This is a genomic window from Stieleria mannarensis, assembly GCF_014154935.1.
In the GTDB taxonomy this organism is placed as follows: Bacteria; Planctomycetota; Planctomycetia; order Pirellulales; family Pirellulaceae; genus Stieleria; species Stieleria mannarensis.
Genome location: NZ_JACEHH010000002.1, coordinates 230686 through 288356, shown reverse-complemented (window position 1 = coordinate 288356; position 57671 = coordinate 230686). Strand labels below are relative to the sequence as shown.

47 protein-coding genes (1 of these 47 running past the window's edge) are annotated in these 57671 nt (G+C 58.9%); 37 read left to right on the top strand and 10 right to left on the bottom strand.

All coding sequences use genetic code 11. The annotated features are described in order from the left end of the window. Window positions 1-86 precede the first annotated feature (86 nt). The 3 genes from H1B37_RS02415 (at window position 87) to H1B37_RS02405 (ending at window position 4255) form a co-directional block, all read left to right on the top strand. Window positions 87-1202 carry an MSCRAMM family protein gene (locus H1B37_RS02415; protein WP_182865010.1) on the top strand — a complete coding sequence of 372 codons (1116 nt, stop codon included), beginning with the start codon at window positions 87-89 and terminating at the stop codon, window positions 1200-1202. Window positions 1203-1482: 280 nt separating this feature from the next. Next, on the top strand, window positions 1483-2616 hold the full coding sequence (locus tag H1B37_RS02410) for an acyl-CoA synthetase family protein (RefSeq protein ID WP_182865009.1): 1134 nt from the start codon (window positions 1483-1485) through the stop codon (window positions 2614-2616). Window positions 2617-2815: 199 nt separating this feature from the next. Continuing rightward, window positions 2816-4255: an aldehyde dehydrogenase family protein gene (locus tag H1B37_RS02405; protein ID WP_182865008.1), complete on the top strand. Its 1440-nt coding sequence runs from the start codon at window positions 2816-2818 to the stop codon at window positions 4253-4255. A 141-nt stretch (window positions 4256-4396) separates the two neighbouring features. Here the strand turns inward: H1B37_RS02405 and H1B37_RS02400 are convergent, their stop codons facing one another. Continuing rightward, the gene (locus H1B37_RS02400; protein WP_182865007.1) at window positions 4397-5347 is read right to left on the bottom strand and encodes an ABC transporter ATP-binding protein; all 951 of its coding nucleotides are present in this window, start codon (window positions 5345-5347) and stop codon (window positions 4397-4399) included. A gap of 62 nt (window positions 5348-5409) precedes the next feature. On the opposite strand from H1B37_RS02400, the gene msrB reads away from it, so the two are divergent. The 4 genes from msrB to H1B37_RS02380 all read left to right on the top strand — a co-directional run bounded on the left by msrB (window position 5410) and on the right by H1B37_RS02380 (window position 13973). Beyond that, window positions 5410-6048, top strand: a complete 639-nt coding sequence (gene msrB / locus H1B37_RS02395) for a peptide-methionine (R)-S-oxide reductase MsrB (protein WP_182865006.1) — start codon at window positions 5410-5412, stop codon at window positions 6046-6048. Between the two features lie 402 nt (window positions 6049-6450). After that, window positions 6451-7332 (top strand): hypothetical protein, encoded by an 882-nt coding sequence (locus tag H1B37_RS02390; protein ID WP_182865005.1) that lies wholly within the window; start codon window positions 6451-6453, stop codon window positions 7330-7332. Between the two features lie 105 nt (window positions 7333-7437). Continuing rightward, window positions 7438-7980, top strand: coding sequence for a DUF6580 family putative transport protein (locus H1B37_RS02385; RefSeq protein WP_182865004.1), 543 nt, complete (start codon window positions 7438-7440; stop codon window positions 7978-7980). Between the two features lie 887 nt (window positions 7981-8867). Beyond that, complete coding sequence (locus tag H1B37_RS02380; protein WP_182865003.1) at window positions 8868-13973, top strand: Ig-like domain-containing protein; 5106 nt, start codon at window positions 8868-8870, stop codon at window positions 13971-13973. A 133-nt stretch (window positions 13974-14106) separates the two neighbouring features. On the opposite strand, the gene H1B37_RS02375 is transcribed toward H1B37_RS02380, so the two are convergent. The 5 genes from H1B37_RS02375 to H1B37_RS02355 form a co-directional block, all read right to left on the bottom strand. Then, the gene (locus H1B37_RS02375) at window positions 14107-15537 is read right to left on the bottom strand and encodes a hypothetical protein (protein WP_182865002.1); all 1431 of its coding nucleotides are present in this window, start codon (window positions 15535-15537) and stop codon (window positions 14107-14109) included. Between the two features lie 99 nt (window positions 15538-15636). After that, window positions 15637-15807: a CSLREA domain-containing protein gene (locus tag H1B37_RS02370; protein WP_436298035.1), complete on the bottom strand. Its 171-nt coding sequence runs from the start codon at window positions 15805-15807 to the stop codon at window positions 15637-15639. A 231-nt stretch (window positions 15808-16038) separates the two neighbouring features. Continuing rightward, on the bottom strand, window positions 16039-16377 hold the full coding sequence (locus H1B37_RS02365) for a TraR/DksA family transcriptional regulator (protein WP_182865000.1): 339 nt from the start codon (window positions 16375-16377) through the stop codon (window positions 16039-16041). 104 nt (window positions 16378-16481) lie between these two features. Continuing rightward, window positions 16482-17210, bottom strand: a complete 729-nt coding sequence (locus H1B37_RS02360) for an LON peptidase substrate-binding domain-containing protein (protein ID WP_182864999.1) — start codon at window positions 17208-17210, stop codon at window positions 16482-16484. 4 nt (window positions 17211-17214) lie between these two features. Beyond that, window positions 17215-17940 (bottom strand): Bax inhibitor-1/YccA family protein, encoded by a 726-nt coding sequence (locus H1B37_RS02355; RefSeq protein ID WP_182864998.1) that lies wholly within the window; start codon window positions 17938-17940, stop codon window positions 17215-17217. 247 nt (window positions 17941-18187) lie between these two features. Here H1B37_RS02355 and H1B37_RS02350 point away from each other — a divergent pair, with 247 nt between their 5' ends. The 29 genes from H1B37_RS02350 to H1B37_RS02210 all read left to right on the top strand — a co-directional run bounded on the left by H1B37_RS02350 (window position 18188) and on the right by H1B37_RS02210 (window position 50723). Further along, window positions 18188-18331: a hypothetical protein gene (locus H1B37_RS02350; RefSeq protein WP_182864997.1), complete on the top strand. Its 144-nt coding sequence runs from the start codon at window positions 18188-18190 to the stop codon at window positions 18329-18331. Between the two features lie 117 nt (window positions 18332-18448). Further along, window positions 18449-19441 (top strand): NAD-dependent epimerase/dehydratase family protein, encoded by a 993-nt coding sequence (locus H1B37_RS02345; RefSeq protein ID WP_182864996.1) that lies wholly within the window; start codon window positions 18449-18451, stop codon window positions 19439-19441. Window positions 19442-19489: 48 nt separating this feature from the next. Further along, window positions 19490-20839, top strand: coding sequence for a glycosyltransferase family 4 protein (locus H1B37_RS02340; RefSeq protein WP_182864995.1), 1350 nt, complete (start codon window positions 19490-19492; stop codon window positions 20837-20839). A 47-nt stretch (window positions 20840-20886) separates the two neighbouring features. After that, window positions 20887-21888 carry a GDP-mannose 4,6-dehydratase gene (locus tag H1B37_RS02335; RefSeq protein ID WP_182864994.1) on the top strand — a complete coding sequence of 334 codons (1002 nt, stop codon included), beginning with the start codon at window positions 20887-20889 and terminating at the stop codon, window positions 21886-21888. A 5-nt stretch (window positions 21889-21893) separates the two neighbouring features. Then, a complete protein-coding gene (locus H1B37_RS02330; protein ID WP_182864993.1) occupies window positions 21894-24278 on the top strand; it encodes an O-antigen ligase family protein in 2385 nt (794 codons plus the stop codon). 33 nt (window positions 24279-24311) lie between these two features. Then, entirely contained in the window at window positions 24312-25391 is a 1080-nt protein-coding gene (gene wecB, locus H1B37_RS02325; protein ID WP_182864992.1) for a non-hydrolyzing UDP-N-acetylglucosamine 2-epimerase, read from the top strand. Between the two features lie 84 nt (window positions 25392-25475). Next, a complete protein-coding gene (locus H1B37_RS02320) occupies window positions 25476-26555 on the top strand; it encodes a glycosyltransferase family 4 protein (RefSeq protein WP_182864991.1) in 1080 nt (359 codons plus the stop codon). A 29-nt stretch (window positions 26556-26584) separates the two neighbouring features. Continuing rightward, window positions 26585-27424, top strand: coding sequence for an ABC transporter permease (locus tag H1B37_RS02315; RefSeq protein ID WP_182864990.1), 840 nt, complete (start codon window positions 26585-26587; stop codon window positions 27422-27424). 164 nt (window positions 27425-27588) lie between these two features. Then, on the top strand, window positions 27589-28758 hold the full coding sequence (locus tag H1B37_RS02310) for an ABC transporter ATP-binding protein (protein WP_220497990.1): 1170 nt from the start codon (window positions 27589-27591) through the stop codon (window positions 28756-28758). Next, the gene (locus tag H1B37_RS02305) at window positions 28755-29474 is read left to right on the top strand and encodes an FkbM family methyltransferase (protein WP_182864988.1); all 720 of its coding nucleotides are present in this window, start codon (window positions 28755-28757) and stop codon (window positions 29472-29474) included. The genes H1B37_RS02310 and H1B37_RS02305 overlap by 4 nt, the downstream gene beginning before the upstream one ends. Before the next feature lie 63 nt (window positions 29475-29537). Next, window positions 29538-30812, top strand: a complete 1275-nt coding sequence (locus H1B37_RS02300) for a glycosyltransferase family protein (protein WP_182864987.1) — start codon at window positions 29538-29540, stop codon at window positions 30810-30812. Next, the gene (locus tag H1B37_RS02295) at window positions 30809-32176 is read left to right on the top strand and encodes a glycosyltransferase family 4 protein (protein WP_182864986.1); all 1368 of its coding nucleotides are present in this window, start codon (window positions 30809-30811) and stop codon (window positions 32174-32176) included. Before H1B37_RS02300 ends, H1B37_RS02295 begins: the two co-directional genes overlap by 4 nt. Further along, the gene (locus tag H1B37_RS02290) at window positions 32173-33504 is read left to right on the top strand and encodes a glycosyltransferase family 4 protein (RefSeq protein ID WP_182864985.1); all 1332 of its coding nucleotides are present in this window, start codon (window positions 32173-32175) and stop codon (window positions 33502-33504) included. Before H1B37_RS02295 ends, H1B37_RS02290 begins: the two co-directional genes overlap by 4 nt. Next, complete coding sequence (locus H1B37_RS02285) at window positions 33501-34685, top strand: acyltransferase family protein (RefSeq protein ID WP_182864984.1); 1185 nt, start codon at window positions 33501-33503, stop codon at window positions 34683-34685. The genes H1B37_RS02290 and H1B37_RS02285 overlap by 4 nt, the downstream gene beginning before the upstream one ends. A 28-nt stretch (window positions 34686-34713) precedes the next feature. Continuing rightward, the gene (locus tag H1B37_RS34275; RefSeq protein ID WP_182864983.1) at window positions 34714-35313 is read left to right on the top strand and encodes an acyltransferase; all 600 of its coding nucleotides are present in this window, start codon (window positions 34714-34716) and stop codon (window positions 35311-35313) included. A 75-nt stretch (window positions 35314-35388) separates the two neighbouring features. Next, window positions 35389-36429: a glycosyltransferase family 2 protein gene (locus tag H1B37_RS02275; protein ID WP_182864982.1), complete on the top strand. Its 1041-nt coding sequence runs from the start codon at window positions 35389-35391 to the stop codon at window positions 36427-36429. Then, window positions 36411-37493, top strand: a complete 1083-nt coding sequence (locus H1B37_RS02270) for a hypothetical protein (protein WP_182864981.1) — start codon at window positions 36411-36413, stop codon at window positions 37491-37493. Before H1B37_RS02275 ends, H1B37_RS02270 begins: the two co-directional genes overlap by 19 nt. A 4-nt stretch (window positions 37494-37497) precedes the next feature. After that, entirely contained in the window at window positions 37498-38487 is a 990-nt protein-coding gene (locus H1B37_RS02265) for a glycosyltransferase family 2 protein (RefSeq protein ID WP_182864980.1), read from the top strand. Further along, entirely contained in the window at window positions 38480-39019 is a 540-nt protein-coding gene (locus tag H1B37_RS02260) for an acyltransferase (protein WP_353620760.1), read from the top strand. The genes H1B37_RS02265 and H1B37_RS02260 overlap by 8 nt, the downstream gene beginning before the upstream one ends. An 8-nt stretch (window positions 39020-39027) precedes the next feature. Further along, complete coding sequence (locus H1B37_RS02255) at window positions 39028-39906, top strand: FkbM family methyltransferase (RefSeq protein ID WP_182864979.1); 879 nt, start codon at window positions 39028-39030, stop codon at window positions 39904-39906. Between the two features lie 48 nt (window positions 39907-39954). Then, window positions 39955-40896 carry a glycosyltransferase family 2 protein gene (locus H1B37_RS02250; protein WP_182864978.1) on the top strand — a complete coding sequence of 314 codons (942 nt, stop codon included), beginning with the start codon at window positions 39955-39957 and terminating at the stop codon, window positions 40894-40896. A 5-nt stretch (window positions 40897-40901) separates the two neighbouring features. Next, a complete protein-coding gene (locus H1B37_RS02245; protein ID WP_182864977.1) occupies window positions 40902-42071 on the top strand; it encodes a glycosyltransferase family 4 protein in 1170 nt (389 codons plus the stop codon). 1 nt (window position 42072) lies between these two features. Then, window positions 42073-43185: a glycosyltransferase family 4 protein gene (locus tag H1B37_RS02240; protein WP_182864976.1), complete on the top strand. Its 1113-nt coding sequence runs from the start codon at window positions 42073-42075 to the stop codon at window positions 43183-43185. 369 nt (window positions 43186-43554) lie between these two features. Then, entirely contained in the window at window positions 43555-43752 is a 198-nt protein-coding gene (locus tag H1B37_RS33595; RefSeq protein ID WP_286177323.1) for an LbetaH domain-containing protein, read from the top strand. Continuing rightward, entirely contained in the window at window positions 43749-44636 is an 888-nt protein-coding gene (locus H1B37_RS02230; protein ID WP_182864975.1) for a glycosyltransferase family 2 protein, read from the top strand. Before H1B37_RS33595 ends, H1B37_RS02230 begins: the two co-directional genes overlap by 4 nt. A 7-nt stretch (window positions 44637-44643) precedes the next feature. Continuing rightward, entirely contained in the window at window positions 44644-46020 is a 1377-nt protein-coding gene (locus H1B37_RS02225; RefSeq protein ID WP_182864974.1) for a hypothetical protein, read from the top strand. A 276-nt stretch (window positions 46021-46296) separates the two neighbouring features. Further along, the gene (locus H1B37_RS02220; protein ID WP_182864973.1) at window positions 46297-46929 is read left to right on the top strand and encodes a hypothetical protein; all 633 of its coding nucleotides are present in this window, start codon (window positions 46297-46299) and stop codon (window positions 46927-46929) included. A 315-nt stretch (window positions 46930-47244) separates the two neighbouring features. Further along, window positions 47245-49014 (top strand): exosortase U, encoded by a 1770-nt coding sequence (xrtU, locus tag H1B37_RS02215; protein ID WP_182864972.1) that lies wholly within the window; start codon window positions 47245-47247, stop codon window positions 49012-49014. A 5-nt stretch (window positions 49015-49019) separates the two neighbouring features. Then, complete coding sequence (locus tag H1B37_RS02210; protein WP_182864971.1) at window positions 49020-50723, top strand: tetratricopeptide repeat protein; 1704 nt, start codon at window positions 49020-49022, stop codon at window positions 50721-50723. 156 nt (window positions 50724-50879) lie between these two features. Here H1B37_RS02210 and H1B37_RS02205 read toward each other — a convergent pair whose 3' ends face one another. The 4 genes from H1B37_RS02205 to H1B37_RS02190 all read right to left on the bottom strand — a co-directional run bounded on the left by H1B37_RS02205 (window position 50880) and on the right by H1B37_RS02190 (window position 56943). Continuing rightward, window positions 50880-52421 (bottom strand): anti-sigma factor family protein, encoded by a 1542-nt coding sequence (locus H1B37_RS02205; protein WP_182864970.1) that lies wholly within the window; start codon window positions 52419-52421, stop codon window positions 50880-50882. Beyond that, the gene (locus H1B37_RS02200) at window positions 52418-53074 is read right to left on the bottom strand and encodes a sigma-70 family RNA polymerase sigma factor (protein WP_286177322.1); all 657 of its coding nucleotides are present in this window, start codon (window positions 53072-53074) and stop codon (window positions 52418-52420) included. The genes H1B37_RS02205 and H1B37_RS02200 overlap by 4 nt, the downstream gene beginning before the upstream one ends. A 102-nt stretch (window positions 53075-53176) precedes the next feature. Further along, window positions 53177-54268, bottom strand: coding sequence for a lysylphosphatidylglycerol synthase domain-containing protein (locus H1B37_RS02195; protein WP_182864969.1), 1092 nt, complete (start codon window positions 54266-54268; stop codon window positions 53177-53179). Continuing rightward, the gene (locus H1B37_RS02190; protein WP_182864968.1) at window positions 54265-56943 is read right to left on the bottom strand and encodes a hypothetical protein; all 2679 of its coding nucleotides are present in this window, start codon (window positions 56941-56943) and stop codon (window positions 54265-54267) included. The genes H1B37_RS02195 and H1B37_RS02190 overlap by 4 nt, the downstream gene beginning before the upstream one ends. A 353-nt stretch (window positions 56944-57296) precedes the next feature. Between H1B37_RS02190 and H1B37_RS02185 the strand changes: the two genes are divergently transcribed. Next, on the top strand, window positions 57297-57671 hold the 5' portion of the coding sequence (locus tag H1B37_RS02185; protein ID WP_182864967.1) for a hypothetical protein. Its footprint extends 372 nt past the window's final position; only the first 375 of its 747 coding nucleotides appear in the window; it begins with the start codon at window positions 57297-57299; its stop codon lies beyond the right edge, outside the window.

Below are 57671 nucleotides of genomic sequence, written 5' to 3'. Positions count from 1 at the left end.
TATAGTCTGTTGCAAAGGTCGGTTTTCCCTCTGCAACAACGCTCCATCTTGATTGGAATCTGGAAATGCATCGTTTGATCTGCTTCATGGCCACCCTAGCTTTGCTGGGAAGTTCGGGCTTTGTCTCCGCGGCGGATGTCGCCGAACAACAGTGGGTCCGCGTTTCGGAGAGCGGATCGATTCAGGGACGTGTGATCGTTCCCCGCAGCGAAGGCATCTCGGCGGCGCGTGGCGCGAAGGTGCTGCTGATCGACCAACTCGGCAAATCCGCCGGTGCCTCGACTGAATCGGACAAGACCGGACGGTTCACGCTGGCCGATGTTAAACCCGGCGTTTACACGCTGATGATCCGTGGTGAGGGCCTGTTCGCCTGCTGTGCCATGCACGTCGTCAGCTCGAATGTCCCGATCGGTGACCAATTCGAAATCGCCGCCGGTGCGGTGGAATTCAGCGTGGTTCGCAACGCGATCCTCCGCTACATGCCGAGCGGCCAAGCGACCAAGGTCGAATTCGATCCCAGCAGCAACCCGATGGCCAGCGGCCGTGCATTCACCGGCGAATCGGTCCGGCTAAGCCAGTACGAAGGTGGCTTGCGTGGGCGATTGACTCGAGCCGGTTTCACCGAGAACCTGGGCGCCCAGGGAGCCAACGTGGTGATCTACCGCGACGGGGTCGAAGTCGCTCGAACGCTGACCGACGAATCCGGAAACTTTCGCATCGCGGACCTGAAACCGGGCAGCTACTCGATCCTGGGCTCGGGCAAAGATGGTTTCGGCCTGATGGGGATCGAATTGGTCAACCCGTTGATGGTTCAATCGGCACAGGCGGAAAACGGCAATGAAACCACGCTGGTCGCCCAAACCGAATCAGGCTCGGACACCTTCATCATGCAGGTCGCTCCTGGACCGATCACGGTGATCGAAGATCGATTGGTGTCCGAAGAGGTTGAAGACCGCGGCGTGATGCTCCCGCTGGAGGGTGGCTATGACCCGACGGCGATGGGCGGATCCTTCGGCGGTGGTGGCGGCGGCGGCGGCGGCGGTGGTGGTATCGGCGGCGGCGGACGCTTGGGGCGTCTGGCAGTGCTTGGCGGGATCGGAGCGGCGATCGCGATCGGAGCGAGCGATGATAGTGACGCCGTGGTGACGCCCCCGGTTGCCAGCCCCGCGGCTCCGGCGCAAGTCCAGCAGGCCACCCCCTAGTCAAAACGAACGGATAATCCGGTCTGTCGCGACTTCGGCGTCGGCCTGGAATCCGAGTTGGCAATCTCTAACAAATGATCCAAAAGCCGCGCGTGTGCAACGCGCGGCTTTTTTCGTTCTCGATAAATGCCGTTTCCAGCGGCCCGGGGATCTTTCGTCGCACTTTCCTGAAGGCAACAATAGGGTCCTTCACGTTTGACGGAAATGAGTTGCCTGGAGTTTTCACCCCAGGTCACACTCCCCGCCTGTTCCATCACCGCCCCGCGAGATTAGAAAAAGAATGAGTGCAGCCCAGAGCTCGATTCCCGAAGATGTTGCCAAGAGTGCTTCGGATGCCAGAGATCGATTGAATGAACACACTCTCAAGATCGTGCATTGGCACTTCAGTGAAGACACGGGAAGCCCGTTCTGGCTGGAAAAGAAATCAGAGCTGGGGTTCGCCCCACTGAAAGACGTCAAGTCATTTGACGACTTGAAGAAGTTCCCGCACTTCGAAGATGAGTGGCTGCGCGGTGGTCCGATCCAGCGTTGGATCCCCAAAGGCCACGCCGGCAAACCGGTTTACGTGTTCGAAACCGGCGGCACCACCGGGATTCCCAAAAGCCGGATGGTGATCGAAGACCACTGGAAGGATTACGAGCTGTTCAGCGACACGTTGCCCGATGAGCATTTTCCGCGCGGTTCGAATTGGTTGATGCTCGGTCCCAGCGGGCCGCGGCGGCTGCGTTTGGCCGTGGAACACTTGGCCCAACATCGCGGCGGGATCTGCTTCTGCATCGACTTGGATCCGCGATGGGTCGTCAAGCTGATCAAGAAAGGCTGGATGGAGCATCTGGAGGAATACAAGAAACACTGTATCGATCAAGCGGTCACGGTGCTGACGGCCGGTCACGACATCAAGTGCATGTTCGCCACCCCAAAACTGCTCGAATCGCTCGGCGAAGCCCTCGAAGATCGCGGGACCAGCTTGCAAGAGGTCGGCATCAAGGGGATCTTCTCCGGCGGGACCGAGTTCACTCCCCAGTGGACCCGGTTCTGTGTCGAAGAATTGCTCGGCGGGCCGGTTGAAGAAGGCGGCGTGTACATGACCCCGACCTATGGCAACACCCTGATGGGCCTGGCCTGCAGCAAGCCGGTCACGGCGGCCGACGGATACAAGATCAGCTACTACGCCCCCCAACCGCGGGCGGTCACCGAGGTGGTCAGCTTTGACGACTACAACCAAGTCGTCGGATTCGGAGAAACCGGCCGGGTCAAACTGTACACCCTGACCGACGAATTCTTTGTTCCCGGATTCATGGAACGCGATGAAGGCGAACGCGAAGCGCCGTTCGACATGTACCCTTGGGATGGCGTCAGCGGCGTCCGTCCCTTCCACGAATTGGCAAGCGCGACCACCGTCGGCGTTTATTAGCCCGACGCCCGTGTGTGATAGGCTTCCAGCCTGTCAGATTCCCTGTGGGATAGGCTTCCAGCCTGTCAGATTCCCTGTGGGATAGGCTTCCAGCCTATCGGCAGGCCTGAACCTGACCGGCAAGTCGTTCCACGATTTCTGTCCCACTGGATACTCGTCCGCCGTCCACCCACTCCTACCTACCTTCACCTAAACAGACATGATCACATTACAACCGCTTCGCTGGGGCAAGCCCTACGAGTCGATGGAAATCAAAGACGTCGTGCACTTCGACACCGGCGAGCCGATCGCGAAGTTCGGCAGCGTCGGCGGCGGCATCGTCGCGCGTGACATGAAGCAGGCCCACAAGGCTCGGGCGGCACTGCTGAAACATTCGACCGACGAATTGATCGCGATGTCCAAGAAGGCGGCCGAGTTGTTCGAGACCGCGGAGTTGCCCGTCGGCGACTCGATGCAATCGGTCGATCAGTTCGTGCACCAGCAATCGGCCAGCACGGGATTGCCCGAGCACATGTGTCGGTCGAACTTGAAAAAGAACAGCTTCGTCCTCAGCCACATTGACGAGATCCTGGATTGTCTGACCCGCGGTTTGGACTTGGATATCCTCAGCAAGGGATATGGTGAAGAAGGCCGCGGCGTGATCGTCAGCTACCAGGCCCAAACGCCTGTTTTGGGAGCGATTTTGCCGAACAATTCGCCGGGCGTTCACACGCTTTGGTTGCCCGCGATCCCGCTGCAAATCGGTCTCGCCTTGAAACCGGGGTCCCAAGAGCCCTGGACGCCCTACCGGATGGTGTCGGCGTTCATCCAGGCCGGTGTTCCGGCCGAGGCGTTCGGTTTGTACCCGGGCGGTCACGATGCCGGTGGCGCGATCATGACCAAGACGCCGCGGAGCATGATTTTCGGCAGCGCCGAAACGGTCGCCCAACACGCCGGCAATCCTCGTGTTCAAGCCCACGGGCCGGGGTGGTCCAAGATCTTGATCGGCGATGATGTGGTCGACGATTGGGAATTGTACTTGGACATGATGGTCGAAAGCGTGCTCAGCAACTCGGGCCGCTCGTGCATCAATTGCAGCGGCATCTGGGCCAGCCGGCACACCCGCGAGATCGCCGCGGCGATCGCCAAACGGATCGGCCCCGTCGACGTGCTGCCGCCGACCGATGACAACGCCCAACTGGCGGCCTTCACCGTTCCCGCGATGGCGACCGGAACCCATGCGATGGTCCAGCAAGACTTGGCCGAAAGCGGCGTGACGGACATGACCGCCGAGTACGGGGACAAATTGATCGAACGCGAGCACTGTGCCTACTTGCGGCCGATGGTCGTCCACGCCGACTCACCGGACCGCGGTGTGGCGATGAAAGAATACATGTTCCCGTTTGTCAGTGTGGTGGAGTGTCCGCAGGCCGAGATGCTGCGACGCATCGGACCGACCTTGGTCGGCACCGTGCTGACCCGCGATCCCGAGTTGGTTGCCGCGGCCGGGGCGTGCGTGGACATCGATCGCGTCAACATCGGCCCGATTCCGACGAATCGATTGAACTGGTTGCAACCGCACGAAGGAAACATCATCGATTTCCTGTTCCGTTCGCGCGCCTACCAAGTCGCCGATCTGCCCGTCGCGGCCAACGCGTAGCAGACCCGTAGTGGACGAGGCGACGAGTCCACCGGGGATTGCGAACTGCCAGGGCTCCTCGCGTCGTCCACTACCGTTTATCCGACGATTTGGACGAGACGTACAGACTCGCGCGCCAAGTGAAACTCTCGGCGAGTTCCGCTACGGGAGGAACCAGAGCAAGCGATCGTGATCGACGGCTGCGTTGCGTTTGCGATCGAGCCATCCTGAGCAACCCTCACGTGGCCTCTGGCCGGATTGGTCGACCAAGTCTTCTTCATAGTACCCCAACGTCGCCGATGCACCGACCGGCGCGTCTGGTCCCGGGATCCGTTGGCCATCGCCACCGATCCACGCGTCGTCGACACGTCGGACCGGCACGGTGATCAATTCGGATCGGCCGAGCGCGGCGGCCACGCCGGGCGTCGCCGGGGCGGCGCGCAGTTGATCCGGTGTGTCGAATTGGGCGATCTTGCCGTTTTCGATCACGGCCACACGGCTGGCCAGACGCAACGCTTCGGCGCCGTCGTGGGTCACGTGCAGGGTGACGCCGGGCGATTGACGGTGCAACCTCGCCAAGTCCTTTTCGATCTGGTATCGCAGGTTCGCATCGATCGCCGACAAGGGTTCGTCCAACAGCCTGACCGCAGCCCGCCGCGCGATCGCCTTGGCGACCGCGGCGCGACGCAATTGGCCGCCGCTGAGCTGTTGGGGCAGCCGGTCCAGGAGCGATTCCAAGCCCACCATCCGTGCCGCTTCGAGAATCCGTTGCTGTCGTTGGTTGCCGGCGACGCGGCCGCGGACCGCCATTCCGATCGATCGAGCGATGGTGAGGTGGGGGTACAGCCCGTCGTGCTGCGGCACCAACGCGACGTCTCGGTGGCGGGGAGCGAGTCGGGTCGCGTCACGGCCGGCCAAAAAAATTGTCCCCGACGTCGGGGAAACCAGCCCGGCGATCATTCTCAGCAAAGAAGTTTTTCCGCACCCGCTGGCCCCCAAAACCACGATGTATTCGCCCTCGGCGACGGAAAAACTGACATCGTCCAGTACCTTGCCGCGGTCGTAACACAGGGAAACGGCGTTTAACTGGACGACCGGCATAGAATCAACCATAGTGGAACGGCGAAGGCCGGCTTGATGATAGCGAAGAATTTGTCTGAATCGTTGGAGTCACCATGAACCAAACTATCCCCGAAGTCTACGGCAAGTGGAGCTTCGTCGCGGTCATCGCAACAGTCTTCGCAGTGGCGGGGCTGCGACCGGCCGGCAGCCAGGATCCGGTCGTCGATGACGCGGCCGCCCAGCAGGTGACCGGCGAGGCATTGCCCGATCAGCAGGGCGAAAACGCCGAGGATGAAATCGAGGATCCGCCCTACACGCCCAAAACCGTCTCCCAATTGCAAAAGTCACTCTCGGCGATCCAGTTCAAAGTGACGCAGAACGAAGAGACCGAGCCGGCGTTTCGGAACAAATACTGGGACAACAAAAAGGACGGCCTTTATCGGTGCATCATCTGTGGCCAAGCCTTGTTCAAGAGCGAGACGAAGTTCAAATCGGGAACCGGATGGCCGAGTTTTTATGACCCGATCAGCGCCGATCGAATCGGCGTGAAGCTCGATTTCAAGCTGATCTACCCGCGTCAGGAGGTTCACTGCAGCCGCTGCAAAGCCCATCTGGGACATGTGTTCGGCGATGGACCGAAAGACAAGACGGGCAAACGTTACTGCCTGAACAGCGCCGCACTCAGGTTCGAAGAGACGTCGGACGAGCCGAAATCGAAATCCAAAGCAAAAACGTCCGCCGCGAAAGAATAAACCTTTCGATCACAAACTGAGCCGTCGGCGCTAGCCTCGGGCCTTGCAAGTCTTGACGGGCAATCCAAGGCCCGCGGCTAGCACCGTCGGCTCATGAAGTAGATGGTATTAAATCAAGATTTTGCATAGCGCGAGGCGGAGGCCAGCTACGAGGCGGTGTCGCCACCGGTGCTTCAGGCCACGTTTCCTCGCACTTCGTTCCGACGGCATCGGATCGTGGCAAACCCTGACGATTACAGCGATTGCCCCTGTCTTTCCCATCGTCGCGGTCAAACCTGTGTTGCCGTTTGCTCCTGTCGTCCGTGTTCTGGCGTGTTTAGTCTCGTTTCGAGTCCGATCGGTCGAACCAGATAATGGGATTGAATCTGGTTGTCCGTCAAAACGGAGCATGCGAGAAACACGATGTTTTGGAAACGAACGAAGAAGTCACTGCAAACGCCGCGATCGGCAACGCGTGCGCTCGGCGCAAAACGACGCCGCGTGGTTGCGGCCAAGGTCGCGACCTGCCTTGCGATCGCAACGGTCACGTCCGCACCGTCGGTCGTTGCCGCAGGCCCCCAATCGAGTGAATTGCCGTCTTACGTTAACGACCTGCCGCTGACGATCGCGGCCTTGGTCCAAGGCGACGGACAGACATCGCCGCCGGCAGAGGCCGCCGACACCACGCCCGCGGGCCCCGGACAAGTCGACGTGTTGGATGACCCTATCGACACGCTCCCGGAGAACGCGGCCACCGACCGCACCGTGATCCCTGATGTGACGGCCGATCAAGTCGGCCGACGATCCCTGTTCGCCGATCGCCAAACGGAATTGACCGACGGCAAACTGGTGCTGCCACCGATTAAGGCGCTGACGACCGGCACCTCGGAAATCGGTAACGGGGAACTTCCGCTCGGGTTTCGCCAAGGAGAAGCATCGCCGGTGGTGCAGCTGCCCGAATCCGGCCTCGATCGCGGACTGCCGTGGCATTGGACCGCTCGGCACTGGGCCGCCGCCAACACCTTTTCCCATCCGCTCTACTTTGAGGACCGGATGTTGGAGCGCCACGGCCACCAACGCTTTCCCTGTTTGCAGCCCCTGGCCAGCGGCGGGCGGTTTCTGGCTCAAGCGGTCTCATGGCCCTACCTGACCGCGATCAGCCCGCCGTCGGAGTGCCAATACAGCCTCGGATACTACCGAGCCGGATCGTGCGTCCCGGCGCTCAAACAGCGGCCGCCGTACCAACGCAAGGCCGTCGCGTCGCAGGTGACCGCGGTCGGCGTTGCCACCGCCATTTTGCAGTAGGTGCAACGAAAACGTTCCGTCATTCAGGCTCCCATGGGACTTTCGAAAGGATCGGCAAGTCGTTAAAACGGTGGGAGATTAGCCTCTCCCATCGACCGGTGCAAAATGATCTACTTGCTGACCCTGGCCATCGCCGCGACCCGTTTTTTGCCGCATCCTCCCAATTTCGCCTGCTTGGGCGCGTTGGGGCTGTTCGCCGGTTGCTATTTTGCCGGCCGAAAGGCGTACCTGGTTCCGGCGGCGGCGCTGTTGATCAGCGATGCCGTGTCGCACCTGATGGGAACCCCCGGAATGGGCTTCTACAACCCGATGGTGATGGCAGCGACGTACCTTGGCGTCACGCTGGCCGTTCCGTTGGGTCGACTGGTCCGCAGCCGAGCGTCAGCGAACGTCAATTGGCGACGACTTCCCGCCGGCGCACTGGCGGCTTCGACGTTGTTCTTTGTCGTCAGCAACTTCGGCGTCTGGCTGGGCCCCTGGTATCCGGCCACGGCCCAAGGCCTAATCGCCTGCTTCACCAACGCGATCCCGTTTTATGGCTACACGCTTGCCGGCGACCTGTGTTTTGTCGCCGTGATGTTCGGTGCCTATGAACTCTCCGGTGCCAAGCGATCGACCCTCGCCCCCGCAGTCGCACACACCGCCTGATCGAGAGTCGGACGAACAAAACGATGCCCCCTTCCGATTCGGATAGACGGTAGTGGACGACGTGAGGAGTCCTCGAAGCCGAAAGGACTCGTCGCCTCGTCCACGCCCCGAAAACCAAGCTGAGATGGACCACGAGCGGCATTTTCTCCATCATTCTGCCCCGCATCATTCTGCCATCCCTCTGCTGGCTTCCAGCGACGCGACAGGAAACCGTAGCCGGGTGGAGAGGTAGGAAGATTTTGGAGGTAGGAAAAATGGCTTCATTAAAGGGACGATTCGGTAGAAATCGATCGACGGCAGGACCCAGCGATTTCGCCGACTCCAGGCACCGGCTGCCGTTGCACGCGGTGCGTGGCGTGGGGCACAGCAGTAGTGCACCCCAAGGGGAAGTCTTGGAACGGAACGCGCCATTTTGGCTGTTTGATGGCCGCAAATAGGCCTTTTTGGCGGCGGGTGTCCCGTCGCCGAATCGGGGGGCGGGTCGGATTTGGGGGAGATTAATCGATTTGACCGGAACTCTTGCCCAACAAGCCGCGTCAGAAAGGCCACGATTCGTTGACACTGTTATTGGCCCAACTAGAATCGCAGCCATTCCTTATCCAATCGACTCATACTTCGCATTTTTCCCATCCTTCTGATTGGGCGAGCCCTCCTGAATTCACCGTGACCGGGTTTGAGTTCGTCCGATGCAAACGAACGAGCATTCCTCGGTAGTGCGGCAATCTGTGCGAAAAGGACGGGCCGTGACCGATGAGAAAATGGAAATCAATGGATAGGCGGGCGACTCAGAATTACACTCTGCGGAGCCTGCAACACATACGACCGCCCCGCGACACCGCCGCTTTTCGTCAAGGCCCCATGGCCGGCACGTTTGGTAGAGACCCTCGATGATCCAACGAACTGAATCGGAATTCCGTAATCCCCACGCTTCTAACAACGAGACGAGCGACATGAGCGTCGATTCCTCGCGGAAACAGAGAAAGTCGAGACGAAGCCGACGGGGCCAGCGTCAACAGCGGCGTCGGTTGTTGATGGAGGGTCTGGAAAGCCGACAGTTGCTTGCCGCAGTCCCCAGTGCGGGCAGCGACAACGCGTTGGTGGATACCGATCTGTTCCTGCCGACAAACCCGCGGAACATCGGAACCGTGCCGGCGTTTGTCGTCAACGAAGCGGAAGCGGCCAATGAAACCGGTGTGAACGATTCTCGCTTCAGCGCCCAGTTCCTTCCGTTGGGGACCGGGGCGAGCGAAGAGAACACGATTGACATCAACGGCAGTTTGCCGGTGACTGTCAGTGGTCAGGGGAACGTGACGGCCGACGTCGATACGTATGCGTTCAACCTGAACGAAGGCGACATTTTAGACATCTCGGTGATCGGAGCGGGGGCGAACTTAACGGTTCTTTATGGTCCATCGGTATCGGGGACGACATACAACCCGCGGGCGACCAACGGCGCGTTTTGGTTCGGGACCGATTCCAATCAAGGTGTCATCCACCCCGACAATTCACCGTTGATGACGGCGGGCAACGCGGTGGCGGCTCAAGTCGTGCCGCACACCGGGACCTACTATTTGATCGTCGCGCCGTCGAGCACCTCGGTCAATTACACCGCCGGGCTTCGTGTTTACCGTCCGGTGGGGGAAAGTCTGCCGATCGGTGCTCAACAGACCATTTATTTGGATTTCGAAGGCGGTTTTTACCCGACAACCCTTTTCCCCGGCAGCGTGAATCCGTTCGGGATCGTACGGTTTTCTTCGCTTCGTGAGAACCTCGCCGCCTTGGGGCTGCAAGACACTTCCGAAGCGGCGTACAACGAGTTGATCACCAAGACGGTGGAACTGGTTCACAGCGACTTTCAATCGGTTGTTCGGGAGGGTCAAAATGGCGATTACAACACGACGGGCAATCCGGGTGATTTCGGAATCAGGATTCTCAATAGTCGCGATGCCGCGTTGGGACTGTATCCCGAACCATCACTCGACGACCCGTTGGTGACTCGATTGTTCATCGGTGGGACGATCGCGGACGCGGGAATCGACGGGATTCTCGGGATCGCACAATCGCTGGACATCGGCAACTTTGACATGAGTGAGAACTCGATCCTGCCGATCGATTTCTTCCTCGCCTCGGCGACTCAGTTCCCGATCGCCAATAACAAGAGTGTGTTGGACGCGATCGCACGGTCGATGGCGTGGACCGTGTCTCACGAGGCGGGGCACACGTTCGGGATCCGTCACACCGACGGGACGAATGCCATCGGGAACATTGTTGATGGCGTCGGTCCTCGCCGAGATGAATTCGGGATGGGCGTCGGTTTTGACCAGATCTTCGGCACCGTCGATGACACGATTCCGGAGTTCGCGATCGACCGATTCGATCTCAATGAAGGCTTGTTCGGATTCCAGGATGTGCCCAACGCCTTGGCGTATAGTCTGGCCACGGGAACCGTCGGATCCAATATCACCGGTCGGGTCTTCAACGACGTCAACCGCGACGGGCGCGGCACCAACGATCCCGGCTTGCCCGGCGTGACCGTGTTTGCCGACACGATCCCCAACGGTGTGCTCGATCCGACCGAACCGGTGGCGATCACCGGGGCCAACGGCACCTACACATTGAATGTCGCCTCGGGGACAAGCTACAGCATCGTCGCGGTGACGCCTGCCCAATACGCACCAAGTCTGCCCACGCAGCGCACCGCCGCCGGCGGTGACAGCGGGATCGATTTCGCGTTCACCCAAGTGATCCCGGACATCACCGGGACCAAGTTTGCCGACACCAACGGCAACGGCGTCTTTGATCCCACCGAATCGGGCGTCGAAGGGGTTTACATCTACTTGGATTTGGACGGTGATGATCGTCCGGACATCGGCGAACCGTCGGCATACACCGACGTCAACGGCCGTTATTCCATCAACTTCCCCGGCCCAGGCACTTACACGATTCGGGAAGTGATTGAACCCGGTTTTGTCCAAACCTTCCCCGCCGGCGGTGAGCACATCGTCAATTACAACGGGATCGCGTTGACGGACAATTACAACTTCGGAAACCTGCCCTCGCGCGACTATGGTGACGCTCCCGATTCGTATCAGACGACGGTCGCTGCGGGCGGTCCCAGCCACGGCATCACGGCGGGCTTGGGGCTCGGTGTCGAGGTCGATCGCGAAACGAATGGAATTCCCACGGCCAACGCGCTCGGCGATGACCTGAACAACATCGACGATGAAGACGGCGTCCAATTGTTGTCGCCCTTGGGCCCGGGCGGCACGGCGAATTTTTCTGTGGTGACTCGGAACACGACCGGCGAGCCGGCGTTCTTGCAAGGCTGGATCGACTTCAACGCCAACGGCGTGTTTGATGCCTCAGAGCAGGTGTTCAAAGACGTTCAGTTGGGGGCCGGAACTTCGACGCTGGCCGTCAACGTTCCCAGCAGTGCGGTGGTCGGATCGACTTATGCCCGTTTCCGCTACAGCCCGACTCCGGGATTGGGCGTGGGTGGCGAAGCCGATGCCGGTGAAGTCGAAGATTATCGGTTCGACATCCTGGAGCAGGCAGCCGTCGCCAACGACGACACCTTCACCGTGTCGCGGAACTCGCTGTCGAATCGATTGGATGTGTTGGCCAACGACTTTGAAACCAGCACCACCCAGCTGCGAATCATCTCGGTCAACCGGACCGGCACTTCGGGAACGATTTCGATTATCGAAGACGGTCGTGCGATCTCCTACACGCCACCCAACGGGTTCACCGGACGCGACGTGTTCCAGTACGTGGTCGTTGACCAGACCAACACGCAGTACACCGCCAGCGTGGCCGTGAACGTCAACTTCCAATCCAACGTGCCGATCGCGGTGGACGACACGTTTGACATCCCGCAGGGATCGGCCAACCGAGCACTCAACGTCTTGGAGAACGACGTCCCGAGTATCTTTGGCGGCATCACCATCACCAGCGTTTCGGCCGGTGACCAGGGTGGACAGGTTACGCTCGAAGGCGGTGGCCAGACGATTCGCTACACGCCCCAACCCGGTTTTGCCGGAACCGAGCAGTTCACGTACAGCATCGAAGACGCCAATGGATCGATCAGCACCGCTCAGGTCACGGTGAATTCACAGCCGGGTGCGATGACAGACGATCTGGTCGACTTCACGATCGGAATCTATGACGTTGTCAACAATCAACCGATTTCCAGCGTCCAAGTCGGCCAGCCCTTCTACGTTCGTGTGTTCGTCGAAGAACTGAATAATCCGAACTTCAGCCCCGAAGGCGTCGCGTCGGCGTTCTTGGACTTGCTGTACACCGACGAACTGGTTTCCACGCTGGACACCATTGATACTGATTCGTTCGGGTTTGACATCACCTTCGGTGAAAACTTCCAAGGCGGCGGCTTCAAACTCGGTGATGCCACGACCCCCGGTTTGATCAACGATGTCGGTGCCGTCCAGCCGATCCCCGGTGACGGCAACCTGATTCAGCACACCGATCCGGTCGAGCTGTTTACGCTGACGATGTCCGGAGTTTCTCCGGGAGTCGCTTTGTTTGCCGCGGATCCGGCCGACAGCCCCGTCGCCGAAACGATTCTTGTCGGCGAAGACGTCGCGTTGACGCCCGCACAACAGCGGCTCGGCCGCACCGAGCTGACGATTTTCCCGGCCAGCGACAACTTTGCCAGTGCGATCGACGACGCCTTTGTCGATGGACTTGACTCGTTCGGCAATCGCATCGAAGCCGGAGTGTTGCCCAACACGCTCGATGTCCTGGACAATGACCTGTTCGGCCCCACCAACACGATCCAGGAATTCGGAATCGTGACCGCGCCGTCGCGTGGAACCGTGGTGATCAACAACAACGGAACCCCCAGCGACCTCAGCGATGATACGCTCGACTACTTTGCCGACGTCAACGCCAACGGATTTGACAGTTTCACCTACGTGATCGTCTCCGGTGACGGTGTGCGAAGCGTCGCCGAAGTCACGATGGCGATCGGCGACGCAGACGCCGACGACATCGTCGACATCTCATTCGGATTGGTCGACGAGTTCGGCAATTCGATCAGCTCCGTCGCTTCGGGGCAAACCTTCGGTGTTCAAGTCAGCGTCGAAGACTTGAGAACGGTCGCCCAAGACGGCACGTTCGTCTTTGCCGCCTACCTGGACATGCTGTACGACACCGAACTGATCAATCCGGTTTCGATCGCCGCCGGTGGTCGATACGATTTCAAGGTCGAATTTGACGGCGATTTCAACGCCGCCGCGGGCGTCGGAACCGCTGCTCGACGCGGGATCATCGATGAGTTCGGAACCTTGCTGCACCAAGCGGTTGCCGATAACGGTGGCGTTGTCGAACCGAACCTGATGGCAACCGTCTTCTTCACCGCCGGAAACGTGACGCAGGACACGGTGACGCGTGTGATCGGAAGCCCCGCCGATTCATCGCCCTTCCAGGACACCTTGCTGTTCGATCGCGATGATCCGGTGGAAGTTTCGCAAATCACCTACCACGCGCTGCCCATCACCATCCGTGCCGTCAGCGCGTTGCAAAACCAGGCGATGCCCGAAGACGTCAACAACGACGGATTGGTGACCCCGTCGGACGCCCTGACCGTGATCAACACCCTGGCCCGAGACGGTGAGGGGGAAACGGCCGCCAACGGGATGTACACCGACGTCAACGGTGACATGAAAACGACCGCGCTGGATGCCTTACGGGTGATCAATCACCTGGCATTGCTGGCCGCCAGCCAAGGCGGAGAAGGTGAATCGGTCGTCAGTGACCAACTCGCCTCGGCCGCCCCGGCCGCCGGCGGCCAGGTGTACGACCAGGCACTGGCCGACCTGAGCGTGCAAGCCAAATTGGTGAGTGTTGATTCCGGCGACGAATCATCATCGGGCAACGTTGCCAACCAATCGGCCTCCGTTGCACTGACCGACGCCGAGGACGAGGACGACGACTTGCTCGCCCTGCTGGCCGACGACCAAAGCAATTTGGCATAGGTCGGCTTTTTCCTTACCGCCATCAAGTCAAACTGGGCAGCGACACGGAAACGTGACGCTGCCCTTTGGCGTTTCTGGTGACGGCCGAATTCTCCCCGCCGTCGGGCATTTCCCTTTGAAGTAGCCCCTCGGACTAACTCGGGAACACCGGGATTCCATCGTGATGGATGAACGTCGTCAGCCCGTCAATCGTCAACGTGCCGCCGAAACTATTGATGGCAGTGCCGTTGTTTGACCCCAGGCTGTGATTGCCGTCAAACAACGAGGCAACCAGGGTGACGCTGCCTCCGTTGTTGTTCCGAATCGCGCCCCCAAACGTCCCGGCAACGTTCAATGAAAACGTTGCGTTTGAAATGGCCAGTGTGCCATGGTTGTGAATCGCGCCACCGGTGCCATTGGCCTCGTTCCCGATGAACGTACTGGAATCGATCGAGTGCGAGCCGGCGTTGAGGTACTGAATCGCACCCGCATTTCCGCCGGCTCGATTTCGAAGAAAATCGCTGCCCGCGATAACGCTGGTCCCTCGCACGATTCCGATCGCCCCGCCAAAACCGGTGAGCGTGAGATTGTCCGAGAAGACCGAATCGAGCACTTCCAGCGTGCTGTTGTTGCTGATCATCGCGCCGCCATTGGTTCGGGCCTGGTTGTCCGAAAGCGTCGTCCGCGCGACACTCAGCTCGTTTGCTGACCCGGAGAAGATCGCGCCGCCCGCTGCACCGGTCGATTCGTTGGAGCTCAGCAGCGAATCAACAATGCTTAGCGTTCCCTCCACGCTCCGGATGGCTCCTCCAAGGCCGGAGGCAACGTTATTCTGAAACACGCTGTTGTCGATACTGATCTCGCTTGCCGATGCCGAATCGATGCCAGCGCCGGTTCCTCGAAACACTCGATTCTCTGCAAAAATGGAATCGGCGATGTGCGTCACACTGGAGATCGATGAGATTGCTCCACCAGCTTTCCCGGCTGTATTCTTCGTGAAGGACGATCCAGCGACGTCCAATTCACTGCTTTGGATCCTGATGGCTCCTCCCGAATCGCCTGCGCCATTGGACACGAAGTCACTGTCGACGATTTCAACCGTCGCCAAGATTGCGGCGATTGCGGCGCCGTTTCCACTCAATGTCGAGGCAGAGGCCGTGTTATCGACCAGTTGGGAGTCATGAATCGAAAGGCTTCCAAACACACTAAAGACGGCCCCGCCGGCGTTGGCCGCAAGATTGCCGCGAAGGGTCGCCGAGGCTATCACCGCGTCGCGTTCGGAGAACACGGCCGCCCCGGCGGAGCCAGCGTAGTTCGATTCCAACAAGGAATTCTCAATCGTCAGGTCGTCCCGATTGAAGATCGCGCCGCCATCTTCCAACGTGGCATTGCCCGTCAGCGTACTGTTCTTGATCACCAATTCGCCGGTGTTCCAGATCCCTCCACCCTTCAGAAAACTCTCATTGTCAGTGACCAGACTTTTGTGCAGCGTCAATCGACCCGCATTGGAGATTCCGCCGCCGGTCTCCGCTTTCCCGCCGGTGACCTCAATCCCCTTCAACGTCACATCACTCGATGCGCTCACCTCAAGCACTCGATAGGCGAAACTGGCATCCAGGGTCGCGACGCCTTTGTTCGAGTGGAGTTTGATTTGGCCTGTGCTATCGTTGATCTGAATTGGTCCCTACGACAAGTGATAGTGACCGCTGGGCAGTTTGATGACGTCCGTGCCGGGTGTGGACTCGGAAATCTGAACCGCTTCACGCAAACTCACCAGCGAGTCATTGGGATCAACGATGTCATCAAACGTATTGACAGTGACCGCCAACAGACGCCGGTCCTCCAAGGACTCCAAGCGTGGCCGACATCGGGTTCGAGAAGAGGTGCGTAAAGTAGAGCGACGCTCGCCGAAAACTGACATAGGAACTCCGGTGTAAAGATCGACTGCGCCGAAGCCTTCAGGGGTGACCTTGTGACTTCGGCGTGAGACGCGTCCGATAAGTCCGTCTTACGGACGCGATCGCGATCTTAGGGGGTACGGAGTGCCCCAACAAGGCTTTGGGGGGCGATCAAGAGTCTTTTCGGATCAGGCGCATTTGATGCAGGTGGTTGCAAAGGGCAGGATTTCCAGCCGGTCCGGATCGATGTGTGCACCGCAGCGGGTGCAGATGCCGTAGGTACCGTGCTCGATCGCGTGCAACGCCTCTTTGATCTGGTTGATCTCGCGCATCGTCACGTTGCCCATGCCCGCCAGCACCTCGTCTTCCTCTTGCTCGGTCGCCCGTTCCTCCCAGTCCTCGTTGACCGCTTCGCTAAGGTCGGTGTCGATACCTTTGACCCGCGTGACCAGCTTTTCAAGCTTGGCCTCGAGTTCAGCGCGGACGGCAGAATAATCGGGGGCCGGTTGTTCGGGGTTCGGTGTCATCGCGTTCTCGGGGGATAAGACAGACTTCAAACGGCCAGTCTAACATAGGACAAACGATCACCGGTGTCGATCAACTCGCGACGGTGGTTCGTTGGTTCTGGTGCCTAATTGGTGCTGAACGGAGGCGGGAAGGGCAGCGGTGCGCTGGCCCCGGAACCGCCGCTCTGCTGTTCCGCCGACGGTAACTGGACCGCACCGCTGGCCAGAAAGTCGATCAGCAGTCCTGCTCGTCGGTCGACGTCCTGCTGGGCGAGCAATCGCAGCTTCATCGGCACCGGCAACGGCAGCGTGTGGGAGATGATGTCGGTGATCGGGCCCAGTCCCATCGAACCGGCCAACAGCTCGCTCAATCCCTGCTGGACACTTTGGCTGGCCGGGATGACTTCGCCAAACGCGGCCAGCAGGTCGGCGCGAAGCTGGCTGCGGCCGTGCACCCCCGAGGGCGGATACAGATCATCCAGCACGTTGATTTTGGCGATTCGGAAACAACGCCCCGCGTCCACTTCGGTGGTCACCTGGGCACGCTTGATGCCGACCAACAGAATGTTGTGCCGGTCGTCGTCACGCTGGACATGCGAGACGATTTTTCCGATGCAAATCGTCCGATCGATAGGCGGATCCTCTTGGGGATTGGGTGGCCCGTCACGGAGCGTCGCCATCGCGATCAAATCGTCACTTTCCAGGGCCTCGGCAAGCATTTCGCAATACCGAGGCTCAAAGATATGCAGCGGTTGCATCGCGTGCGGGAACAGGACCAGCGACGGCAACGGAAACAATCGCACGTGGCCGTCAAAGTCGTCGGGCAGACGAGTCAGGTCTTCCAAATCACCCATCGTTTCACTCTTCGGCGAACGCCATCAAGATTCTCAGCACGTACCAGAACAACAGCACCACCGAAGCAAACAGCGCCAGCGACGCAGCGACGTGCTGGTCGGTGCGGTAGTGGTGCAGCACGTTGGAAGTGTCATAGAGGATATAGCCCGAGGCAAGAGCGACCATCGCAACGCTGAACCACAGCCCCAACGAGAATCCCATTAAGACGCCGGCAAAGATTGCGCCCATCGCGGCGAACCCGCCCAGGGCCAGGAACTTGCCCCAGCCGCTGAAATCGGCGCCGGTGATGAACACGAACGCGGTCAACCCGCCGAAAACCACCAACGTGACCGCCGCGGCCATCAGCGGCGTTCGCGGATCGACGAAGGCAATCGCGACATACAGCAGCGGGAACAGCAGCGCCGCCTCGGCCAGCACGTACAAGCCCAGCCCCGCGTATTGCATTGCCGGCGAAGCTCCATTGCTGGCCCACGAGCGCGCCAGCCAGCCGACCCCCATGAAGATCCCCAACGCGATCAACCATGTCCACGGCGACACTCCCTGGACCAGTTGCATCATTCGGGCCTGAGGCACGACGGTGAAAATCACCGCCTCGATCCCGATCAATGCCAGAATCGCGCCGAACAGGTGGGTGTATGTTCGTCGAATGAACCCGGCACGGGCCGATTCGTCAGCGAATGCCGCCGGCACTGCGACGTCGGTCACGGAATAGGGATTCACATTGCTCATTTCATATTTCTCGCGGTAGGGAAAGCGTAACGGTTCCTGGTGGCGGGTTTTCCGCACACCCGGGTAACAGAGACAATATACCTTTGCCGGCACCGGGTTGATGCGCCGATTGCCGACGGAAACACAAAATCACTGTCGCAATCCGAAACAAGCCCCCAACAGCTAACGTCACTGCGACCGTCACCCTTTCCCAGGTTTGATCCTCCGAAGGACCGACCGAGTTGGTGGTGCGGGGTGAAAGTTGGCGATGACAGATCAAGCCCTGCGTGTCAGGTCGTCGCCGCCCGAATCGGCGCCGACGAACGGTCACGCCTCGGCATCCACACCCACCGGCGGTGGCACGTCAAAAGCGCGACGTGTCACCCACGTGGACGAAGTCCGCGCGTTTTAAACTCCAACGCCCTCGGATCTAACATGCTCGCTTTGCCGCACCGCTTGTTTCACCCATGCGTGGCATGCTGATTCTGTCCTCACCGTTTGAATGCCCCTACCGGACCGACCTGTCAAAATGAACGCCTCCGCTGATTCTCCCGCAACCTATTTCGTCACCGGCTGTGCCGGGTTTATCGCCAACCGTGTCGCCGGCTTGCTTCTCGAAGCCGGACACCGCGTCGTCGGCGTGGACAACGTGAACGATTATTACGACACCTCATTGAAGGAGCATCGCCTGGAACAACTCCGGTCGGATCGGTTCACGTTCCATCGTGTCGACATCGAAGATCAAAACGCGTTGGCCGAGTTGTTTGACGCCGATCAATTCGACGCGGTGTTCAATCTCGCGGCTCGAGCTGGCGTGCGATACAGCATGGAGAACCCGCACATCTACCTGACCACCAACTCGCTGGGCAGTTTGAATCTGTTGCACCAGATGCGACGGACGGGGGTCAAGAAATACGTGCTCGCATCGACGTCCTCGTTGTATGCCGGCCAGCCGATGCCGTTCAACGAGTCGCTGCCGGTCAACACGCCGATCTCCCCTTACGCGGCCAGCAAGAAGGGTGCCGAAGTGATGGCGTACAGCCATCATCACCTGTATCAAATCGATGTCTCGATCTGCCGCTACTTCACCGTCTATGGACCGGCCGGGCGACCGGACATGTCGATTTTCCGATTCATTCGCTGGATCGACGACGGCGTTCCGATTCAATTGTTCGGTGACGGAGAACAGTCACGAGATTTCACCTACGTCGATGACATCGCCAGGGGCACGATTCTGGCGGCCAAGCCGGTCGGATACGAAATCATCAATTTGGGCGGGGGCGGGACGCCGGTTTCGCTTAATACTTTGATCGGGATGCTCGAAGACCGGCTCGGCAAGAAGGCGGTGATCGAACACCTCCCCTTCCATCAGGCGGATATGATGACGACGAGCGCCGATATCACCAAAGCCGGCGAGCTGTTGGGGTGGAAACCTCAGATTTCGTTGGAACAAGGATTGGACGAATCGGTTCGCTGGTACCAGAGTAATAAACCGTGGTCAAAAGAGATCGCGTTGCCCTGATTTTTTCAACGCACTCCGACCTCCAGTCCATCACCGTCTCAAGCTCCCGTGCCCAAAGAACGTCGCCGTATCGTTTTCTTGAACCGGTCCTATTGGCCGGATATCGAGGCGACCGGTCAGTTGCTGACCGATCTGTGCGTTGGGCTGGCGGACCGATTCGATGTGCATGTGGTTTGCGGCCAGCCCAACAGCCCCGAAGCAGACAGTCCGTACTTGCATGCCGGTGCGGAATCGCGCGACGGGGTCACCATCCATCGCCTGACGCATTACCAATTCGCCAAAAAAAACCCGTTCGGCCGGATTCTCAATCTGCTCTCGTTCTACTTCTCCGCCCGCCGCTTTCTTCGCCGAGTCGAGTGGGGAGCCGATGTGGTGGTCAGCGAGACCGATCCATTCCTGATGCCGATCGCGGGGGCGGAATTCGCCAAACGGGTCGGAGCCGAGCATTGTGTTTACCTGCAAGACATCTACCCCGATGTCGCCGAAGCGGTCGGCAAGGTGAGGGTACCGTTTGTCGCACCGTTGCTGAGACGAAAACTGCGCGTGGCCTACAAGAATGCGTCACGAATCATCGTGCTCGGACGGTGCATGCGGAAACGTTTGGCCAATCCGCCTTGGGGGATCCATCGCGATCGCATTGAAATCGTTCCCAACTGGTCGGATTGCCAACAAATCGCGCCGATCGCTCACCGCGAAAATGAATTTCGCAACCGTCACGGTCTCTCCGACGCCTTTGTGGTGATGCATTCGGGCAACATGGGGCTGACGCAACGATTGGAAATGCTGATCAGCGCCGCCGCCCAACCGCACTGGCCCGAGCGTGCGAAGTTGTTGTTGGTGGGCAATGGGGCCTCACGTGACAAGTTGCTCGAACACACCGCCCGCTTGAACCTGCCGGCCGGCCGCGTCGAGTTTGTTTATTATCAGCCGCGCAATCAATTGGCCGAAAGTTTGTCAGCGGCCGATCTTCACGTCGTGTCGATGCACGAGAACGTGACCGGTTGCTTGTGCCCGAGCAAGTTGTACGGGATCATGGCCGCCGGCCGCAGTGTGCTGGCGATCGCAGATCCGCAAACCGATCTGTGCCAAACGATCCTGGAACGCGACATCGGTTGGTGTGTCCGGCCGGGTTCGGCCAACGCCATCGCTGACGCGGTGGCTGAAGCGGAGGCGGAATCGCGTCGTGCGTCCACCAGCGACTTCGTCAACCGCCAGCGTCGTTCAAGGCACGCCGCGATCCGCGACTTCGATCGACCGGTGATCGTCAAACGATTCGCCCAAATCCTTTCCAGCATCCTGTCCGACCATGCCGTCGACCTGGCCAATCATGATCTTCACGATGCCTCGATCTCCCAGAAATACAGCGCGTCGGATTCCGGGATCGCGCTGACCCTTTGATTACTGCCTCTTTGATTGCTGCCCCACTGAAAGTCAGTCAACCCTCTATGTCAACGGCGCTCATCACCGGGATTACCGGCCAAGACGGCTCTTATCTGACCGAACTGCTGATCGAAAAAGGCTACACGGTCCACGGGATCGTGCGGCGCAGCAGCATCACCGCCCGCGGTCGATTGGATCAGCTTTTTCACCAGCAAGACATCTACAACAAGCGGTTGTTTTTGCACTATGCCGATCTGAGCGACGTGACGACCATTCGCCGGATCCTGCTCAAAGCCGCTCCCGACGAACTTTATCATTTGGCCGGCCAAAGTCACGTCGGGGCGAGTTTCGAGATCCCCGAGACGACGTGTGAATTCACCGCCATGGGAACGCTTCGCCTGTTGGAAATCCTGCGCGATCTGGACAAGAAACCCAAGTTCCTGCAGATCAGCAGCAGCGAGATCTTTGGCCGGCCCGAGCAGGCGCCCCAGAACGAAGCGACGCCGATGCGCCCGGTCACCCCGTACGGGATCGCCAAAGCGTTTGCCACCCAGATGGTCACGCTCTACCGTGAATCCTTCGGCTTATTCGCCTGTAACGCGATCTGTTACAACCACGAATCGCCTCGCCGCGGAGAATCGTTCGTGACCCGCAAGATCACCCGCGCCGCCGCGGCGATTTCCATGGGGCTTGAGAAAACGGTCTCGCTCGGGTCTCTGGACGGGCGCCGTGACTGGGGCTATGCCCCCGAATATGTCGATGCCATGTGGCGGATGTTACAGCAACCCGCCGCGGATGACTTTGTCGTCGCGACCGGGACCGCACACAGCGTCAAGGATTTCCTGGCCGCGTCGTTTGATGCGGTCGGATTGCACTGGGAAGATCACGTGACACAAGACCCTCGCTACATGCGTCCGAGTGAAGGCACGCATCTGGTCGGCGACCCCGCCAAGGCGGCCCGAGTGCTGCAGTGGAAAGCCGAAACCCAATTGCCCAAGCTGGCCGAAATCATGGTCCGCAGCGACCTTGATGCGTTGGCAACCACGCCGCATCGTTCTGAAACCTGAACCGATTGTCTTCGCGTCACCGTCTTTCGGAATCGCTTTATTGGATCGCCGCGATTGCGTTGGCGATCACGCCGGGAATCATCGCCAGCGATTTCGGCGGCATCCTGCCATGGACCAAGTACACCTCCGCGGTCGCAATTGCGTCGGCTTGTTCGCTCGCCCTGATCGCCCGATTCGCTTCGATCGGCTGTCCCGGCGAGAGTCGGCTGGCGCCCCGAGCCTTTGCGGCGTCCGGGTTGTTGTTGGCAGGTTTGATCTTCGCTTGGTTACAAACCGTGCCGCTCCCCTCCGGTGTGGTCGTTTGGCTCAGCCCGGCAAGCTATTCCGCCTACATCACCTGGACCGGCCAGATCATCAACATCGATCCAACGCAGTCGATTCCGATTTCGCTGGCCCCGTTCGATTCGCGCCATGCGCTCGCATGCATGACGATCACGCTGCTGATCTCCTTTTTTGCGGTTCTGGTTTTTCAGCATCGCGGACGGATAATCTTCCTGTTGTCGGCGATCGCATTGGGGGCTTGCTCGGTCGCGTTGATCGGGCTTGGGCGGAGACTGTTCCCCGACTTTCAATTGTGGAGCTTTCGCAGCGGGGGCGAAGGGGCACCGTTCGGCACGTTTCTGAACCGAAACAACGCGGCCTTGGCGATCAATGTCGGGATCGCGACGGCGTTGGGATTGCTCGTCTATCGCACCACTGCACTGGCGCACCAGCGCGACGCCTCGTCGGCGACGGAATCGGGCCGCGGACGTACGAATTTGAAAGGGCTATGGTGGCGCGATCCGCTGTTGGTCGGCTCGCTCGTCACGTTGTGTGTTTGTCTGATCGGCGTGTTGGGCTGTGGGTCTCGCGGCGGATTGTTGGCGATGTTGGTTGCGGCGATTGCGACGACGGTTTTAACGCGTCGCAAGATCGCGCGATTGGGCGTCATTTTCGCAGCGATCGCGGTGGTCGCGTTGATCGCCGTTGTGCTCTTGAGGACCGGATCGGTCGGCCAACAGACACTTCGCGAAGATACGATCGGGCAAATCGGCGCAACGGTTTCTGCCGGCAGCGACCGATTGTCCGGCGACACCCGTTTGGCTCATTGGCCCGACGGACTTCGTACCGCATGGGAACACTTCCCCGGTGGCAGCGGGCTGGCGTCCTACGGCTACGCGTATTTGCCCTGGCAGCAGACCAGTCCCTGGCGTCATTGTTTGCACGCCGACAACCTGTGGCTGGAAATGCTGGTCGAACTCGGACTCGGTGGGCTGATTTTGGCGGGCCTTGCCGCAGGGGTGATGGTCACAAGTCTGAAACGTTTACAGCGATCGTCCGATCCGATCGACCATGGTCTGTGGGTTTGCGGGTGTTTTCTCAGCATCGTGATCGCCGTCAGCCAGATGTTCGATTTCGGTTTGATTCTGCCCGCCAATCTGATCGCGGTCGCGACGATTCTGCCGCTGATCATCGCGAGGTCGTCGCTGGTGGTTGTGGCGGCAAACCAGAGCGAACAAGTCGAATCCGGCAAACGCGGCAAACCCAAGCTGCAGTTGCTCGCGTCTGGCCCGTGGTGGCGTTCGCCGACGCCGATGCGGCAGCGGGTGATCCAAACCGCTTGTGCGATCGGGCTGCTGGGCGTTGCGGCCATCGCGATCGCTCGGCTTCGACTCGACTGTGCGGTCGATTTCGCGGTGCGAACCGCGGAGATTCAGCTGGAGGAAAATCAGAGGGACCGAGCGTGGCTCGACTCATTCGCGGCCGATTGCCGAACGTTGGCCGACCGGCACCCACACCCGGACCTGCTGGACCTGCTCACTCGACTCGAATTTCAACGCGGCCGACTGTTGGAGCTACAGGCTATGAATGTGGCGCGGCTGCCCGAAACGCATCAAGCGGCGGCGTACGCATTGACGTCACGGGGGCGACGAAGACTCAGCTGGCGGGCGTCGGATCCCGCGCTGTCGACAAACGTGACCGATGCCGGCAAACCGGTTCCCGCGCTGCCCTTGGATGCTCGGTTCCGACGACCGGATTCGCCCTACGTCAGCGCCCTGCGGTTGGCAGAAGATTCCCTGCGGCGGCGACCACTGGCGATGTCCCCGCGGGTCGACCAGGTCTACTTGGAGTTTGTTCACCAGACGCCCTCACGCACCAAAGCTGCGATTGAGCAGTCCGCCGCCTTGTTTCGCAACACCCCTGAACTGCAACTTCGATTGGGGGCATTGGCGGCCAACCACGGAGATTACGACACTGCGACAGAGGCCTGGAAACGTGCCGCGACGCTCGATCAACGGATGGTCACCCGCGTCCTCGGGCGATCCCTGCGTCTGCCCGATTTTCCTATCCGAGACGTGATCCCCGACATCCCCGATCGCAAAGCGAAAGCGGAACAGTTCCTGAATTGAAATGCGACTCCCCTGGAAACAAGTACAAGGTTGATGACGAAAATCCTATCCGTTGTCGGTGCACGACCGAATTTTATGAAGATCGCGCCGATCATGCGTGCCTTGGATGCCTATGGCAGCGACGTCCAACAAACGCTCGTCCACACCGGCCAGCACTTTGACGAAAAGATGTCGGACGTGTTCTTCCGCGAGCTCGAATTACCCAAACCCGATGAACATTTAGGGGTCTCCGGTGGTTCGCATGCGGTCCAGACGGCGCGAATCATGTTGGAATTTGAACCCGTGATCCTGAAACATCGACCGGACTGGCTGGTGGTCGTCGGTGACGTGAATTCGACCGTCGCGTGTTCGCTGGTGGCGTCAAAAATCGGCGTGCCGATCGCTCACGTGGAAGCAGGGTTGCGGTCGCGTGACAACACGATGCCGGAGGAGATCAATCGCAAGGTGACCGATGCGATCTCGGATCTGCTGTTGACCCCATCGCCCGACGGGGATGCGAATTTGATCGCCGAGGGCGTTCCGGCGGATCGAATTCATTGTGTGGGCAATGTGATGATCGATTCGCTGATCCGTGCCTTGCCCAAGATCGAACAGAGTGAGATTCTGTCGACGCTGGGGCTGACGGCGGGCGATTTCGTCTTGGCGACCTTGCACCGGCCGAGCAACGTAGATGATCCGCGGATGTTGGGCGAGTTGATTGCGGCGCTCAACGAAGTTGCCGCGACCCTTCCGGTCGTTTTTCCCGTGCACCCGAGAACTCGGTCGCGATTGCAAACCGAAGGCATCGAGTTGGCCGACGGCATCCGGATGGTCGACCCGCTGGGTTACTTCGATTTCATGGGGCTGATGCGATCGGCCAAGGTCGTCATGACCGATTCCGGAGGCGTGCAAGAAGAAACGACCTACCTGGGCGTGACCTGTTTGACGGTGCGGCCCAACACCGAACGCCCGATCACGATCAGCGAGGGCACCAACCGACTGGTCCAACCGGGAAAAGACACCCTGCTTGCGGCGTGGAACGAGGTCCAGGCCGACCCGCCGAAACGCAATTGCCCCAAGCTGTGGGACGGCAAAGCCGCCGAGCGAATCGCGGCAAGGTTGATGCGTGCGTAGGGCTCGGGCGATCGAGTTCGAACTCTTTCGATTGAACCACTATTTCCAATGCGACTGCTAGTCAACACTCTTTCGATCGGGTCCATGAGCGGCAACCACGTCGTTTACGGGTTCCTGCGTCCCTACGCGCTTCAGACTTTGCCGGACCACGAGTTGGTCGTCTTGCACTACGACGACAATCCGCCGCCGCAGGAGTTGATCCAGCTTGGGACGCAATGCATTGCTATTTCGACTCGATACCGGCATTGGGCGAAGCGAGCATGGTGGGAGGCGACCTGTTTGCCGAGAGTCATCCGCGATGATGGTGCCGATCTGATGCTGAATGTCTCTGGTGCACTGGCGCCGCGTTGCCCCGTTCCGCAGGTAGTGCTTTGTCAGAATCCATGGTGCTACCGGCCGATCGTCCATCGTAGCTTTTCAGAACGGTTCAAGGCACGGATGCAGCGAATCGGATACGGGCAAGCGTTCTCACAAGCGGCGTTGATGATCTATATCTCGGGGCATTTGCGGGAGCTTTATCGAAATGGCAATCCGGGCCGCGAGGAAGCCGCCAGCGAAATCGCCTATGTCGGACTCAATGATGCCACCTACAGGGCCGCCGAGCAATTCAAGGATCTCGAACGTGATCCCTTTTCGATCCTCTCGGTTTCGGCGATGGCCAGTTGGAAAGGCGCTCACACTCTGGTCGACGCGGTCGGATTGTTGCGAAAACGAGACGTTCCGGCAACGCTTCGCTTGGTGGGGCCTTGGCCCGATGCCAATTACGAACGTCAGATTCGCGAGCAAGTCCGATCGAAGCGACTCGATGACGCCGTCGAGATTCTCGGCCGGGTCAGTGACGAAGAGCTTCATCGCCAATACGCAATCAACAAGGTTTTCGCGTTGATGAGTCACTGCGAGTCCTACGGGATCCCGTCTGCCGAAGCGATGGCGTTCGGGACACCGGTGGTGAGCACCGACTGCTGCGCGATCTCGGAAATCTGCGGGCCCGCCGGTCTGTTCGGTCCGGTGGAAGACCCGTCCTGGACGGCCGACGCATTGGAATCGCTGCTCGATGACCAGACCCGATGGAAACAGTTGAGCGAGAAAGCGAGAGAGCGAGCGTCGGGTTTGACTTGGGGAAACTGTGTTCAACCCTTGCTGAGTCTCCCGAACCTGATCTGACGTAGAGCTCCAACGCAACTCACGTTCCAATGAATACAACGGCACCGGACACAAGAGCGTCCACGGTCATCGAACCACCCTCCGGTTGGTTCTCATTAGACTTGGCAGAGGTGTGGCGATACCGCGACCTACTCTTATTGCTGACAATGCGTGACATTTCGGCACGATTCCGTCAGAGCGTCATCGGATACGGATGGGCGATCTTTCGACCGTTGCTGACCGCCGCCATTTTCACCTTGGTCTTCAGCATTTTTGTCAGAATCGAAACGGATGTCCCTTATCCGATCTTCGCGTTCGCCGGATTAATGCCATGGATGTACTTCTCTAGCTCCCTGATCGGGGTCACGACGAGTGTCGTCGATGGCAGTGCGTTGTTGACGAAGGTCTATTTCCCGCGTTTGGTGTTGCCGCTCGCTAAAGTGGCCGTGGGTTTGGTCGAGCTGGCGCTCCAATTCGTCGTTTTGATCGGACTGATGGTTCTGTACCGCTATACGCCGGGGCCGGAGCTATTGTTGCTGCCGCTGTTCATTTTGATCATGGTGGTGACGGCGTTGGCATTCGGCATTTGGATGACCGCATTAAATGTGAAATTCCGTGACATTGCGATGGCAGTACCTTTTCTTGTTCAGATCTGGATGTATCTGTGTCCGATCGTCTATCCGATCGATCTGGTTCCGCAGCAGTACCGCACGCTCTATGCACTGAATCCGATGGTCGGCGTGATCGAAGGATTCCGATGGGCGTTGCTCGGCAGCGTGCAGCCGAATTGGGGCACGATGGGTATCTCGATGCTCGTCTTGCTCGTCGTGCTCGTTTCGGGGGTGGCCTATTTCCGAAAAGTTGAAACGACGTTTGCCGACATCATTTGAGGACATTGGGAAGAACCATTGATTCCGTGAGCGATTCCATTCAGATTGACGGGCTAAGCAAACGGTACCAGTTGGGATTGACGCATGCGCGAAGCGTGCGCGATCTCGCGAACCGATTGGCGGGGCGACTGATCGGGAAGGGCGGTTGGAAAGATGGCGGGAGCATGATCGCCGAACCTGACCGCGTCGAGGATGGACACTTTTGGGCTTTGCGCGACATCAATTTCCGCGTCGGGCAGGGCGAAGTCGTTGGCGTGATCGGAAAAAATGGTGCCGGGAAGAGTACACTTCTGAAGTTGCTCAGCCGCATCACGTATCCGACCGAAGGTCGGGTGGAGCTTTTCGGCCGCGTGGCTAGTCTGCTTGAGGTGGGGACGGGGTTCCATCCCGAATTGACCGGACGCGAGAACGTTTTCCTGAACGGAACCATTTTAGGGATGACCCGACGCGAGGTCCGCGAACAGCTCGATGCGATCGTGGAGTTCGCGGGGGTGGAGAAATTCCTGGACACTCCGGTCAAGCGTTACAGTAGCGGCATGAAGGTGCGGCTGGGATTCGCCGTCGCCGCACACCTGGATCCGGAAATCCTGATCGTCGACGAGGTGTTGGCGGTCGGCGACATCGAGTTTCAAAAACGCTGCCTGGGCAAAATGAAATCGGTCGCCGAATCCGGAAAGACCGTGCTATTTGTCAGCCACAACCTCGCTTCGATCCGTAGCCTGACCACGCGCACCGTCGTGTTGTCGCACGGTCGGCTGATTTTTGACGGACCGACTCAACAAGGTGTCACAAAGTATGTCGAGGAAAACCTGATCGGAGAAGACTCCGACGTGTCGATCGCCGATGCCCCACGAGCCTTCAGCGGACTGGACCAAAAACTGCGATTCACCGATCTGCGATTGGCCGGGCTTGATGAGTCCGGTTGTCTGCCAATGACAGGTGAGTTCGCAATGGAGGCAGCCATCACAGCCCATGACGATTGTGAGAAACTTCAAGTCGCAATCACCGTCATGACCGATGACAAGACGCCCGTCGGCAGCACTTTCAGTGAGATCCTGCCGGCACCCGAAAAGGGGCAAACGAAGACGTACCCGTTGGTCAGTCATTTCAACCTGGCTCCGGGCCGATACCACTGTGCGATCTCGATTACCGACTTCCGATCGGCTGCAACCCGATTGCACGATTCACTGAGTGATGTGTTGCCCTTTGGCGTCGGAATCGGGGCGCTTTCAGGTTCGGGAGGGCCGGCTCATTGGAACCCGGCTTGGGGAATGGTCCAGCTGCAACAATTGAATCAGGTTCGGTCTGACGCCGTGCACTCATGCGAAGAATGATCTTAAACACATTGCGATACGCCGGGTGGGACGTCCGACGGATCAGCGCGCTACCGGCAATCAAGAAAGCGGAGCAAGAAGCAAGAAGCCTCGAAAAGTGGAGATTCTTGCAGCGATACAACGCACAGACCATTCTCGATATCGGCGCCAATGTGGGCCAGTTTGCTCGGATCGCTCGCCATTGGAATTCGGATGCACTTCTGGTCTCGTTCGAGCCGCTTGCCGATTGCGCCGATGTACTGGAAAAACTCTCCGCTGAGTTGGCGCCGCATCGCTTGATTCGGACGGCCCTCGGAAGCAGCACCGGCAAATCCCAGATCCACCACAATCAGTCCTCGCCCAGTAGTTCCCTATTGGAAATGAATTCGTTGCATCGAGAGGAACTGCCGCACACTTCCGAGTCATGGGTCGAGACGATCGAGATTCAGCGGTTGGACGATGTCTTTGCCGAACCGCTCGAGCCACCGGTTTTCGTAAAGATTGATGTTCAAGGATTTGAACGTGAAGTGATCGAGGGCGGAGCTGAAACCATCGCCAATGCGGAGGCGGTCGTCATGGAAGTCTCGTTGCAGTCGCTCTACAAGGATGCGCCGACCTTCGATGAACTGTACGGACGGATGAGAACGATGGGCTTTCACTACCGAGGCAATGTTGATCAATGGGTCAGTAGGGCCGATGGGCGGATCCTGCAGTGCGATTGTCTGTTCGAAAGATGAGTTGCGGTTGCCGCCGTGGGGCGAAATCGCCCCAGCCGATGACAGTTGCGATCTGAGCGGATCATGGATTCAACCACACTATTGACGTCCAGTGCGCCTGGCACGCCGGGTGTCGGTGGCGTCTTGATTCAGGCCATGCTCGGTTGCGAAGACGTGCAACCGGTCAGGATTGCGTCCATCCTGGCCCCCGCCGTTCGTGAATCGGTGACGAAAACGCACACTTCCTCCGTGACGTTTTTTGACCCGGTCGACGAATTCTACGATCCTATCCACAAGGGGATCGCCGGGACCATCAAGAGGCTTCGACGCCGGCAGACGGTCTATGATCGAGCCATCGAAGTCTTGGCGGAGAGATTGCGTCAATACCTGAATCAGAATCCCCCCGAGCAACTCTGGCTGATCCTCAACAGCCTGGCGACGATCGATGTCGCGACCGCGTTGTTGCCGGCGATACGGTGTCGGCTTCTGGTCCAGGTTTGGGACGACGCAGAGCATTTGTGTTTGCAGCGGAATTGTGATCGCCTCACGCGACGCCGCACTGTCGGTCGATTCCGGAGACTTCTGGCGCGGGCGGACCGAACCGCCGTCATCTGTGAACAGATGCGAGAAGCCTATCGGCCCCACGTCAAGAATTCGCCGATCGTCATTCGTCTTGGCGTAGATACAGAGGCGTTGCAACCGCGGTGGGCGCCGAGCCATCCATCGGAATTCCGGATCGGGCTGTCGGGATCCATGTATTGTCATCACGAATGGCGCATTCTTCAACAGTGCTGTGACAATCTTGGATGGACGATCGATGGCAAACGGATCGTGCTGGTGGTCGTCGGAGGGCGCATCGAATTTCGGTCGCGATCCAACGCCGAATGTCGGTTCTACGGCTGGCGACCACCCGAAGAGACACACGAGATCATGTCCAGTTGTGACGTGCTCTATTTGCCACAGTCCTCCGCACCTGAAAACGATCCGCTGACACGTTTGTCCTTTCCGACAAAATTAAGCAGTTACGTCGCAACGGGGCGACCGATTCTGGTCCAGGCTCCGAGAAAGGGCTCACTGCGACCGTTTTGTGAAACACACCATTTCGGCGCCGTGTGTGACGCCGACGATCTCGGTGCGATCGAGAGGTCGCTGCGATTGCTGGCGACGGATAAGTCGTTTCGTGTCGACCAGGCAGAAGCGTCATGCCGTGTGGCCCGCGAAGTACTGACAGCCCGGGCCTTCGCTGCGGGGGTCCGATCACTGTTGGGGATTCCGAGGTCGGAGTCCGATGAACCTTTGCGGATTGCCGGCGAGTCCGAAGGATTCAGTCCGGCCGGACCCGGCGGATCAAGACATTGAATCGACGCATCCTCTTGTTCATGGCGACGCGATCTCCGGTCGGTGGGGTCGCGACGTGGCTGGACCGATTTTGTCGACACATGGATGATCAGGGGTGGAAGACGACGGTGGCCCTGGTCCGCGGTCAGCGTGAGCATGATCCGGCTCGGTTTCGAAAGTTTCATTCGAATCTCAATACGGTCCAGGTCGACGGTCGTGGACTCGATCGAGAAGGCCGGATCCGAGCTTGTCGACGGGCGATCCGCAAGGCCAACCCCATTGCCGTGTTGCCTTTGGGGGTGCTCGACGCCAACGCATCGGTTGTTCGAGAAAAGGTGGCTGGGCGGGCAGTCCATCTGATTGGGCGGGCGCAGGGAAACTTGCCCGCAATGCTTGCCGACTTGCAAGACCTCCGCGACGGATTGGATCATGTGGTTTGTGTCGGAGCAATGACGCGTCGGTACCTTATCCGCTACGCCGGTTTCGAGTCCGAACGTGTCACACATGTGCCCAATGGGGCCTCGCGGGCGACGACCGAACGTCGTCCTCGAACCGACGGCCCCATTCGCTTGGGATATGTCGGCCGTCTGAGTATCGAAGACAAACGCGTTTTGGACATTCCGATTCTCTGCCGCCATCTCGTCGGTCGCGGCGTTCCCTTTCACCTGACCATTGTCGGATCCGGTCCTGCAGAGAAGCCACTTCGAGACCAATTAGCGGAATTTGGCGATCGTGTGCGGATGGTCGGATTCAAGAATAGCGAGCAGGTCTATTCAGAATACTTGCCAGATTTTGACCTGCTGCTTCTGTTTTCCTCCTCCGAGACATTCGGGGTGGCTCTCGCAGAAGCGATGATGAACGGCGTTGTTCCGGTCACTTCACGCTATCTCGGATTTGAATCGGAGCGTTTGGTCGTCGATGGCAAGCACGGGTTGTCGTATCCCGTCGGAGAAATGAGCGCGGCCGCCGACGCGATCGAGAAACTGACACGTTCGCCTCAGCTGATGAAATCCCTATCTCTGGCTGGAAAGCGGCACGCGGAAGAACAATACAGTTGGGATGTGTGCCAGCGCCAATGGCTCGCATTGATCGAACGTGTCACCGCGGAACACCCGATCACACCGGGAAAAGACCTTTGCCAATCCCGCAACGACGACTCAGGACGCTTGGACCGATGGGGGATTCCGCCCGCATGGGTCGACACCGTTCGGCAACTTCGGCGGCGGATGATCCGATCCGGTTGGCAGGATGGAGTCGAATGGCCGCTCTTTCATCGGACGCATTCGCCGGAGCGACTCGCAGAGATCGACCGGAGCTGTCGAGCGATCGAAACCGAACAGCGTTCGCAATCTTCGGAAATCAAACAAACTGCCGGCAAGCGATGAAAACGTATCGTCTGCTAATCGTTTCACGTTGCAGCAATCCGCACGGAGGCGCGGATCGCATCATCGCGGATCTGTGTCGAAATCTGCCCCACCATGGTTGGGAGGTCACGCTAGGATTGACCAAGGGTGCGTCCTTTAACGATCCGGAAGGCTACCGTTCGGTGTATCCCGATTTGCCAATCGTGGAAATCGACGGGACGCTGGGAACTCGATCGAGTCGTTTGACGGCGATTAAGAAGGTTATCGATGAAGTTCGGCCCGATGTCGTTCTTTCGATGCGAGTCTTTGATGCCTATGAAGTTGTCGCGAAGGAAAAACAGAATCGCGGCATCAGACTGGTCGTCGGGGTCCGGGCGTTCGAGGATGACTATTTGAGTGACGTGAAACGATACCGAGATCATATTGACGGGTGCGTCACTTCGGGAAAACTGGTTGCGGAGGCTTGCTGTCGATTTGCAAACTTGGAACGGCAGCGCGTCATCAGTATCGCCGGAGGTGTCCACGCTCCCGAGTGTGCGGTTTCTCGGCAGCCGATCGTCGGCCGACCGGTGAGGCTCCTGTATGCCGGACGGATAGAAAAAGAGCAGAAGCGGTGCCAGGATCTCCCCCTGCTGTTGGCCGAACTCGAGCGCCGGTCGATCGAGTTCGAATTGGATGTGGCCGGAACAGGTCCGTCAGAGTCGGAACTACGAAATCAGCTATCACAATTCGGAGATCGACATGCGATCCGGTTTCATGGGTGGGTCGATCGAGAAACGCTCTATCGCGATCAGTACCGGAAAGCCGATTTGTTTGTCCATTTTGCGGCATGGGAGGGCGTCACGATCGCGCCGCGTGAAGCGATGGCACACGGCTGCGTTCCGGTCATCTCCCGGTTCCCAGGATTGGTGACGGAAGGACAATTTGTTGATGAAACCAACTGTCTGACGTTTCCGGTGGGCGACCCGGTCGCGGCGGCCGGGTGTGTCGAGCGATTGGTCGGGGAACCGGAGTTGATCACTCGGCTTTCGGAGCAAGCAAAGAGGTCCCAATCCGGTTGCTATTCGTTTGACGGTTCGATTGTCGCTTGGGACGCAGCATTTCGAAGCTGGCTCGATGCTCCCATGCGCTCCGGCGTGGTCCCGGTGATCAATGAAAAGTTGCCTGGCAGATTGACGGACCTCGGAGTGCCGGCTTCCGTGCAAAACACATTTCGCAAGTGGGCCGGTCGACCGGTGCGGCATCGAAGTCCGGGCAGCGAGTGGCCGACTTCGAGCGGTTTATTAACCGATGACGAATCTCGTCAAATCGATCAGATTCGGTCCGAAGCGATAGGGACGGCCACGTGACGGACCGATTGCAAAGCATCGATATTCTTCGAGGGATTGCGATTCTGGCAGTGTTGGCGATTCACATGCCGCATGATGCACCCGGGGGATTCCGGGAAAACATCTGGTTTTTTCCTTCACAGTTGATGAATTACGGCTATTTCGGAGTCCACCTGTTCGTCTTGCTGTCGGGCTACTGCATCCATCGCCGTTCCGCGATGAAAAAATTTGACACGGGGAAATGGGAACTCAATTGGCTTCAGTTCTGGCGTCGTCGGTTTTGGCGACTCTATCCACCCTATGTGACGGCGATGGTGGTCAGCCTGTTTGCCGCGGCATGGTTGCACGATGAGTTTGCGATCGACCGCCAAGCGATCGTCACGGACATCGCCTTGCATCTGTTGATGTTGCACAATCTGACCGCAGACTTTGGGACGTCCCTCGGCAATGGCGCCTTCTGGTCTCTCGGTATGGAGGAACAACTGTACGCCGGGTATTTTCTCTTGATCCGTATGATCCGACGCGACAACTGGAGACTCGCCCTGGCTGTTGCCGGGGCGACGACGTTGGCGTGGCGGTGCGTCATGCCCTTTGTCCCTTGGGTCGAAGTCGGCACAATCGAAATCGGAAAATGGTACCTCTGGCCGATGATGTTTTGGCTGCACTGGACGCTCGGTGCTCTTGCGGTCGATGCCTCGTGCGGAAACATCACACTTGGTCGATGGACGCGGTCCCTTCCAGTCGCTTGCGGTTTCCTGTTGATCGCTCTGTTGGCTAATCGGAATTTCGCGGAACTGTTGCAGACCGCGGGGCATGGAGCTTTTCTCGACCCGATCGACGCTCGGATTCAAGAGAGCATTTCGTGGTTGGGTGAGCTGTTCGCGGCGGGTGGCTTTTTCTGTCTGATGAATTGGATGCTTGCGGCCGAAAACACTTTCGTCACTGACAATCCGATCTCGAAGAACGTCGCTTCGTTGGGACGGATTTCCTATTCCGTTTACCTGGTACACGTTCCCGTGATGTACGTGGTCAGCACCCACGAAAGTTTGCCGCCGAGTGGGATCAATTGGCTGTTGCGAGTGCTACTGTACTTAGCGCTTTCCATCGGTTTCGGAGCCCTTTTCTTCAATGCAGTCGAGCGGTGGTTTCTGGGTGGGCGGATGCCACGATTAAAGCCGTCGCCGTCGATCCGGGCAACGTGATGCGTTCAATGCAAAATGGAGTTCGTCGGTGATTGAGAAACTAAGTTCCATCTTGCGAGGGGTCTGGCTGCTCCGACACTCGCATCTGGTGTCGGATCTCGGCGAGCGTCACCGACACCTGTTGCAAGTGCGTGCTGTCAGGAACTGTGGGCGCAACTGTCGTGTTTCCGACGAGGTCGTTTTAAACGGCTTCGATCATCAACGTCTGGTGATGGGCAATGATGTGACGTTGTCCCATGGCATGTTGCTTTCATTCGGCGATCGACACAACGGATTCGGGAAAATCGTCATGGGCGATCGGGTTTGGTGCGGTCCCTACAACAACCTACGTAGCGGGGGAGGGACGCTCACGATCGGCAATGATTGTCTGATCAGCCAGTTTTGCACCTTGGTCGCGCGGAATCATGGGGTTGAAAAAGGGGTCGTGATTCGGAGCCAAAAGCCGACCGAGGATCGACGCGATGTGACCCTCGGGAACGACGTTTGGTTGGGGGCGGGGACAGCGGTCATGCCCGGAGTGGAGATCGCTGACGGCGCCGTGATCGGCGCCGGTTCGGTCGTGACCAGCCATGTCCCTGCAAACGAGATTTGGGCGGGTGTACCTGCCAAACACATCGGTCACCGATAGCGGTCGACGCGTTCGTCGTGGCGGCACGAATGAGTCGATTCCGGGCTTGGCATAACATGATGGACTTGATGAAACATGACCAGCTTGCGTGAATGTCTCGGATGTTGGGCCAACGAGCGGTGGAAGACCGAATGGGTTCTCCGCCAACCGCGTCTGGCCCGTCGGATGGGGATGACTTGGTTGGATTTATGTAACCGAAACGAACGTCTGTTGATCGATGGTGTGACGGGCGCAAGGCTCTGCGATTGGGCCGATTCGTCCATCTTGACGGTCGGTCGGGTCTTTCCACGCGTCCAGGAGCGTCTGTTTCAATACTGCTTTTCGCTTTGGCCGATCGCTTTAAACTTCAATCATGATCGGGTAACGTCGCCCAATCCGGAGGCATCGATTCTGATCGCCGTCGGTGGATCCGAAAGATTGCCCTTGCTTCGAATGGTCCTGGCCTCACTGAGGGGGCAGGTCGGCGTCGAGCTGGAAATCATTGTGGTCGAACAGTCAGATCACGCCGATCTCGAAGACCAACTACCGCCGGACATACGCTACCTGCATCGTCCGAATCCCGTCCCAGACCGCGGATTCAACAAGAGCCTCGCGCTGAACCAGGCGGCTGATCATGCCCGTGGTGCGGTTCTTTTTATCCATGACGGGGACTATGTGGTCCCACGCGAATACGTCAAAGAGGGGATTCGGATTCTGAATCAAAAAAACGGGTGCAGACCGGCGCGTTGGCTGTTCTATCTGGAACAAGACGCGACCCAGCGGGCCATCGCCGAGAATCAGCTCATGTTTCCTGGAATCGAAAAGATTGTGCAGAACAACCCGACGCCCATCGCGATCCGATCGGATGCCTATCGACGAATCGGCGGGCACGACGAAAGCTACTTCGGCTGGGGAGGCGAAGATCTGGAATTCCTGTCTCGGATGAGGACCGGTGGACGTGAAAACGGTGGCACCTTACCGGTTGTTCATTTGTGGCACCCGCCGGCTCCCAAGAAGGCCTCCGGCGACCGCAATCGCGAGCACCACGACCAGACCATGGCGGTGCCCGCTGAACAGAGGATTCGTCAGCTTCACTCGGAACGTCAAGAGAGACCACGATGCCAGAACTTGATGTGACCGTCGTCCATGTGATTCCGGAATCGGTTTTCTCGAATACCTATCACGGTAGCTACAAAGATACGATTTCGCGGGTCAGATTCCTTCAGGAACGTGTCGAGGATTATCGCCAGATTCGGGTGCCAGAGGACGAACCGGCAGCGGTCATGAGAGAACTGGTTGAAATCCGATCGCCTCGGTTCTTGATCGAGTACTCGCTGCTTCCGCGAATCACGGCTGCGATTCGCGAACGTCATCCTGATGCCTTTATTGCGGTCCGGTCACACAACATCGAGCCTTTCCAGCATTTAGACAATCACGGCTGGTGGTCCAAACGCGGCCCCCTCTGGAACGCCTATGCTTGCTCCCGGCTCTTCCGACATGACCTGGTCGCCAAACGGAATGCTTCTGAGATTTGGTCGATCAGTGATTGGGAAACGGCGGCCTATTGGGATCGCCTACCCGGCAGGGCCGAGTGTCGTTGGTTGCCCTATCATTGCCCCGCCCACCTGGTCAACGACGACCCGACCGAACATTCGCAGCGCACCCGGATCGTCTGTCTTCCGACGGCCAGCAAGAACCGCAAGAGTTGGGATTTGGTCACGCGATTTATCCGTTTGGCCGAGCATCTGAAACAAAACGGACGCAGCCGCTACGAATTTGTCATTACCGGAGATCTGCAAGATTGGGGGCTTCCTGCCTCCGACAGCGTTTCGTATACCGGAATGATCGACGACCTTTGCGGTTTCATGAATTCGGTAAACAGTGTCGCGCTCTTATCTCCGTTGGGATTCGGATTCAAGACGACCATCGGTGATGCGATCGCGAATAACGCGAGCGTCTTGATCCATCCAAAACTTGCTCGGCGTTGCCCGCCGATGATCAAGAATGCATTCGTGTCGATCGATACGGAAATGCTGGGCGATCCGGCGGTGATATTCGATCAAATCGACCGGGTGGAAGGGCATGCAAAGCTGGACCGGCAACTGCGCGCAATGAACAACGACGTTCTCCAAGGCCTGCTGCCGGGAAGTCCACGATCGGTCATGACGCAGGGCGTGATCGCCACCAACGAGAGGACCTGAGGGGATGTCGCCTGAGCGGGAAACCAATCACAGCCGACGTGAATCACCGGCGATCTCGATCGTGATGGGAGTCTACAACGGCGCCGCCAAGCTTCGCTTGACCGCGGAGAGTATTCTTCGGCAAACGTTCGATGATTTTGAGTTCATCATTGTCGACGACGGTTCGACCGATGGAACCGAGGAAGGGTTGCGTGAATTGGCGGCAAATGATCCGAGGGTGGTCGTCCTGCGGCAAGAGAATGCCGGACTGACCGAAGCATTGATCGCGGGATGTGCGGCCGCGCGCGGGGATTTGATCGCCAGACAAGACGTCGGTGATCGATCGTTGCCGTCGCGTTTGCAATGCCAGCACGACTACTTGCTCCGACATCCGGAAGTCGTTGCGGTGGGCGCCGGAGGTCGTCGGATCGGCCCGGCGGGAGAGTACTTGGGCGAAGCGACACGTGATTTGTCGCCCGATGCGGTGACGCACGCGTTTCTTACTCAAGGCATCGGCATTTCGCATATGTCTGCGATGTTTCGCAAAGACGCCTACATTCGCTGTGGCGGCTACCGCCGCGCGTTTCGGTATGCCCAGGACGTAGACCTCTGGTACAGGATGTCGCGACTGGGGAGTCTCGCCGAGATCCCCGACGTGTTGTTCGAGTGGGAAACCGAATTGGGCGGTATCAGTGTGGCTAGCCACGACCGTCAACGACGTTTGGCATCACTCGCACGCAAAAGTTTCGACTTCACCTTGCGAGGTCTTGATGATTCGGCGGTGTTAAGGGAAGCGGAAGAAACAAGTTGGGGAGAGTTGCCATCGGCGAGCATCATTTCGCCTCGCGACGCCCGGGCCAACGCGGAGTTTTTCATCGGCAGCCAATTGTATTCACTCGGTGACGGAAGATGTCGTGGCTACCTGAAGCGTGCGATCGCGGAGCGGCCGCTGAAGGTCCGTTCGTGGGCGAAATTAGTGCTTTCCTATTTGAAGATGCAGCGGTCCAGTGCTTGAACGAATGATCGATCTGCACCGCTTGGTGCAGGCTCGCTTGCGCGCCCGATGGTGGGCCGTTCGCGGGGCTTCGTTGGGGCCGAAAGTCAGTATCGGATCGAGAGGCCGGGTCGATTACCCGCGCGGCATCTCGATCGCGATACGTGTCACAGTTGAACAAGATGTCTGGTTTAAACTGGTCGACGAATCGGCGCGGCTGAGCATTGGCGAGTATTCGTTCATCGGACGCGGATCAGAGTTTGATGTGGTCGATCATGTCTCCATCGGGGCGAACACTCTGATCGCTCCGGGGACTTTCATCACCGACCACTCGCACAACTGTGAATCGGGCCGGTTGATTCGTGAACAGGGCTGTTCAAAACGCCCGGTTCGTGTGGGTGATGACGTGTGGATTGGTGCCAGGGCGACGATTTTGTCGGGTGTGACCGTCGGAAATGGTGCCGTCATCGGTGCCGGAGCTGTCGTACGAGCGGATGTGCCCAGCGGCGAGATCTGGGCGGGTGTTCCGGCACAAAAAATTCGAGAACGGTAGTTTCAATCATGAGTCTCAATGCGATCCGCCCGGAAAATGTCGGACAATGGCAACCAACGCAACCGATGATGATGCGTGTCGCGGCGTCGTTGAATCGACTCTCTCCACGCGGCAAAGGAGCGATTCCGCGGACGATCGGACGTCGATTCGGAACACACTGGAAGACCACCATCACAACGGATTCGGGATGCGTACTGGCTGTTGATCCCGCCAACCTGGATCTTTACGTGACGATCGAAAATGAAGGGGCGTGGGAACCCTGGATTCTCCGCGCCTGTGCGATCGTGATGAGACGGGGAGGAGTGATGTTCGATGTGGGGGCGAATGCGGGTGCCGTTTCCAACGAAACTGCGTTGGCATGTCCCGGCATTACCATCAAGGCGTTCGAGCCGCAGCAGGAACTTGCCGAACTGGTTGCGGTGTCGGCCTGTCTAAACGGGTTGAACAACATCGACGTGTTTCCCGTTGCCGTCGGAGAACATGACGGCACGGTGGAACTTCATAAGCCGGCACACGCGCTTCATGCCTCACTGATGGCCTCGGACGAGGCGGGGGAATCGATCGTAAAGGTGCCACTGGTTGCATTGGACGGAACGATCCGGTCGGGACAGCTTCCGCCGCCGAATCTGATCAAGATTGATGTCGAAGGAGGCGAATTGGGGGTCTTGTCGGGAGCCCAAAAGACGATCGCAGAGCACCAGCCGGCGTTGCTATTTGAAGCCAATGAGAGTGCGAACCGTTTCGGGTACAGCCGGGATGATCTATGCAGTTTGATTCGGCAATGTGCGGCCTACGAGTTTTTTGTGGTTGCCCCAGGCGACGTCCTTGCCGTTCCCACGGGTCGCGCCGAAGAGTTTGAGCCGGATTTCCAACGTCTGGAAACCTGACCCGTTGCGGCAAGAACCTGTTGTAAACTCATCGCCCCTTCAATTCACTTGTCCGAGTTCAAAACCGATCTATCGATCGTGATCCCGACCTTGGGGCGTGATGCCGTTCTGGTTGCGACGATCGAATCCCTGTTGCGTCTTCCGACCCGCGCCGACGAAATCATTATCGTCGACCAGACACCGCAGCACGCGACGGATACAGATGCCAGGTTGAAGCAATGGAGCGACCAAAGTCGGATCCGTTGGGTTCGACTCGATAGGCCCTCCATCACCTGTTCGATGAATCATGGGTTGCGCATCGCGACCTCGGGGCTCGTCCTCTTTCTCGATGATGACATTCGGCCACGCGGAGATTTGGTCGGCCAACATCGAGCCGCCCATGCCGAGTGTCCCGAGCGGTGGGCGACCGTCGGGCAAGTGTTGCAACCGTGGCAGAAACCGCTGGATGTTGACGCACCACGCCTGCTGACCGGATTACGGTTGGATGAAGATTTTCCGTTCCATTCGACGCGGGAAATGGAAGTGCACAATGTGATGGCAGGGAACCTCTGCGTCCACCGAGAGCGCGCCCTGTCGATCGGCGGTTTCGACGAAAACTTTCAGGGAGCGGCCTATCGATTTGAGACGGATTTTGCCCGCCGAATCGAAGCGGCGGGCGGAACGATCGTGTTTCTCGGTGGAGCGGGAATCGATCATCTGAGAGTCGCCAAGGGCGGGACTCGACTCGAAGGTGACCACCTCAGGAGTGCCTCTCCTCGCCACGGGGTTGGAGATCACTATTATGCGATGCGGCACGCCGAGTCGCGCGTTGAGGCACAGTTCTATTGTCTCCGACGGATGTTTCGCGAAGTCAGGACGAAATTTCATCTGATGCATCCGTGGTGGATTCCGGTCAAGCTTGTGGGCGAGGCGCGTGCCTATTTCGAAGCGAGCCGCTTGATCCGTCAAAATTCCGATTCGATCACTTGCCGACACGACCATTCAAGATAGCGTCAATGAAGCTTGCATTCTTGACCACCCATCCGATTCAATACCAAGTCCCGGTGTTCCGGCAGTTGGCAGCGGAATCCGGCATCGACTTTCAAGTGCTGTTCTGCACGATCCCGAACGCGGCACAACAGGGCGCGGAATTTGGCGTCGAATTCCAGTGGGACATTCCGCTGTTGGAAGGCTATCGCTATCACGTTTTGGAGAATGTCGCGAAGAATCCGGGACTGATGCATTTCGCCGGATGCGATACGCCAGGCGTGGGCGAGTGTCTCCGGGAACATTCGTTTGATGCGGTGGTGGTCAACGGATGGGTCGTCAAGAGTTGCCTTCAGACGGCTCGGGCTTGCAAACGTTTGCGCATTCCATGCATCGTCCGCGGAGAGGCGAACAATCTTCGACCGCGTGCATGGTGGAAGCGGCTGATCCATCGACGGCTGATGCGTTATTTCGACGCGTTTTGTCCGATCGGACAATCGAGTGCCGAATTTTATCGCGAGCTCGGTATCGGCGACGATCGAATGTTTATGGCGCCGTACTGCATCGAAAACGAACGCATTGAGTCCACAAGTCCCAAGGATTCGAAGGCGGTTGCCGATGCAAGACGTCGTTTCGGCATCGATCGCCAGCGCGTGTGCTTCTTGTTTTGCGGCAAACTGATCGAAAAGAAGCAGCCGATCGGATTGATGGAGGCGATCGCGGCCGCAAAAGAGCGTGGGGGTGTGTTCGAAGTGTTGGTCGTGGGGGACGGGGACCAGCGTTTGGAGTGCGAGCGGCTTGTTCGGGAACAACAGCTTCCCGTGAAGTTCACCGGCTTTTTGAATCAATCCGAAATCGGTCAAGCCTATAGCGCATCCGACGCACTTGTTCTGCCTTCAGACAACGGAGAAACCTGGGGGTTGGTCGTCAACGAAGCGTTTGCGGCGGGACTGCCTGCGTTGGTCAGTGATCAGGTAGGCTGTCATCCCGATTTAATTCACGCAGGTGAAACCGGGTGGTTACACCCATTCGGCGATTGGCAAACACTTGCCGACCAGATGTGTCGGGCAGCCGGCGACCGTCGCGGTCTTGCAGAAATGGGCCGCAATGCGAGAGCATTGATTCGTCGCTACAGTCCGCGCGATGCAGCCGACGGGATCTTGCGGGCCGCCCGCTATGCGACCGAGCAGGGCAGTTGACATGATGCGAATCGCGCTACTGGACACGACGATCCCCGGCCAACCGGGCAGCATGGGTCGCTATCGCGAACAGTTGGCCGCTGCATTGACAACGTCCTATCCGCAGGACGTTGTCGTGTCGACGGAGTTTCTCGGTTGCGACCGGGAGACACTCGAGCGGATACCAAGCCGATTGCGGATGTGGCGTCGGCACCACCACATCTGGTGTGCCGCCCGAAATTTGGATGTTTCCGATTATGACTTGGTCCATCTGCTTGACGGCAGTTTCGGCTACGTCGCCGCCGCGGTCTCGACGGATCGCGTCGTGGTGACAGTGCACGACGTGATCCCGCGATTGCAAATGGACGGAGTGTTTGCGGGTGCGCCTCCGGTCGGTCGTGGGGCAAGGTGGTTGATCAACCGGTCATTACAAAGTGTCCGGTCATCGCGTGTGATCTGTGCGGACAGTCAAAGCACCGCGAACGACTTGCTGCGTCACGCCGGTGCTGCAAAACGCGATATCCAGATCGTGCCTCTGGCGGTCGACACGGAGTTGTTCGAAGGCCCGCCGTTGAATTTCGCCGACGTCGGTCAACCGAATCCCTATTTGTTCCACTTGGGCAACAACGGGTTTTACAAGAACCGTCGCGGCGCGATCGAAATTCTGAAACGGATCGGTCTGGCCGTTCCTGTCGGGTTGGTGTTAGCCGGTCCTCCGCCGGATGATTCGCTCCGCGAGTTTTGTCGGGAAAGTGGGATGGCGGATCGCGTTGTGTTCGTCACTGATCCCGACCAACAAACACTCGCCAGGTATTACCGCGGTGCGGCCGCGTTCGTGTTCCCCAGCCTGTACGAAGGTTTCGGATGGCCGCCGCTGGAAGCGATGGCCGCTGGGTGTCCCGTGGTGTCGAGTAATGCCGGATCGCTTCCGGAGGCCATCGGACACGCTGGGATCATGGCAGATCCTGATGACTACGACGCAATGGCCAAAGCGTGTGAAAGGCTGTTGGTCGATCAAGCGTTTCGCAGCGAGATGATTCAATCCGGACGGGAACGCGTGAATCAGTTCAGCCGAGAGCGATTGGCCGAGCGGATGATGTCAGCCTATCGCGACGTCTTAAGACCTGAAGCTTGAAATTTGAAACCTAACGCTAAACTCGACACTTCTCGAAAGGCCTGTCCTTCCTCGCATTCGATCGCCAACAAAGTTGGCCGTCTTCTGTGGGCGATTTGCTGGTGGACGTTCTTCCGGCCCTCTCCAAGGATCATTTTCGCGTGGCGCGTTTTGCTGTTGCGCGCTTTCGGAGCGGATGTCAGCCGTTACTCGCGAGTCGATCCGACCGTTCGGATTTGGGCTCCCTGGAATCTGAAGATCGGGTTGGACAGCTCAATTGGGCAGCACGTGGACCTCTACAACCTCGGTCGCATCGAGATTGGAGATCAGGCCACCGTGTCTCAGTACAGCTATTTGTGTACGGGATCTCATGACCTTTCGGATCCGACGATGAAGTTGACAACGTCGCCGATTCGAATCGAGGACGGCGCCTGGGTCTGTGCGCGTTCGTTCGTCGGTCCGGGAGTGACGATCCGTGAAGGTGCCGTCGTGGGGGCATGTGGCGTTGTCGTCAAGGATGTCCAGGCTTGGACAGTTGTTGCGGGCAACCCGGCAAGGGAGATCAAAAAACGGAAGCTCTCGTCATGACGATGGCATGTGAACCTGAGGTCTTGAACCGTGCGACGCTGCCAGTGTCTGTCGTCGTGTTGGCAAAAGATGAAGCACGAAACATTCAACGTTGTTTGCGGGCACTGCGATGGGCTGATGAATTGGTTGTCGTCGATGACGGGTCGACCGATCAGACCGTTGAATTGGCACGATCGGAAGGGGCTCGCGTGCTGGAACATCCGTTCGAGTCTTTCGCAAAGCAACGCAATTGGGTACTCGAGCACGGCGAGCTCCGAAATGAGTGGGTGCTGATGCTGGACGCTGACGAAGTTGCCACGGAAGAGTTTGCCGATGAAATCGCCGCCGCGATCGAATCGGCGGAAGAGGACGTGGTCGCATTTCGCACTTGCCGGAAAACGATGCTTGACGGCGCGTGGCTAAAGCACTCTGACGGGTTTCCGGTTTGGATCATGCGTTTGGTTCGGCGCGGCAAGGCGAAGTTTGAAGACAGCGGACACGGCGAAGTCCCTGTCCCCGACGTGGAAGGAAAGGTGAGGACAATCCACGCCCCTTTCGTGCACCATGCGTTTAGCCGTGGAATGGACGATTGGTGGATGCGACATGTCCGCTATGCCGGTCGTGAAGCACGGCGTGAAATCGAAGAACAGTTCGAAGAATCGGTGTGGTCGATCTTCAGCCTCGATTCGAGCGTCCGTCGTCGTGGACTGCGAACGCTTTCGCGAAGACTTCCGGCACGAGGTGTCTTGAGATTTCTGTACCAATACGTGCTCAGGGGAGGGATGCTCGACGGATCCGCAGGGTGGCGGTACTGTCGGATGATGGCATGCTATGAATCGATGATCGCGATTCGCAAACACGAATGGAAGCGATCGCAATGTGACGGCCAGCGCCCGCCGAGATGATTGTCCGATGGATCTAATCTTTTACATCATTGTCGCGATCGGGGCGCTGGTTGCGATTGCCGATTGGCGCAGCGGGCTGGTCATCGCCATTGTTCTGGATTGCTTGCGTGATCCGATTCGGAAAATGACAGAAGGTGAACCGACGACGTTGACCTACTGTGTTTGTGTGATTTGGGGAGTCGCGGCGGTCAACCTGATTTTTGCCGGCGACCGGGGACTTCGAACGATCCGCAATCGTTTCCCATGGATCGAACGGTCTGTGATGTGGTACGTGATGGGGTTGGTGCCCGGGGCGATCATTGCGTTGGCCCTTTACCAGAACGGCGTGCTGTTGGCCGCATTGGGGTTCGTCTCTTATGCGGCCCCGTTGCTGGGGATTGCGTTGGGTGCGGCGTTGGCCTACGACTTGAAACAGCTCAAACGGATTCTGCAGGTTTATGTCGTTGTGAATTCGGTTGCGTTCGTTGGGTCGCTCGCCGAATGGCTGCAATGGGATTGGCCGGGACTCGGCGGACTTCACGGGTTTGAATGGATCCGCCACATGCCTGGCGTCGTTGTCCCGTTGATCTCTGGTTTCTTTCGCAGTCCGGATATCGCCGGGTTTCACGCCGCCAATACGATGATGGCTTCCGCAATCTTGCTCATGAATCGAGGGGATAAGCCAGGTTTTCGACGTTCGATCCACCCGGTCTGGCTGAGCACCGCCGTGTGGAGTGTGGTTCCATTGATGCTGTGTGGAAGGCGGAAGATGCTGATCATGCCGGTTGTCTTTTTGATTTCCTATCTGTTGTACCTGCAGGTCGCGGCGAAGAAGAATGTGTCCCAAGCCGTCGGGTATGTCGTGCTGCTCGTCGCGATCTCCGCAGTGCCGTTGTCAATTTATCGGGATCAGGAAGGATTGGAGGATCATCAGGCTTACTATGCCACGACGATCAGCGACCTCGCTCCACGCTTGAAAGACAACGTCGGCGGAGGCGTCATCGATACGTTGAAACAATCCGGATTCATCGGTTCCGGACTTGGCGTTGCCACGCAAGGGGCACAGCACTTCGCGACCGAGGCCAGACGTGACGTCTGGCAGGAAGACGGGATCAGTCGACTTTTTAAAGAACTCGGTATCCCCGGTGTGCTACTCATGTCCGTCGCATTCCTAATCCTGTTTCGAAACTGTCGCGAACAAATCCGTCGTCAGAGGTTTTTGCCGCTGATCGAGATTCAGGCCTTCACCTTCGCGCTGGTGATGGCGAACCTTGCCTCATTCGTCGCCTCGCATCAGCATTTCAGCGGCGACCCGGCGAACGCGTTGTGGGTTTTGCTGTTCGGAGGTGTCTTCGTGGGGACGCTCGCAATCCAGCCCCCCCTGAACGGAGGGCGGGATTTGTAGGGTTCGTCACCGTCATTGCAGTGATCCCCAATTTGACTTGACCGCACCATGGCGGTTTGACGCGGCGAAAGGAATTGCTCGGGTCGGATGGTATCGATTATGGGGGGCTCGTCGCGCGAAGGAGACGCAAACACTGCCAAATGAGGGGGCGTCGGGGAGCGAATAAGCAACAATGGAGATTTTCTACCACCGAGATGTTGCATCTGCTCACGTTCTCACTAGTCTCTAGGTTGCTTGTGTGCATCCCTTGATTTGACAGATGAACGACGCCCAACAATGAACTGCTCGAAACTACTTGCTACCGCTGTAATCGCGATGATGGCCTTCAGCGGGAGCGCCAATGCCGCGTTGGTTTCATTCCTCGGTTCGGTAGACACCGGCAGCCCGGTCGCTCTCGGGTCCTTTCCGCGAAATTTCAAGTTGGTGTTGGACTATGATCCCGCCCCAGGCGGTATCGATACCACGGTCAGTGGAACCCTGACATTTCCCTCGACCCCGAATCCGAGCACATCGAATCCGGATAGCAACGCCGAGGTCACGGTAGCCACCACCGGAACACTTCGTGTGCGAGACAATTTCGGGACCACACCTCAGGATATTGCGGCGTTCAGCGGAACGGTCGCGGCTGGTCTTTTGGGGCCGAATTTCGTGAATTACAACTTTTCGTTCTTGAATCCGCCCGACACGGTTTCCTCCACCGACCTTTCGCCTGCTTCCTTGGCTGTTCTGATCAATGGCGAAACGACGATCGCATTTTCAGGAGGTCCGAACGGATTCCGAGGCGACGGAACCATCCGTGGGGCACCGGAGCCCGCGACGATGGCCGCTTTGACGGGACTGGTTCTCGGCGGCTGCGGAGTCGGCTACCGACGCCGCAAGCGTCGCCGAGCAGAGGAAGAAGAAAAGTAGGCCATCTTGAGCTGATTGTCGACGATGGATCAACAAAGGCGAGTCCCAGTGGGATTCGCCTTTTTTTGTTGAAATTCAAGGTTTCAAGGACTCTAACGCGCCCATCGGTCATGATGACCTTGGAACCGCTTCTTCGCCGAAATGATCATGGTGCAGGCCGATGAGTCGCTTGGGTCTATTTCTGACGAATTCGAATCGGCCGGCGATGCGGCACGTTAACATTCGCTTCATAATACGGATCGAACGCACGTTGACGCGTGTTGAGTTGAATTCCGAGTCCGCCCAAGTCTTTGATTTTGCACAACGCCTTTTCGAATGCATAGTGAGCGCTCCCAAACGATTGCATCCGCCGTATTTTGGGGCTCGGCCTTTGTTGCGCCGATGCCGGGGGGGGCGGTCTACCTTTCATGGCTCAGCGAGCATGATCAATACGGGTACATTTTTCCGCTATTGATCTCGGTCGTCGCGCTCGTCCTGTTCCGTTGGGATTATCGGCTTCGGTTGCCGACGTCGTGGTTATCCAATGGTCTGGTGGTTGGCGGGTTGGCGTTGACGTTGTTTTCAACCTACCGGACTTCGCCTTGGCTGACCGCGGTCGGATTCGTACTGATCGCGACCGCTTGGTTGCACACGCACCACGCCGATAGCGTTTCGCGTCAACGACTGACCTACCTGGCACTGCCGTTGGTGATGCTGATCCGTCTTCCGCTAAATCTGGATTTGGCCTTCAGTTCCACCCTGCAGCGTTTTACGTCCCGAGTTAGCAGCTATTTGCTCGATGCGTTCGGAGTCGCGCACTATCTGCGTGGCAATGTGATCGAGTTACCCGGCGGGACGCTCTTCGTCGAAGAGGCGTGCAGCGGGGTCCAGTCACTCTTCACCGTCCTCTTTTTGGTTTGCCTGTGGGTCGTTTTTCGTCGACGACCGCTTGTTTCGACGCCGGCCTACGTCCTGGCTGGCATGGTGTGGGCGATGGTCATGAACGTCATGCGAATCACATCGATCGCCTTGGCACAAGAATGGTATGGATTTGATCTTTCCGAAGGCCCCGCCCATGCGACTCTCGGATGGGTCTGCCTAGTCATCGCGGTGTTGCTTACCCTTTCGACCGATCGCTTGTTAAACGTGATGTTTTACCCGGTTCCTCCGGACGAGTCTGGTCATGAAGGCAATCCGGTGGCACGACTGTGGAACCGCGCGTTGATGGTGGGTGTTGAATACGATGTCGACCACGAGGAAGTGGGGCTGGCTGATTTGAAACCAACGACGGATCATCAACATCCGAATAATCAACCGAGACCGGAGTTCGAAACGGCGCTGGTGGGGGCTTCAGTGTTGGTGTGCCTGCTTTCGCTCGGTCTCGGCTACCGCGTCGTCGAATCCCGTTTCGGGAAGGTCGCCGTCGATGCGAATCGGCCGTTGCTGTGGGTTCCGGACGAGGATCTATTGAGTACGACGCGATACGCGCCGCTCGTCACCGATCATCAGGCGTTGCGAGAGGCGAACAGTCGGCAGCTGGGAAACCATGCGGACGTCTGGACCGTCGTCGTTGACGGCATGCCGGTGCGACTCGCGGTCAGCCAGCCGTATCCGGAATGGCACGACATGCGAGCCTGTTACGAAGGGAACGGATGGCAGATCAACGATTGGATTCCGGTATGGCAGTCCGCACAGGACGACGCAGCGGTCGAGAAAGATTCCGGTGAAGAGGGACTCGAAGTTTCGGTCGATCAATGGCCCGTTTCATATTTGGAGATGGTCAGAGATACCCATGGGTTCGGAACACTATTGTTTTGTGGTTTGACGCGGGACGGCGAATTACTGCAACCGCCGATGATGGGATTAGGTTCCTTGTTTGACGCGCGACTTCGTGATCGAAACTCACTTTCGTCGAAAGTCATCATGTTGCAATTGTGGACCGAGTCGCAGATGCCGCTCGTGCCTGATCAGGTCGACAAGCTCGAAGCGCTTTTTGAGGCCTTCCGGCAGCGCGTCCGAGGCGGACTGACCGAGGAGGCCTCCGGACAGCCCTCTGGTGTGGAAGTCGTCGGCGAACGCAGCGAAGTGGAAAGGAACCGCCGATGAACCTCATGAAACTTTTCCGTCGCTGGTTTCGATTAAGCCGGCATGCCGTCATGACCGTGCTCTCGTTGCCTGCACGCGTGGATCTGATCGGGCGACTTAGTCGAGCGTTCGCATTCCCGCAACACGAGTGGGCTCGGCGTTTGCGGCGAAATTTGGCGAGTGAGCCTGAAACGGTCACTTGGCAGCAGGCAGTCAATCCCTTGTTTCTGATCAAGTGGGGCACGGTATTCTTTTGGAAATGGTTGCTCACTCGTCCCTACATGGCGCTCGCTCCGGCGATCCCCGCCTTGCTGGTGTTGGTGGTGTTGGCCGCTACCGCGGTCGTAATCGCGCGTCGAGATTCCGGTCAGACCCAGACGATCTATTTGGACAAGTTGCGTGCGGCGATGGCATCGGGAGAGACCGAAGTTGCTGCCGTCGCGGCGCAGCGGCTGTTGGAATTGGACCCTGAAAACTTGGAGCACCAATACCAGCTTGCCATGCTTGATGACGAATTGGGACGAACCGAATCGGCGCGAAGAGCGATTTTTCGTCTTGCGATTCAAAAACAGTACGGGCCCGCTGCGCTTTGGATGCTCAAGGCACTTGTTTACGATGAATCGGCCAAATCCGATAGTGAATCGGGAGAATTAGTTCGTCGAACCAGCTGGGGCAAAGCGGAGCAACAACTCTGTCACCAGTGTGCAACGGTTGCAATGAGTCATCTACCGTCCGACAGGGCCCGATTTGCGCAAAAGCTGTACGCCGGTTTCCTGGCGGAAAATGGCTTTTATGGTGACGCACTTCGGCACTATCAAGAGCTTTCAGAATCAGAGCCCTCGGTGAACCTCGCCGCGGCGCTGCTGGCCGATCGAGTCAAGGAATACGACTCAGCGCAGCGTTTTGCCGAGGCTGCTATCGGATACCTCAAGCCCAAATTCCTGGCACAACCCACCGCCGTGCAACTTCGATTGCAATATGCACAGGCACTGGTGCTGGACGAACAATTCGATGAGGCGTACCGCCTGCTTGTTGACGGCTACAAGTTAACGCCCGAGCCGATTCTGCTGACCGCCACTGCGGAAGCCTTGGTCTTCCGGGCGAAGAACTTGCAACGGGCGATCGGCGATCGTGAGTCAGTTGCCAAGCGATCAGAATTCATCTTCGATGCGCAGAAGATTGCTCCACAGAGCCCGTTGGTGATCGAATCGGTCGTCGAACTCTTGATCGACTGTGCGGAGGCGGAAGACGACGGTCTCAAGAATGTCCGCCGTGATTTGCTTCGAGGACTTGATCCCGCGTCCAAGCATTTCGTCGAGGGGACCGTGCTCATGATCAGGGGCGAGGAAGATAAGGCACGCAGCCACCTTGAGCTCGCCGCCAGCCAGGCCCAAGGAAACCTGGCAGGAATGCTGAATAATCTGGCATATGCCCTGGGGCGGTCGGATGAAAAGTACTTGCCACGAGCGCTCGAATTGTCGGAACTCGCGTTGGAGAAGCTGCCCGGCCATCCGAGTCTTCTCGAAACTCGTGGGCAAATCTTGTTACGAATGGAACGGTACCACGATGCCATTGCCGATCTGGAAAAGGCACTCGCCGATCCGACACTCAGACCGATGGTGCACGCGTCACTCGCGAGAGCTTATGAAGCGCTTGAGCTGGATGATTTGGCGGAGCAGCACCATGACATGGCCCACGAGTATGCCGGTGAAAAGACGCCATCACCTTGAATTCGATGCGTTTTTTTTGTAGACGCTCCTCTGACGTGCTCTCCGATGCGGGAGAAATGGCTTTGCCGCAGCTCGGCCCGAGCGACGTCGAGTTCTCGTTCCGGTGCACGAATCGGCGCGATGTGATCGCAAGTGATCATCTGACGCGACAAGCAGCTAGCGTCGACCACCTTGGCGTCGGCCGGGACGATAGTAGACCGCTTCCATGATTTCGTCCGGCGGCAGCAGGTCCAAAACGTCGGGATCCTCACGTTCTCGGTAGCGATCCAGCGGCGTCGATTCGTCGGCTTGAAATGCCGGCGAATTGCGACGAAGCGATTCGATCGTCCAGGTCCGCAGCGTGTCGTTGACGGCGACCATTTCTCCGGCCAACTCGGTCGACAGGCTTGTCAACGCACTCAAGTCCTCTCGTGCCTGGTCGTCCAACAGCGATCTTAAGTCCTGGTACTCTTGGTCGCTGATCGGGGGGATTCGTGGCGGCGGACGTCGCCCCGGATCGCGTGACGCGTCTGCCGCCGAATCGTCGGTGGACGCCGCAAGCTGACGCCCGTTGCCCGCCCCTCGCGGCCCGCCTCCGCCGGGGCCCAACCGCAACCCGCCCCCGAAACCGGAGAATCCAGGGCCGCGTCCCCTGCCACGCCAATCGGGATCGCCGACTAAGGATCGCAGCATAAAGTACTCGGCCCATTGCTCATCGCGGCCTTGTTCCTTCAACATCGCCTTGCCCCGATCCAACGCAACGACCAATCCGGGGACTTGTTCCAGGCGTTCGTTCATCAACAGTTGGAGCCACAGAAAAATCCGGTCCGAAGTCTCCTCGCTGATCAGTTTCCCGGAGTCTCGCGCCAAATCGTTCATCGTGATGTCGATGGCCAAATCGATCGCGTTTTGACGCACGGCTTCATCGGGGCTGAACAAATCATCGCGCAGCTCTTCGCCGACACTTTCGATCCAGACGGAGGCTGCCTTCATGGTCCGCAATAGTTTCTCGCTGTCTTTGGCCTTGCGGACTTCGTCGGCGATCCGTCGGATTTCCGCCTTGGCTTCATCGCTGAATCCGCGATAGGCTTCCCAGCGGACGACCAATTTTTCGCGGGTCTCGGTCGGCAGCGACTGCAGTGCGGCATCGCGATCTTGCAAGGGCATCTCGGCGACGACACTCGGCGGGGCCATCTCTCGACGCCCGACCTGCTCCATGGTCTCAATCATGTCCTGCCAGCGCGGGTTGTAGGCGAGTTGGTAGAACAGCGAAAAATTGTCTCCCAACTTGTACGCTTCGTGGTCCTCGGCGATCGCTAGTTCCGCCAGATCGTGTTGCAAGGCGATCCGATTGGCGATGGAGACACCGACCGCGCCGGCGGCGAATCCGACGACGACCAAGGCGACGAAGGCGACGCGTTTCCAGTGCTTGCTGAGCCAACCGGCGTCGGCCTGCTTGTTGGGAATGATGTCGGCGACCAACAGTTCGATCGTCGATTCGACCAGTTTTTCGTTGCTCGGTTCGGTGGGCAAGTCATCGAGCCATTCCCAGCCGGTTTGCAAGGTTTGCAATCGCCGCTGGAACTCGGTTTCGGCGACCAACCGTTTCTCCACGGCTTTTCGCTGTTCGTCCTCGAGTTCATCGTCCAGGTAGGCGACCAATAGCTCGTCGTCGGGATCCACCGGCTGATCATCGGTCAACAAGACACTGTCGCTCATGGCTCCACCTCGCTCGGGATCATGCCCGCCTCGATATAGGGCTGCAAGATTTCACGCAAATTCACACGGGCCCGACTCAACAAGGATTTGACCGCTTTGGTGGTCAGCCCCATCGTCTCGGCGATTTCGGCATAGCTGAGGTTTTCAAATCGCGACAGCATCAGCGCCGTGCGCTGTCGTTCGCCCAATGCTTCCACGGCCTGGCGAACGATCGCACCGCGTTCGCTGCCTTCGACCAACCGCCCGGGCATCAACGAACTGGCGTCCAAGGCGGTGGCGGCCAAGATGCCGACCGCCCGGGACCCGTCGGCGGTCGGCGGGGCATCGATTTCGTTGACTTCCTGACGCCGCCCCTGGCTTCGTGCCGCGTTGCGGGCCACATTGGCGGCGATGGTGAACAGCCAAGTCGAGAACTTCGCGCCGGGTTCGTAGCTGTGCCGGGCCCGAAACACACGCATGAACGTCTCTTGGGCCAGATCCTCGGCCAGATCCGGTTTCGGCCCGATCGTCCGCATCAAACGCACCAGCCGCGGTTGGTACTTGCGCAGCAATTCCTCAAACGCAACTGCATCATCGTTTCTGACGCGCATCATCAACCGGACGTCGGGATCCGATTGCTGGTAACGCAGTGCGGTGGATTCACTAACAGCCAAACGACCGGGGACGCTAAGAGAAATGAAAAATCGGCATCGATGCCTGCGATCGTGCTCCTTAGTCTATCACGATAGAACCCGCCTCAGCAGTCCAGGTTTCGCTCAAACACGCCTCCGAACGGATTCCCGCACCCGGCGGGTGACCGTAATCCCGACCACCGCCAGCAATTCGACGCCGATGAACAGCAATCTTGCCAAAATTGCCGCCAAAAGAGCTTGCGAGCTGCCGATCACCGGCGCCAAGACCACCGCCAACGTCAATTCGCGGACCCCGGCGCCGCCGGGCAACAACGACGCGAAGCCGACCACCATTGCCAGGGCGATCGAGGCCGTCGCGGCGGCATGCCGGACCGCTGCCGAAAATTCCGCTGGCTGGCCCGGAAGACTTTCGACCAGACACCCAAACGAGGCCCCGATCAGCACCCAGGCCAGCCCCTGCCAGAACCAGGCAGAAAGGAAAAAACGCCAGTCGTGGCTAACCGCGACCGCAGCGGTTTCCGCCTCCGGGGCTGCATCGTGACCTTTCCCTGCCATGGCGGTCTGTTTTGAGCTGACCTTGGCCACGACTCGTTTCAACACGGGAGGCAGCGTCGGCAACGTCGCCGCGATCCCACCCAACAGGGCACACCACGCGATCCAGCGCGACACCGGCAGCAAGAAAATCAAACCGCCGGCCACCGCCGCGCCGACCGCCATCATCGTCAGCGTTTCCAAAAACACGGCGATCGATCCGGCGACCAGCGGAACCCCCGCACCGGCCAGCCGTCCAGCCCGGATCACCACCACCATCGCTTTACCCGGCACATACTTTCCCAGGTGGCCGACGACTTGAGCCGACAACACGTCCCCCAGCGGAGCTCGATAGCCCAGCACACGCGTCCCTTCGTACAACACCAACCCGCCGGGAATCAGACTGATCCCGTAAAAGGCGGCGGCCAACCCGATCATTGGCCAACCGAGATTTTCGATCGCGGGGACAGAGGACCGAGCCACCACCAGTTCACGCTCGATGCGGTTGCGCTGGCCGGCCGTTTCGGCGGAGGCCAGCGCGGCTTCCAACTCCTTGATCCCCGCGATCGCGGCGGATTTCTGTTGACTCCATTGCCGGACGGCAGCACGCGTGGCCAGAATCAGCCCCACGATCACGATGATCGCGATCAACGCCCGAGCAATTTGCTTGACCCTGGGGCTCATTCGGCGTCCGGATATCGGATGGATTCCTTTCGCAGCCGCACTTTCCATTTCTTAACGACTTCTTCGCGGCGGCTGGCAACTCCCTCTTCGGGTTTGAAGAACAAGGTCGTGCCGCTGATGTCGCGCAAGTGTTCCGATGCCAAGACGCGAACCGGCATGGAAGCCGACTCCAGGTCCGCGACCAGTTCCGCATCGCCACCGGTTTTCAGCTGATCTTGCGAGTACCCGGTCAGCAGTCGAAACAGGGTGTCACCATCGGCGTTGTCCATCGCTTCGTTCTGGCCCGCGATCGCCGTCCGCACCGCCGCGGCGTCCTCCACGCTGCGGTCCATCATTTGCCGGACTGCGTCCAGGTGGGACGACCAATACAGTCGCTGCTTGGGGTTGCTGAACAATCCGTCGACGCCGAAGTAGGCCGACGCGTCGCCGAGGGCCAGCATCGTTTTTCCGGCCAACGCCGCGACCTCATTGCGGCGGAATCCCAACGCAACACGCAACGACAGCAGCAACGAATCGGAGTCATCGCTGCGGACCAATTCCAACAGGTCGCCGGCCGCTTCGGATTCCAGCGAGCCCGTGTCGACTTCGGGATCGATCCAGGACGGCAGGGGAGTCGGCTGGGTCACCGTGTTGACGCCCGGATCGGTCGCACTCAAGTCAAGCACGACCTGTCCGCCGGCCGGAACGTCGGTGGGGTTGCCATGACCGGTGATCGAAACATTGCCGGCCACGCAGGTCAGCACCACCGACGTGCGGTGGTTATCGGGCAGCATCGGGTCGGCACTCAACGGCCGATGATGTTGGACGTCAATCGCCAGCACGGCCTGCCCCGTTTCGCTTTGGGCCTGGATCGTGGATTCGCCGAAGGTCATCGCCAAGCTGTTTCCCGGCTCGGGCAATTGCACAATGCCCTTGCCGAACCGCACGTCCACGTTCACCGTCGCCTGACCAGATTTCCAACGGAGTTCTGTCGGGCCGACCAGGGTACAGGTCAGGGATTCATTGCCGGCGATCACAAATTCGGCGCGATACTCCGGCCCGCAAACCACCACGTCGCCCGGTGTGACGTCTGATTTCGGCGTCATCAACGCCCACTTGGTTTCGTCGACTCGCTGTGCGACCAACGCGGTGTCGGACGCCAGGGTTGCCACCTCCCGATCTGCGGCGGCGGGATCGGTCGGCAACTCCATCTCGGGTGTTTTGGGTTCCGGGGCAACCGTCGCGGAGTCGTTCTGATCCGGTAGCGCCGCGATCCGCTGGTCGGCCATCGCCGGCGGCACCGGCGGGCCCTCGGAGTCTTCCATCACGACCTCCGCCGGCCCGGGTTGCTGCGGGGCGGGCGCAACGGTTTCGCCGAGATCGCCCTGCGGAGGCACCGGAGGTGGCACCGTCGCTGGCACCGGCACCGGCGGCGCGTTGGGATCGATCGACGGCGTGACGGTGGGTGGATCCGTGGATCGCTGCTCCGGCTCGGCAGCGGTCTCTGGCTCGGCGGGATTCGATTTTGCGGATGCGTCGCCGGCATCCTCGCCAGCTTCGGAGGGTGATGGGGGGGCCGGTTGGGGATCGGGGGCGGGCAACATTTCCGGATCGATCTGCATGGCATCTCCGATCCCGTCGCCGATGGAGTCGTCTTGAGCCCCATCCGAGGCGGCTGTTTCGGGAAGATCGCTGGCGGAAGCGTCATCGCTGGCGGATTGAGACACGACCGCCTCGCCGGTGCTCGCATCGTCACCGGTTTGCGCGACTTTCTGTGGTCCCAACAAGGGCGCAAAGATGCGGCTGATCGCGAACAGCAAGATCCCGACCAGCGCCAGCGAAACCAGCCACGGGGTGATTCGCGACGTCCGCACTTCACCGTCGTAAAAGTCAGCGCGTTCCAACTGTCTCAGTGTTCGGTCGCCCGCCAGCGGTGGTGCATCATCGAGTGCCATTCCGGCTTCGGCGAATTGGTGTGACTGCTCACGGAGTTTGGTCGCCGCTTGAAAAACGCCACTGTCTCCCGCACCGACCGGGCGGACGTCTTGCGCGGGCGTGGCCCGAGGATCTGTGATCGGCTCGGACGCGGCGCTGGGAAACGCGCCGACCGCTGCGTCTTCCGCATCGCTCGGAGGTTGATTCGGCAGTTGATTCGGCACCGCGTTTTCTGCCGTGGCGGCCGCATCGTCGCCGCCGACCGCATCGGACAGGTCGATGCCCGAATAACGGGGGCCGATTTCGCCCGCGATCACCGGCGACGCGCCGCCGGTTTGGCCGAATTCCGCTGGTGAATCAACAACGATGTTTCCTTTTTCGTCGACCATCGCCAGCACCCGTTCACGCAGGCGATCGGAAGCCTCGGCGGGGCGGCCCAAAACCATCGTCAAGATCTGATGGCAGGCGGCCGCTTCGGCCAGGTGCGGCAGCGATTCCAAGCACGCTTTTTCCAGCTCGGCAATCTGTTCGGGCGCGAGCGTGCTGTCGAGGAAGTTGCTCATCATGTTCGGCTCCTCGATCGGGTGGACCGAATCGGGAGCCGGGGCGGACAACGAGGGGTCGGCGACCGAGCTGCGGATCCGCTGAACCAGTTGCGTGGCGAACCCGCTCTGCTCCACTTTCTGCCTCAGGATTTCAGCATCTTGGGGTTCGAGGGTGTTGTCCAAATAGGCCAGCAGGGTTCGCAAAGTCAGACGCATCGTCGTCTCATCACCGGGCGGAGTTTCGGGAAGTTTCTGTTCGTTAGTGACCGCCGCGGCGGGGGCCCGTGCAAAATTCTGAAAACTTTTTTTGGCGGGCCTGCATCGTATTGAAAGCGCTGAGAACACCCATCGGCCGGCCCGTAGACCGCACGGGTTTCCCAGTCCGCAGAACCCGGCGGCCGGCGATCCTTCTGCGACCCCAACCCGCAATTTTGCTATCCAGCCGATGCCCCGGGGGACGATAGGTTCCAATCGCACGACGCGTCTTGATGCTTCAGGGAAGAAACTGACCGAGCCTTGCCCCTTCGGCGGGTGGCCCCTTCGTTTCCTTTCCATCCCCAGGTTTTCGCGTGCGACGCTTCTCTCTCGGAATTCTCATTCTGGGCGGCGGACTCCTCTTCTCTCTGCCGTTTCGCAAATCGAAGCTGCCCGATCCCTCGACCGCCCAAGACGGATTGAATCAGACGAAATCAAATTCGTTTGACGACGCGTCGATCGAAATGCTGGTCCGCGAAGTGACCGAAGATGTCCAAGTCCCCGTCGTGTACGATCCGCAGACGGACTATTGCCCACCGGCCCCGTCCCAGCACAAGCGCCAATTGCCGCTGACCTACCAGGATCTGGCGGTGCCGGTCGACCGCGACCCCTTCTATGAAAGCCACTTCAACGCCACCGCAAGTGTCGCCTCTGGCAACCATGACTTGGCCAACCATGACGCTGACCAG

What these genes read in the sequence shown, in the direction of transcription:
- H1B37_RS02415 (WP_182865010.1), top strand. Translation starts at nt 87, where the DNA reads ATGGCCACCCTAGCTTTGCTGGGAAGTTCGGGCTTTGTCTCCGCGGCG.
- H1B37_RS02410 (WP_182865009.1), top strand. Translation starts at nt 1,483, where the DNA reads ATGAGTGCAGCCCAGAGCTCGATTCCCGAAGATGTTGCCAAGAGTGCT.
- H1B37_RS02405 (WP_182865008.1), top strand. Translation starts at nt 2,816, where the DNA reads ATGATCACATTACAACCGCTTCGCTGGGGCAAGCCCTACGAGTCGATG.
- H1B37_RS02400 (WP_182865007.1), bottom strand. Translation starts at nt 5,347, where the DNA reads ATGGTTGATTCTATGCCGGTCGTCCAGTTAAACGCCGTTTCCCTGTGT.
- msrB (WP_182865006.1), top strand. Translation starts at nt 5,410, where the DNA reads ATGAACCAAACTATCCCCGAAGTCTACGGCAAGTGGAGCTTCGTCGCG.
- H1B37_RS02390 (WP_182865005.1), top strand. Translation starts at nt 6,451, where the DNA reads ATGTTTTGGAAACGAACGAAGAAGTCACTGCAAACGCCGCGATCGGCA.
- H1B37_RS02385 (WP_182865004.1), top strand. Translation starts at nt 7,438, where the DNA reads ATGATCTACTTGCTGACCCTGGCCATCGCCGCGACCCGTTTTTTGCCG.
- H1B37_RS02380 (WP_182865003.1), top strand. Translation starts at nt 8,868, where the DNA reads ATGATCCAACGAACTGAATCGGAATTCCGTAATCCCCACGCTTCTAAC.
- H1B37_RS02365 (WP_182865000.1), bottom strand. Translation starts at nt 16,377, where the DNA reads ATGACACCGAACCCCGAACAACCGGCCCCCGATTATTCTGCCGTCCGC.
- H1B37_RS02360 (WP_182864999.1), bottom strand. Translation starts at nt 17,210, where the DNA reads ATGGGTGATTTGGAAGACCTGACTCGTCTGCCCGACGACTTTGACGGC.
- H1B37_RS02355 (WP_182864998.1), bottom strand. Translation starts at nt 17,940, where the DNA reads ATGAGCAATGTGAATCCCTATTCCGTGACCGACGTCGCAGTGCCGGCG.
- H1B37_RS02350 (WP_182864997.1), top strand. Translation starts at nt 18,188, where the DNA reads ATGACAGATCAAGCCCTGCGTGTCAGGTCGTCGCCGCCCGAATCGGCG.
- H1B37_RS02345 (WP_182864996.1), top strand. Translation starts at nt 18,449, where the DNA reads ATGAACGCCTCCGCTGATTCTCCCGCAACCTATTTCGTCACCGGCTGT.
- H1B37_RS02335 (WP_182864994.1), top strand. Translation starts at nt 20,887, where the DNA reads ATGTCAACGGCGCTCATCACCGGGATTACCGGCCAAGACGGCTCTTAT.
- wecB (WP_182864992.1), top strand. Translation starts at nt 24,312, where the DNA reads ATGACGAAAATCCTATCCGTTGTCGGTGCACGACCGAATTTTATGAAG.
- H1B37_RS02320 (WP_182864991.1), top strand. Translation starts at nt 25,476, where the DNA reads ATGAGCGGCAACCACGTCGTTTACGGGTTCCTGCGTCCCTACGCGCTT.
- H1B37_RS02315 (WP_182864990.1), top strand. Translation starts at nt 26,585, where the DNA reads ATGAATACAACGGCACCGGACACAAGAGCGTCCACGGTCATCGAACCA.
- H1B37_RS02310 (WP_220497990.1), top strand. Translation starts at nt 27,589, where the DNA reads ATGATCGCCGAACCTGACCGCGTCGAGGATGGACACTTTTGGGCTTTG.
- H1B37_RS02305 (WP_182864988.1), top strand. Translation starts at nt 28,755, where the DNA reads ATGATCTTAAACACATTGCGATACGCCGGGTGGGACGTCCGACGGATC.
- H1B37_RS02300 (WP_182864987.1), top strand. Translation starts at nt 29,538, where the DNA reads ATGGATTCAACCACACTATTGACGTCCAGTGCGCCTGGCACGCCGGGT.
- H1B37_RS02290 (WP_182864985.1), top strand. Translation starts at nt 32,173, where the DNA reads ATGAAAACGTATCGTCTGCTAATCGTTTCACGTTGCAGCAATCCGCAC.
- H1B37_RS02275 (WP_182864982.1), top strand. Translation starts at nt 35,389, where the DNA reads ATGACCAGCTTGCGTGAATGTCTCGGATGTTGGGCCAACGAGCGGTGG.
- H1B37_RS02270 (WP_182864981.1), top strand. Translation starts at nt 36,411, where the DNA reads ATGCCAGAACTTGATGTGACCGTCGTCCATGTGATTCCGGAATCGGTT.
- H1B37_RS02265 (WP_182864980.1), top strand. Translation starts at nt 37,498, where the DNA reads ATGTCGCCTGAGCGGGAAACCAATCACAGCCGACGTGAATCACCGGCG.
- H1B37_RS02255 (WP_182864979.1), top strand. Translation starts at nt 39,028, where the DNA reads ATGAGTCTCAATGCGATCCGCCCGGAAAATGTCGGACAATGGCAACCA.
- H1B37_RS02245 (WP_182864977.1), top strand. Translation starts at nt 40,902, where the DNA reads ATGAAGCTTGCATTCTTGACCACCCATCCGATTCAATACCAAGTCCCG.
- H1B37_RS02240 (WP_182864976.1), top strand. Translation starts at nt 42,073, where the DNA reads ATGATGCGAATCGCGCTACTGGACACGACGATCCCCGGCCAACCGGGC.
- H1B37_RS33595 (WP_286177323.1), top strand. Translation starts at nt 43,555, where the DNA reads ATGAAGTTGACAACGTCGCCGATTCGAATCGAGGACGGCGCCTGGGTC.
- H1B37_RS02230 (WP_182864975.1), top strand. Translation starts at nt 43,749, where the DNA reads ATGACGATGGCATGTGAACCTGAGGTCTTGAACCGTGCGACGCTGCCA.
- H1B37_RS02225 (WP_182864974.1), top strand. Translation starts at nt 44,644, where the DNA reads ATGGATCTAATCTTTTACATCATTGTCGCGATCGGGGCGCTGGTTGCG.
- H1B37_RS02220 (WP_182864973.1), top strand. Translation starts at nt 46,297, where the DNA reads ATGAACTGCTCGAAACTACTTGCTACCGCTGTAATCGCGATGATGGCC.
- xrtU (WP_182864972.1), top strand. Translation starts at nt 47,245, where the DNA reads ATGCATAGTGAGCGCTCCCAAACGATTGCATCCGCCGTATTTTGGGGC.
- H1B37_RS02210 (WP_182864971.1), top strand. Translation starts at nt 49,020, where the DNA reads ATGAAACTTTTCCGTCGCTGGTTTCGATTAAGCCGGCATGCCGTCATG.
- H1B37_RS02205 (WP_182864970.1), bottom strand. Translation starts at nt 52,421, where the DNA reads ATGAGCGACAGTGTCTTGTTGACCGATGATCAGCCGGTGGATCCCGAC.
- H1B37_RS02195 (WP_182864969.1), bottom strand. Translation starts at nt 54,268, where the DNA reads ATGAGCCCCAGGGTCAAGCAAATTGCTCGGGCGTTGATCGCGATCATC.
- H1B37_RS02190 (WP_182864968.1), bottom strand. Translation starts at nt 56,943, where the DNA reads ATGCGTCTGACTTTGCGAACCCTGCTGGCCTATTTGGACAACACCCTC.